At 69.4% G+C, this 55,162-nt stretch carries 54 protein-coding genes and 2 tRNA genes (1 of these 56 only partly in view); 19 read left to right on the forward strand and 37 right to left on the reverse strand.

Going from position 1 to position 55,162, the window contains the following annotated elements; translation table 11 throughout:
* Together K0H49_RS12260 and K0H49_RS12265 are read left to right on the forward strand one after the other, a co-directional pair.
* Positions 1–203, forward strand: a 203-nt coding sequence (locus K0H49_RS12260) for a hypothetical protein (RefSeq protein ID WP_219212444.1), incomplete at its 5' end; no start/stop codon positions are given.
* Between the two features lie 613 nt (positions 204–816).
* On the forward strand, positions 817–1,206 hold the full coding sequence (locus K0H49_RS12265; protein ID WP_219212446.1) for an FHA domain-containing protein: 390 nt from the start codon (positions 817–819) through the stop codon (positions 1,204–1,206).
* Positions 1,207–1,213: 7 nt separating this feature from the next.
* On the opposite strand, the gene ftsY is transcribed toward K0H49_RS12265, so the two are convergent.
* On the reverse strand, positions 1,214–2,455 hold the full coding sequence (gene ftsY / locus K0H49_RS12270; RefSeq protein WP_219212448.1) for a signal recognition particle-docking protein FtsY: 1,242 nt from the start codon (positions 2,453–2,455) through the stop codon (positions 1,214–1,216).
* Positions 2,456–2,484: 29 nt separating this feature from the next.
* Between ftsY and K0H49_RS12275 the strand changes: the two genes are divergently transcribed.
* Both K0H49_RS12275 and K0H49_RS12280 read left to right on the forward strand, forming a co-directional pair.
* Positions 2,485–3,936, forward strand: a complete 1,452-nt coding sequence (locus K0H49_RS12275) for a M16 family metallopeptidase (RefSeq protein WP_219212450.1) — start codon at positions 2,485–2,487, stop codon at positions 3,934–3,936.
* 18 nt (positions 3,937–3,954) lie between these two features.
* Complete coding sequence (locus K0H49_RS12280; protein WP_219213272.1) at positions 3,955–5,301, forward strand: M16 family metallopeptidase; 1,347 nt, start codon at positions 3,955–3,957, stop codon at positions 5,299–5,301.
* Between the two features lie 31 nt (positions 5,302–5,332).
* Here the strand turns inward: K0H49_RS12280 and K0H49_RS12285 are convergent, their stop codons facing one another.
* Positions 5,333–6,232, reverse strand: a complete 900-nt coding sequence (locus K0H49_RS12285; RefSeq protein ID WP_219213273.1) for a LysR family transcriptional regulator ArgP — start codon at positions 6,230–6,232, stop codon at positions 5,333–5,335.
* Between the two features lie 76 nt (positions 6,233–6,308).
* On the opposite strand from K0H49_RS12285, the gene K0H49_RS12290 reads away from it, so the two are divergent.
* The 7 genes from K0H49_RS12290 to K0H49_RS12320 all read left to right on the forward strand — a co-directional run bounded on the left by K0H49_RS12290 (position 6,309) and on the right by K0H49_RS12320 (position 11,053).
* Positions 6,309–6,950 carry a LysE/ArgO family amino acid transporter gene (locus tag K0H49_RS12290; protein WP_219212452.1) on the forward strand — a complete coding sequence of 214 codons (642 nt, stop codon included), beginning with the start codon at positions 6,309–6,311 and terminating at the stop codon, positions 6,948–6,950.
* Between the two features lie 34 nt (positions 6,951–6,984).
* Entirely contained in the window at positions 6,985–7,629 is a 645-nt protein-coding gene (locus tag K0H49_RS12295) for an RsmD family RNA methyltransferase (protein ID WP_219212455.1), read from the forward strand.
* A 43-nt stretch (positions 7,630–7,672) separates the two neighbouring features.
* Positions 7,673–8,173: a pantetheine-phosphate adenylyltransferase gene (coaD, locus tag K0H49_RS12300; RefSeq protein WP_219212457.1), complete on the forward strand. Its 501-nt coding sequence runs from the start codon at positions 7,673–7,675 to the stop codon at positions 8,171–8,173.
* Positions 8,174–8,222: 49 nt separating this feature from the next.
* Positions 8,223–8,879, forward strand: a complete 657-nt coding sequence (gene pxpB / locus K0H49_RS12305) for a 5-oxoprolinase subunit PxpB (protein WP_219212459.1) — start codon at positions 8,223–8,225, stop codon at positions 8,877–8,879.
* Complete coding sequence (locus tag K0H49_RS12310) at positions 8,876–9,922, forward strand: 5-oxoprolinase subunit C family protein (protein WP_219212461.1); 1,047 nt, start codon at positions 8,876–8,878, stop codon at positions 9,920–9,922. Before pxpB ends, K0H49_RS12310 begins: the two co-directional genes overlap by 4 nt.
* 50 nt (positions 9,923–9,972) lie before the next feature.
* The gene (gene pxpA / locus K0H49_RS12315; protein WP_219212463.1) at positions 9,973–10,713 is read left to right on the forward strand and encodes a 5-oxoprolinase subunit PxpA; all 741 of its coding nucleotides are present in this window, start codon (positions 9,973–9,975) and stop codon (positions 10,711–10,713) included.
* Between the two features lie 109 nt (positions 10,714–10,822).
* A complete protein-coding gene (locus tag K0H49_RS12320) occupies positions 10,823–11,053 on the forward strand; it encodes a hypothetical protein (RefSeq protein WP_219212465.1) in 231 nt (76 codons plus the stop codon).
* A 23-nt stretch (positions 11,054–11,076) separates the two neighbouring features.
* On the opposite strand, the gene K0H49_RS12325 is transcribed toward K0H49_RS12320, so the two are convergent.
* Positions 11,077–11,787, reverse strand: a complete 711-nt coding sequence (locus tag K0H49_RS12325) for an alpha/beta fold hydrolase (protein ID WP_219212466.1) — start codon at positions 11,785–11,787, stop codon at positions 11,077–11,079.
* A gap of 60 nt (positions 11,788–11,847) precedes the next feature.
* Here K0H49_RS12325 and K0H49_RS12330 point away from each other — a divergent pair, with 60 nt between their 5' ends.
* Positions 11,848–12,549, forward strand: a complete 702-nt coding sequence (locus K0H49_RS12330) for a histidine phosphatase family protein (RefSeq protein ID WP_219212468.1) — start codon at positions 11,848–11,850, stop codon at positions 12,547–12,549.
* A gap of 24 nt (positions 12,550–12,573) precedes the next feature.
* Here K0H49_RS12330 and K0H49_RS12335 read toward each other — a convergent pair whose 3' ends face one another.
* The 12 genes from K0H49_RS12335 to K0H49_RS12390 form a co-directional block, all read right to left on the reverse strand.
* Positions 12,574–13,308, reverse strand: coding sequence for a GntR family transcriptional regulator (locus K0H49_RS12335; RefSeq protein WP_219212470.1), 735 nt, complete (start codon positions 13,306–13,308; stop codon positions 12,574–12,576).
* Positions 13,280–14,116: an ABC transporter ATP-binding protein gene (locus K0H49_RS12340; RefSeq protein WP_219212472.1), complete on the reverse strand. Its 837-nt coding sequence runs from the start codon at positions 14,114–14,116 to the stop codon at positions 13,280–13,282. The genes K0H49_RS12335 and K0H49_RS12340 overlap by 29 nt, the downstream gene beginning before the upstream one ends.
* 5 nt (positions 14,117–14,121) lie before the next feature.
* A complete protein-coding gene (locus K0H49_RS12345; protein WP_219212475.1) occupies positions 14,122–14,889 on the reverse strand; it encodes an ABC transporter permease in 768 nt (255 codons plus the stop codon).
* Positions 14,886–16,001, reverse strand: coding sequence for an ABC transporter substrate-binding protein (locus K0H49_RS12350; RefSeq protein ID WP_219212476.1), 1,116 nt, complete (start codon positions 15,999–16,001; stop codon positions 14,886–14,888). The genes K0H49_RS12345 and K0H49_RS12350 overlap by 4 nt, the downstream gene beginning before the upstream one ends.
* Positions 16,002–16,136: 135 nt before the next feature.
* Positions 16,137–16,832, reverse strand: a complete 696-nt coding sequence (locus tag K0H49_RS12355; RefSeq protein ID WP_219212478.1) for a phosphoribosyltransferase — start codon at positions 16,830–16,832, stop codon at positions 16,137–16,139.
* 74 nt (positions 16,833–16,906) lie between these two features.
* Positions 16,907–18,241 carry a tetratricopeptide repeat protein gene (locus tag K0H49_RS12360; RefSeq protein ID WP_219212480.1) on the reverse strand — a complete coding sequence of 445 codons (1,335 nt, stop codon included), beginning with the start codon at positions 18,239–18,241 and terminating at the stop codon, positions 16,907–16,909.
* 16 nt (positions 18,242–18,257) lie between these two features.
* Entirely contained in the window at positions 18,258–19,667 is a 1,410-nt protein-coding gene (locus tag K0H49_RS12365) for an amidase (protein ID WP_374122340.1), read from the reverse strand.
* 78 nt (positions 19,668–19,745) lie between these two features.
* Positions 19,746–21,233 (reverse strand): ABC transporter substrate-binding protein, encoded by a 1,488-nt coding sequence (locus K0H49_RS12370; RefSeq protein WP_219212485.1) that lies wholly within the window; start codon positions 21,231–21,233, stop codon positions 19,746–19,748.
* A 48-nt stretch (positions 21,234–21,281) separates the two neighbouring features.
* Positions 21,282–22,115, reverse strand: a complete 834-nt coding sequence (locus tag K0H49_RS12375) for an ATP-binding cassette domain-containing protein (RefSeq protein ID WP_219212486.1) — start codon at positions 22,113–22,115, stop codon at positions 21,282–21,284.
* On the reverse strand, positions 22,112–23,101 hold the full coding sequence (locus K0H49_RS12380) for an ABC transporter ATP-binding protein (protein WP_219212488.1): 990 nt from the start codon (positions 23,099–23,101) through the stop codon (positions 22,112–22,114). The genes K0H49_RS12375 and K0H49_RS12380 overlap by 4 nt, the downstream gene beginning before the upstream one ends.
* A gap of 2 nt (positions 23,102–23,103) precedes the next feature.
* Positions 23,104–23,979, reverse strand: coding sequence for an ABC transporter permease (locus K0H49_RS12385; protein WP_219212490.1), 876 nt, complete (start codon positions 23,977–23,979; stop codon positions 23,104–23,106).
* Positions 23,980–24,073: 94 nt separating this feature from the next.
* On the reverse strand, positions 24,074–25,024 hold the full coding sequence (locus tag K0H49_RS12390; protein ID WP_183025481.1) for an ABC transporter permease: 951 nt from the start codon (positions 25,022–25,024) through the stop codon (positions 24,074–24,076).
* Positions 25,025–25,086: 62 nt separating this feature from the next.
* Between K0H49_RS12390 and K0H49_RS12395 the strand changes: the two genes are divergently transcribed.
* On the forward strand, positions 25,087–25,377 hold the full coding sequence (locus tag K0H49_RS12395; RefSeq protein ID WP_219212492.1) for a YfhL family 4Fe-4S dicluster ferredoxin: 291 nt from the start codon (positions 25,087–25,089) through the stop codon (positions 25,375–25,377).
* An 18-nt stretch (positions 25,378–25,395) separates the two neighbouring features.
* Here K0H49_RS12395 and K0H49_RS12400 read toward each other — a convergent pair whose 3' ends face one another.
* The 8 genes from K0H49_RS12400 to K0H49_RS12435 form a co-directional block, all read right to left on the reverse strand.
* Positions 25,396–25,830, reverse strand: a complete 435-nt coding sequence (locus K0H49_RS12400; RefSeq protein ID WP_219212494.1) for a hypothetical protein — start codon at positions 25,828–25,830, stop codon at positions 25,396–25,398.
* A gap of 51 nt (positions 25,831–25,881) precedes the next feature.
* The gene (pth, locus tag K0H49_RS12405) at positions 25,882–26,529 is read right to left on the reverse strand and encodes an aminoacyl-tRNA hydrolase (RefSeq protein WP_219212496.1); all 648 of its coding nucleotides are present in this window, start codon (positions 26,527–26,529) and stop codon (positions 25,882–25,884) included.
* 75 nt (positions 26,530–26,604) lie between these two features.
* Complete coding sequence (locus K0H49_RS12410) at positions 26,605–27,294, reverse strand: 50S ribosomal protein L25/general stress protein Ctc (protein WP_219212498.1); 690 nt, start codon at positions 27,292–27,294, stop codon at positions 26,605–26,607.
* 117 nt (positions 27,295–27,411) lie between these two features.
* Entirely contained in the window at positions 27,412–28,386 is a 975-nt protein-coding gene (locus K0H49_RS12415; RefSeq protein WP_219212500.1) for a ribose-phosphate pyrophosphokinase, read from the reverse strand.
* A gap of 170 nt (positions 28,387–28,556) precedes the next feature.
* Positions 28,557–28,633: transfer RNA gene (locus K0H49_RS12420), tRNA-Gln, on the reverse strand.
* Between the two features lie 42 nt (positions 28,634–28,675).
* A complete protein-coding gene (ispE, locus tag K0H49_RS12425) occupies positions 28,676–29,524 on the reverse strand; it encodes a 4-(cytidine 5'-diphospho)-2-C-methyl-D-erythritol kinase (protein WP_219212502.1) in 849 nt (282 codons plus the stop codon).
* On the reverse strand, positions 29,521–30,033 hold the full coding sequence (locus tag K0H49_RS12430; protein ID WP_219212503.1) for a lipoprotein insertase outer membrane protein LolB: 513 nt from the start codon (positions 30,031–30,033) through the stop codon (positions 29,521–29,523). Before K0H49_RS12430 ends, ispE begins: the two co-directional genes overlap by 4 nt.
* Complete coding sequence (locus K0H49_RS12435; protein WP_219212505.1) at positions 30,030–31,859, reverse strand: tetratricopeptide repeat protein; 1,830 nt, start codon at positions 31,857–31,859, stop codon at positions 30,030–30,032. Before K0H49_RS12435 ends, K0H49_RS12430 begins: the two co-directional genes overlap by 4 nt.
* Before the next feature lie 89 nt (positions 31,860–31,948).
* On the opposite strand from K0H49_RS12435, the gene mutM reads away from it, so the two are divergent.
* The 3 genes from mutM (at position 31,949) to mutY (ending at position 35,902) form a co-directional block, all read left to right on the forward strand.
* Complete coding sequence (gene mutM, locus K0H49_RS12440) at positions 31,949–32,764, forward strand: bifunctional DNA-formamidopyrimidine glycosylase/DNA-(apurinic or apyrimidinic site) lyase (RefSeq protein ID WP_219212507.1); 816 nt, start codon at positions 31,949–31,951, stop codon at positions 32,762–32,764.
* A 77-nt stretch (positions 32,765–32,841) separates the two neighbouring features.
* On the forward strand, positions 32,842–34,815 hold the full coding sequence (locus tag K0H49_RS12445) for a dynamin family protein (RefSeq protein ID WP_219212509.1): 1,974 nt from the start codon (positions 32,842–32,844) through the stop codon (positions 34,813–34,815).
* A 22-nt stretch (positions 34,816–34,837) separates the two neighbouring features.
* Positions 34,838–35,902 (forward strand): A/G-specific adenine glycosylase, encoded by a 1,065-nt coding sequence (mutY, locus tag K0H49_RS12450; protein WP_219212511.1) that lies wholly within the window; start codon positions 34,838–34,840, stop codon positions 35,900–35,902.
* On the opposite strand, the gene rapZ is transcribed toward mutY, so the two are convergent.
* The 3 genes from rapZ to K0H49_RS12465 are packed head-to-tail and all read right to left on the reverse strand — an operon-like array spanning position 35,899 to position 39,447.
* Entirely contained in the window at positions 35,899–36,795 is an 897-nt protein-coding gene (gene rapZ, locus K0H49_RS12455) for an RNase adapter RapZ (protein ID WP_219212513.1), read from the reverse strand. The two genes, mutY and rapZ, sit on opposite strands and share 4 nt — an antisense overlap.
* Before the next feature lie 26 nt (positions 36,796–36,821).
* A complete protein-coding gene (recN, locus tag K0H49_RS12460) occupies positions 36,822–38,501 on the reverse strand; it encodes a DNA repair protein RecN (RefSeq protein WP_219212514.1) in 1,680 nt (559 codons plus the stop codon).
* Between the two features lie 49 nt (positions 38,502–38,550).
* Positions 38,551–39,447, reverse strand: coding sequence for an NAD kinase (locus K0H49_RS12465; protein WP_219212516.1), 897 nt, complete (start codon positions 39,445–39,447; stop codon positions 38,551–38,553).
* 28 nt (positions 39,448–39,475) lie between these two features.
* On the opposite strand from K0H49_RS12465, the gene hrcA reads away from it, so the two are divergent.
* Both hrcA and K0H49_RS12475 read left to right on the forward strand, forming a co-directional pair.
* Positions 39,476–40,483, forward strand: coding sequence for a heat-inducible transcriptional repressor HrcA (gene hrcA, locus K0H49_RS12470; RefSeq protein WP_219213276.1), 1,008 nt, complete (start codon positions 39,476–39,478; stop codon positions 40,481–40,483).
* A 28-nt stretch (positions 40,484–40,511) separates the two neighbouring features.
* A tRNA-Ile gene (locus K0H49_RS12475) sits at positions 40,512–40,588 on the forward strand.
* A 108-nt stretch (positions 40,589–40,696) separates the two neighbouring features.
* On the opposite strand, the gene K0H49_RS12480 is transcribed toward K0H49_RS12475, so the two are convergent.
* The 10 genes from K0H49_RS12480 to K0H49_RS12525 form a co-directional block, all read right to left on the reverse strand.
* Positions 40,697–41,188, reverse strand: a complete 492-nt coding sequence (locus K0H49_RS12480) for a MarR family winged helix-turn-helix transcriptional regulator (protein ID WP_219212518.1) — start codon at positions 41,186–41,188, stop codon at positions 40,697–40,699.
* 45 nt (positions 41,189–41,233) lie between these two features.
* Positions 41,234–42,979, reverse strand: a complete 1,746-nt coding sequence (locus K0H49_RS12485; RefSeq protein WP_219212520.1) for an acyl-CoA dehydrogenase family protein — start codon at positions 42,977–42,979, stop codon at positions 41,234–41,236.
* 22 nt (positions 42,980–43,001) lie between these two features.
* Positions 43,002–44,729: a tannase/feruloyl esterase family alpha/beta hydrolase gene (locus K0H49_RS12490; protein WP_219212523.1), complete on the reverse strand. Its 1,728-nt coding sequence runs from the start codon at positions 44,727–44,729 to the stop codon at positions 43,002–43,004.
* 47 nt (positions 44,730–44,776) lie between these two features.
* Complete coding sequence (locus K0H49_RS12495; protein ID WP_219212525.1) at positions 44,777–45,511, reverse strand: ABC transporter ATP-binding protein; 735 nt, start codon at positions 45,509–45,511, stop codon at positions 44,777–44,779.
* A gap of 1 nt (position 45,512) precedes the next feature.
* Positions 45,513–47,333 carry a branched-chain amino acid ABC transporter ATP-binding protein/permease gene (locus K0H49_RS12500; protein WP_219212527.1) on the reverse strand — a complete coding sequence of 607 codons (1,821 nt, stop codon included), beginning with the start codon at positions 47,331–47,333 and terminating at the stop codon, positions 45,513–45,515.
* Position 47,334: 1 nt separating this feature from the next.
* Positions 47,335–48,375 carry a branched-chain amino acid ABC transporter permease gene (locus K0H49_RS12505; protein WP_219212529.1) on the reverse strand — a complete coding sequence of 347 codons (1,041 nt, stop codon included), beginning with the start codon at positions 48,373–48,375 and terminating at the stop codon, positions 47,335–47,337.
* A 168-nt stretch (positions 48,376–48,543) separates the two neighbouring features.
* On the reverse strand, positions 48,544–49,680 hold the full coding sequence (locus K0H49_RS12510) for an ABC transporter substrate-binding protein (protein ID WP_219212531.1): 1,137 nt from the start codon (positions 49,678–49,680) through the stop codon (positions 48,544–48,546).
* Positions 49,681–49,728: 48 nt separating this feature from the next.
* The gene (locus K0H49_RS12515) at positions 49,729–50,493 is read right to left on the reverse strand and encodes an SDR family NAD(P)-dependent oxidoreductase (RefSeq protein WP_219212533.1); all 765 of its coding nucleotides are present in this window, start codon (positions 50,491–50,493) and stop codon (positions 49,729–49,731) included.
* Positions 50,494–50,515: 22 nt separating this feature from the next.
* Entirely contained in the window at positions 50,516–52,369 is a 1,854-nt protein-coding gene (locus K0H49_RS12520; protein WP_219213278.1) for a feruloyl-CoA synthase, read from the reverse strand.
* A 5-nt stretch (positions 52,370–52,374) separates the two neighbouring features.
* Complete coding sequence (locus tag K0H49_RS12525) at positions 52,375–53,148, reverse strand: crotonase/enoyl-CoA hydratase family protein (RefSeq protein ID WP_219212535.1); 774 nt, start codon at positions 53,146–53,148, stop codon at positions 52,375–52,377.
* Positions 53,149–53,252: 104 nt separating this feature from the next.
* On the opposite strand from K0H49_RS12525, the gene K0H49_RS12530 reads away from it, so the two are divergent.
* Positions 53,253–54,134 carry an amidohydrolase family protein gene (locus tag K0H49_RS12530; protein ID WP_219212537.1) on the forward strand — a complete coding sequence of 294 codons (882 nt, stop codon included), beginning with the start codon at positions 53,253–53,255 and terminating at the stop codon, positions 54,132–54,134.
* A 30-nt stretch (positions 54,135–54,164) separates the two neighbouring features.
* Here K0H49_RS12530 and K0H49_RS12535 read toward each other — a convergent pair whose 3' ends face one another.
* Positions 54,165–55,162: the 3' portion of a sterol desaturase family protein gene (locus K0H49_RS12535; protein WP_219212538.1), read on the reverse strand. Its footprint extends 61 nt past the window's final position; only the last 998 of its 1,059 coding nucleotides appear in the window; its start codon lies off the right edge, out of view — the gene reads right to left on this strand; it ends in the stop codon at positions 54,165–54,167.

A 55,162-nucleotide genomic window follows, 5' to 3' on the forward strand; every position in this document is an offset into this window, starting at 1 on the left:
GCAATGCCGCAGCATGCATTCCCCTGAACACCCATTCCGTTCATGCAGTGATGCGGCCATCGGTATTGGCCCGCAAACTAGACATTGAGCAGGCTGTCGCCCTCCCGGCGCGCCGCGCCCGAGCCAACGAGTTCATCCAGCAATTCCTCGCTCAGCGATTCCAGGTCATGGCCGCTGAAGACGCATGTATGAATGGCCTTTGAGCAGGGCGTCGCGTCGCGCCGGCCCGTCCACGCGCTGTGGACATGCACTGCTGCTCGAGCATTGCGACTCAACCACTGAGACTCGCGCCGCAATCAGACGTCAACCAGCGTGTCGCCCCCCCCGGCGTGCAGCATCCGAGCCGATAGGTTTTTCCAGCAGCTCTTCACTCTGCGATTCCAGGTCATGGCCGCTGAAGAACCGCGTGTGGATGGCCTTGAAGCAGGGCGTCGCGTCGCGCCAATCCGTCCATTGCGTCGGCCAGCTTGAACTTGCACCGCGCCACCCCCTGCGCGCCCGAGTGGCATGGCGTCCCTCGCCGATCGGCCGCTTGGCGATGTCCGCTGTTGCGGCCGCTCATCAAACTTGCGCCAGCGTTTAGAGGCGGCAAGCGAGGCCCTGTCGATGCTGTCGTACGAGACCGCACTTGCCGGGCTGTTGCTCGGCGTCCCATGACATGCATCACGAAGCAACCGATCCGATACGCCTCGCGGTGACGCCTGCTCTTCAATCCGGCGAAGTTGCCAACTTGTTACTTGGGCTTCTCCGCCCGCCGATGCAAAGTGCGCGGAGGCTCGGACGGACGCGCCTCCCGCGCCAACAAGGAGGGGACCCATGCACAGACTGATCGTGATGACGAAAAGCGGAACGCCAAGGCTGATCGCGCTGCAGGCGGGGCGCACGCGCATCGGCCGCGACGCGAACAATGCGGTGGTGCTCGACAGCGTGAAGGTCAGCCGCAGCCATGCCGAGATCGACGCCACGCGCGGTGCCGCCGTGCTCGTCGACCTGGGCAGCAGCAATGGCACGCGAGTGAATGGCCGCAAGGTTCGGTGGCAGGCATTGAAACACCGCGACCTGATCGCGCTGGGCGATGTCGAGTTGCGCTTCCTGGCCGACGGCAGCGGCCGGACAGACATGGCGACGTTGAGCCTGGCGGTCGACAGCCGCACCGGCAGCCTCGAGCGCGCTGCCTTTGCCCGGGTTCTGACGCCGGGTCGCTGAAACCGCCTCAGCCCAGCAGGGCCTGGGCGAACTCGCGGGCGTCGAAGGTTTCGAGGTCTTCCAGCTTTTCGCCGACACCGATGAAATAGACCGGGATCGGTCGCTCGCGGGCGATCGCGCACAGCACGCCGCCCTTGGCGGTGCCGTCGAGCTTGGTGACGATCAGCCCGGTCAGGCCCAGCGTCTCGTCGAAGGCCCGGACTTGCGCCAGCGCGTTCTGGCCGGTGTTGCCGTCGATCACCAGCAGCACTTCGTGGGGCGCCGTGGCGTCCGCCTTGGTGACCACGCGCTTGATCTTCTTGAGTTCGTCCATCAGGTGCAGCTGCGTCGGCAGGCGACCCGCCGTGTCGACCAGCACCACGTCCTTGCCGCGGGCCTTGCCGGCATTCACCGCGTCGAAGCTCACGGCCGACGGATCGCCGCCCTCGTTGCTGACGATCTCGACCGTGTTGCGGTCGGCCCAGACCAGCAACTGCTCGCGCGCAGCCGCCCGGAAGGTGTCGGCCGCAGCCAGCAGCACCGACGCACCCTCGTTGGCCAGGTGCTTGGTCAGCTTGCCGATGGAGGTCGTCTTGCCTGCGCCGTTGACGCCGGCCACCATGATCACGGTGGGCGTGTAGCGACCGATGACCAACGGTTTCTCCAGCGGGCGCAGCAGATCGGCAATGGCTTCGGCGAGCAGGCGACGCACCTGTTGCGCATCGGTGGCCATCTGGCGCTTGACGCGGCCGCGCAGGTCTTCGAGCAGGAACTCCGTGGCCTTGACCCCGGTGTCCGCCATCAGCAGCGCGGCTTCGAGCTCCTCGTAGAGTGCCTCGTCGATCTGTGCGTTGACGAACACCGCCTGGATGCCGGTGCCGGTCTTGCGCAGACCGGCTTTGAGCTTGTCGAGCCAGCCCGTGCGCGACGACGCCGGCACGGGGGTTGCCGGGGGCGGCGCAGGGATGGCAACGGGCGCTACAACGGGTGCAGGGGCCGGCACAGGCGCTGCGGTGGCGGGTGCCGCTGGCGGCGGCGCGACGATGGCAGGCGCCACTGCTGGCACGGCCACAGGCGCAGGCCCACCGACCGGGGGCGGCGGTGGCACCGGTGCATCGCTCTTGAACCATGTCGACGGCGAGAACACCGATTTCGCCGGCGGCGGTGGCACAGGTGCGATAGTGGCGGGCGCAGGCGCGGACTGCACGTCGACCGCTGGCGCGGGGGGCGGAACGGCCTCGGCCGGTTTTTTCTTGAAGAAACTGAACATCAGATGGTTTTTACAATCCGACCCATTCTATGAAACACCTCTCGCCACGCCGCACAGCGTCTGGTGCGGTGCTGGCCCTGGCGCTTTCCGCGTTCTGGGTCACGCCCGTTCTGGCCCAGTCTTCCGCCCTGCCATCGTCCGATGCCTCGGCCTCCGCCGCGCTCTCGAACAAGGCGCAGACCTTCACGCTCTCCAACGGCCTGACCTTGATCGTCCAGCCCGATCGGCGCGCGCCCACGGCGGTCCACATGCTGTGGGTCCGGGTCGGGTCGATGGACGAGGTCGATGGCATCTCTGGTGTGGCACATGCGCTCGAACACATGATGTTCAAGGGCAGCAAGCTGCTCAAGCCGGGCGAGTTTTCGCGCCAGGTGGCCGCATTGGGCGGGCAGGAGAACGCGTTCACCACGCGCGACAACACCGGCTACTACCAGCAGATCCCGACGGACAAGCTCGAGCAGGTCATGAAGCTCGAAGCCGATCGCTTTGCCAACAACCAGTGGCCCGACATCGAGTTCCAGCGCGAGATCGAGGTCGTCAAGGAAGAGCGCCGCATGCGCACCGAGGACCAGCCGCGCGCGCTGCTGGGCGAGCAGCAGAACGCGGCGGTCTTCATCGCCTCGCCGTACCGGCGTCCGGTGGTCGGCTGGATGAGCGACCTCGATGCGATGACGCCCGATGACGTGCGCGCCTTCCACAGCCAGTGGTATGTGCCGTCCAATGCGGCGGTGGTGGTGGCGGGGGATGTCGATGTCCAACGCGTGCGCGCGCTGGCCGAGCAGTATTACGGTCGCATTCCCGTGCGTGCGCTGCCCACGCGCAAGCCCCGCACCGAGCCCGAGCAGCGCGGCATCCGGCGCGTGGACTTCAAGGCACCGGCCGAGCAGGCCTATGTGTCGCTCGCCTTCCGCACGCCGCGGCTCGAGAGCCTGGACGGCGACAGCGATGTCTGGCCCCTGGTGGTGCTGTCGGCGCTGCTCGACGGCTACCCTGGCGCGCGCCTGGACCGTGCGCTGACGCAGGGCCCCGACCGCGTGGCGGACAGCGCCAGTTCCTATGCGGGCCTCTACGGACGCGGCCCGCAGCTGTTCGAGCTCGACGGCGTGCCCGCGGCCGGCAAGACGCCCGAGGCGGTCGAGGCCGCGCTGCGCGCCGAGGTGGCACGTGTGGCGCGCGACGGCGTGGCCGCGGCCGAACTGGCCCGCGTCAAGACCCAGTGGGTCGCGAGCCAGACCTACAAGCTCGACTCGGTGATGGCGCAGGCGCGCGAACTGGGCAACAACTGGGTGCAGGGCCTGCCGCTGGACGCCAGTGCACGCATCGTCGCGCGACTGCAGGCCGTCACCGCCGAGCAGGTGCAGGCCGTGGCCGGCAAGTACTTCGGCGACGACCAGCTCACGGTCGCCACGCTGCGGCCCCTGCCGCTCGAGAAAACCCAGCGGCCGCGCAACCCCGCAGTGCCCGAAGGCGCTCTGCGCTGAATGAAAGACGCCTACGCCATGCCGAATCTGAAGAAAATCGCCGGTGCCGCCCTGCTTGCGAGCGCCGGCCTGCTGGCCGCGCTGAACGCCCAGGCCGCCATTCCCATCCAGCACTGGACGCTGCCCAACGGCGCCAAGGTGTACCTGGCCGCGACCGATGCGCTGCCCATCGTCGACGTGCAGGTCGACTTCGACGCCGGCAGCCGGCGCGACCCGGCCGCGCAGGCCGGCCTGGCGGCCGCGAGCGCCGGCATGGTCCAGAAGGGCGTGCGCGCCAGCGATGCCGGCGCCGCGCTCGACGAGAACGCGCTGGGCGAGGCCTGGGCCGATCTGGGCGCCAATTTCAATGTCGGCGCCGGTGCCGAGCGCACCAGCTTCTCCTTGCGCACGCTGGCCAACCCGGCCCTGCTCGACAAGGCGGTGGCGCTGGCCGCGCGCGAGATCGGCGAGCCTTCGTTCCCTGCCGACGTGTGGCAGCGCGAGCGCGAGCAGATCGTCGCCGCGCTGAAAGAGGCCAATACCCAGCCCGGCACCGTCAGCGCGCGTGCGTTCGCGCATGCGCTGTACGGCACGCATCCGTACGGCCAGGAGACCACCGAGGCCACGCTCGCCACCATCGACGTGGCGATGATGCGCGCGCGCCAGGCGCAGCTGATCCTGCCCTGCCGTGCCAAGCTCAGCATCGTCGGCGCCGTCACGCGGGCCCAGGCCGACTCGATCGCCACGCGGCTGCTGTCGCGACTGCCCGCGCAGGACGGCGCCTGCGCCACGCTGCCGCCGGTGCCCGAAGTCGCCACGCTGAGCGCGCCGAGCGAAGAGCGCATCCCCTTCACCTCGGCCCAGGCCCATGTCGTCATCGGGCAGCCGGGCTACGCGCGGCGCGACCCGGACCATTTCGCGCTGAACGTCGGCAACTACATCCTGGGCGGCGGCGGCTTCGTGTCGCGCCTGATGAACGAGGTGCGCGAGAAGCGCGGCCTGGTCTACGGCATCTACAGCGGCTTTGCGCCGGGACTGCATGCGGGCGCCTTCCGCGTCGGCTTCCAGACCCGGCCGGACCAGGCGGACGAAGCCGTCAAGGTGTCGCGCGAAGTGCTGGCGAAGTTCGTGGCCGACGGTCCGACCGAGGCCGAGCTCAAGGCCGCCAAGGACAACCTGATCGGCGGTTTCCCGCTGCTGCTCGACAGCAACGCCAAGCTGCTCGGCAACGTGGCCAACATCGCCTGGAACGACCTGCCGCTCGATTATCTCGACACCTGGACCGCGCGCATGAACGCCGTGACCGTGGCCGACATCAAGGCCGCGTTCGCGCGCAAGCTGCAACCGCAGCGCATGGTCACGGTGATCGTCGGCGCCAAGCCCTGAGCGGCCGCTGAACCACCACGCCGCGCGCGCTTCAATCCAGCGCGTGCGACCCCTGGCGCGCGGCCTTGAACACGGCCTCCGCCAGTTGCCGGAGCAGCAGCGGCGCTCCCCGGGCCTGCTGCCAGTAGAGCGGCACGGCCAGCGGTGTTCCGGGCACCAGTTCGACCAGCGTGCCCTTGCGCAGCGCCGGCGCGATCAGGCTGGCCGGATGCATGCCCCAGCCCATGCCCGCGCAGGCGGCCTCGGCGAAGGCCTGGGGCGAGGGCAGCCAATGGCGCGGTGCTTCCACCCCGCGCGGGCAGATGCGTCGCATCCAGCGTGACTGCAGCCGGTCCTTGCGATCGAAGACCAGGCTGGGCGCACGTGCCAGCGTGCGCGCATCCACGCCGTCCGCGAAATGCGCTTGCATGAAGGCCGGACTGGCGGCCGCCACATAGCGCATCGCGCCCAGCGCGCTGCTGTTGCAGCCGGTCACCGGCTTGGCGAGGGCCGTCACCGCAGCCAGCACGTCGCCGCTGCGCAGGCGTTCGGCCGTGTGGTCCTGGTCGTCGACGCCGATGTCGAGCAGGGCCGGCGTCTCCCGCGCGAAGGCGGCCGCCGCCGGCACGAACCAGGTCGCCAGGCTGTCGGCATTCACGGCGATGCGCAGCGTCATGCGCTGCGTGCCGAGCGCCGGCTGCGCGGGCAACACCACCCCCAGCTCATGCTCGAGCATCTGCACGCGTTCGGCGTGGCGGCAGAAATGCCGGCCCGCCTCGGTCGGCGTGCAGGGCGTACCGCGCACCACCAGCGCGATGCCCAGGCGCTCCTCCAGTGCCTTCAGGCGCTGCGACACCGCTGACGGCGTGACGTTCAGCGTGCGCGCCGCGCGTTCGAAGCTGCCTTCGCGCACCACCGCGGCAAGGGCATGAAGGGCGGCGTAGTCGAGCATCGACATAAGACTTCCTAATCTCGGTAAAGAAGCATTAGTTTGCCTTCATACGACGCCATGCCCACACTCGCAAGCCATGCCTGTCATTGCTTCTTCCTCCCTGTCCGCCCTCCCTCATGGCTTCGCGATGAGCCTGGTGCTGATCGTGGCCATTGGCGCCCAGAACGCCTTCGTGCTGCGCCAGGGCCTGCGCCGGGAGCATGTGGCGGCCGTGGTGATGTTCTGTGCGCTGGGCGATGCGCTGCTGGTCATGCTCGGCGTGGCCGGCATGGCGCACCTGCTGCAGGGCCACCCCGGCCTCGCCGCGACGATGGCGTTCGCAGGTGCAGCCTTTCTTGGCGGCTACGGCGTGCGCAGCCTGTGGCGCGCGCGTCGGCCGCAGGCCACGGCCCTCGCGGCGCAGCGCGTGGGCGCTTCGCGGCGCGCGGTGCTCGGGCAGGCGGCCGCCTTCACGCTGCTCAACCCGCACGTCTACCTCGACACCGTGCTCTTCGTGGGCGGTACCGGCGCGCAATACGCAGGCGGCGCGCGCGCCGGCTTCGTGGCCGGCGCCGCGCTCGCGAGTGCGCTGTGGTTCACCGCCCTGGGCTTCAGCGCGCGCCTGCTGGCGCCGTGGTTCGCGAAACCGCGGGCCTGGCAGTGGGTCGATGCGTCGATCGGCGGCACCATGCTGCTGCTCGCATGGCTGCTGATGCGGCAAGGTCTGTCGGCAAGTTGAGCGCCCGGCCCGCGGCTGCCGTTAAGCTCGCGGCATGAAGAAGAAGGTTTCCCCATCCCCGACCCCCAAGGTCCCCAAACACGACAAGCGTCCGCACGAAGTCCGGATCATCGGCGGCCAATGGAAGCGCACGCGCCTGGCCGTGGCCGACAAGCCCGGCCTGCGGCCCACGCCCGACCGGGTGCGCGAGACGCTGTTCAACTGGCTCGCGAGCCTGGCCGGCGTGGGCGGTGGCGCGCTGCCGGGCTGGCACTGTCTCGATGCCTTCGCCGGCACCGGTGCGCTGGGCCTCGAAGCGGCCTCCCGCGGCGCGGCCTCGGTGTTGCTGTGCGAGCAGGACGCGGAGCTCGTCGTCCAGCTGCAGAAATCGAAGGCCAAGCTCTCGGCCGACACGGTGCGCATCGAACGCGGCCACGGCGTGACCGCGCTCGAACGCGTCCCCGCGGGCAGCCTGGCCCTGGTGCTGCTCGACCCGCCCTTCGAGAGCCCCGCGCTCTACGAGCCCGCGCTGCGTGCGGCCGCGCGCGCGCTGCAACCCGGCGGCGTGGTCTACCTCGAAGCGGCGCGCCAGTGGCTCGACGAGGAGCTCGCGGCCTTCGGCCTCGTGGGCTATCGCCATCTCAAGGCTGGGGCGGTGCACGCGCACCTGCTCCAGGCGGTCGAATCTTCGACTGCATAATCCGCCGATTCATGCAGCAATGGCTGCACAAGGAGTTCGCACGATGTCCAGCGTGATCGCGGTCTACCCCGGCACCTTCGACCCCATGACGCTCGGCCACGAAGACGTGGTTCGTCGGGCCACCCAATTGTTTTCGCACGTCATCGTGGCGGTGGCGGCGGGCCATCACAAGAAGACGCTGTTCACGCTGCAGGAGCGCATCGAAATGGCGCAGGAGGCGGTGGCGCCCTACAGCGACCAGGTCAAGGTCGAGAGCTTTGCGGGCCTGCTGCGCGACTTCGTCGTGGCGCGCGGCGGCAAGGCCATGGTGCGCGGCCTGCGCGCCGTGACCGACTTCGACTACGAGTTCCAGCTGGCCGGCATGAACCGCTCGCTGATGCCCGATGTCGAGACCGTCTTCCTGACGCCCAGCGACAAATACCAGTTCATCTCCAGCACCTTCGTGCGCGAGATCGCGATGCTGGGCGGCGAGGTCGACAAGTTCGTCTCGCCCTTCGTCCAGGAAAAGCTCATCGCCAAGGTGCGCAGCCTCGGCAGGGAATGATGCCCGGGCACGCCACGCCGGAGGCGATGGCCTTCCCCCTCGCGCAGCAATGACGCCGCCGCGCCTGCATTCGCTCGGCGATGCTGCGTTGGTGTGCGAGCTGCCGGCACCGGCCACGCTGGTGCAGCAGCAGCAGATCTGGGCCCTGGCGCGCGAGGCCCGCCAATGGCCGGCAGTGCAGGAAGTGCTGCCCGGCATGAACAACCTGACGCTGCTGTTCGACCCGCTGCAGGTCGACGCGGCCGAGCTCGAGATCCAGGTGCTGGCCGCCTGGCCGCAGCTCGACGCCGCTGCGATCGAAGGCCGCACCATCGAGATCCCCGTGGCGTATGGCGGCGAGCACGGCCCGGACCTGGGCGACGTCGCGGCCCACACCGGCCTCACGCCCGCCGAGGTGGTGCGCCGCCACAGCGCCGGCGAGTACGTGGTGTACCTGCTGGGCTTCCTGCCCGGCTTTGCCTTCATGGGCGGACTGGCGCCCGAACTCGCGACCCCACGCCGCACCGAACCGCGCGTGGCGGTGCCGGCCCGCTCGGTCGGCATCGGCGGCGCGCAGACCGGCATCTATCCCCTGGTGTCGCCCGGCGGCTGGCAGTTGATCGGTCGGACATCGCTCGCGCTGTTCGACCCGTCCGCCGAGGAGCCGACGCTGCTGCGCGCGGGTGATCGCGTGCGCTTCGTCGTCGAGAGCGTGCACGGCGCATGATCGTCGTCGTCAAGCCCGGCATGCTGGCCTCGGTGCAGGACCTGGGCCGCCACGGCCACCGCGAGCGCGGCATCTGCCCTGGCGGCGCGCTCGACGCGCTGGGGCTCACGCTGGCCAATCGTCTGGTCGGCAACGCCGACGGTGCGGCGGGCCTGGAGCTCACGCTGGGCGCCTGCGAATTCCGTTTCGAGACCGACACCCGCATCGCGCTGGCGGGCGACGATTTCGGCGCCCGCCTCGACGGCCTGCCGCTGTGGCCCGGCTGGAGCGTGCCGGTGGCGGCGGGCCAACGGCTGGTGCTCGGCGGCGCCAACCTCGCGCCCGGCAAGAAGGGCGTGCGCAGCTGGCTGGCCGTGGCCGGTGGCATCGACGTGGCGCCTGTGCTCGGCTCGCGCAGCACCGACCTCAAGGCCGGCTTCGGCGGCCACCAGGGACGCGCGCTGAAAAAAGGCGACCGGCTGCCCCTCGGGCCCAGCCTGCTCGATGCGGCCCAGCGCGCGCGGCGTGCCTTCGGCCTGCGCGGCCCCGCGTGGGCGCTCGATGGCCACGCCAACCTCGGCGGTGCCATCGCGCTGCGCGTGATGCCCGGCCCCGAATGCGAGCACTTCACGGCCGCCTCGATCACGACGCTGTGGCGCGAGCCCTGGCGCCTCACGCCGCAGAGCAACCGCATGGGCAGCCGGCTCGAAGGGCCGGCGCTCGCGCGTCGGCGCCCGGTCGAGATGCTGTCCTCGGGCGTCGTGCCCGGCACGGTCCAGGTGCCGCCCTCGGGCCAGCCGATCATCCTCATGGGCGATGCCCAGACCACCGGCGGCTATCCGCGCATCGGCGTGGTGATCCGGGCCGACCTCTGGAAGCTCGCGCAGGCGCCGCTCGGCGGCATGCTGCGGCTGGTGCGCACCGACGCGGCCGAAGCCACGCAGGCCTGGGCCGCGCAGCAGCGCTATCTGGCGCAGGTGGCGCAGGGCCTGGCCGCCAACGGCTGGCCGGTCGCTGCAGCGGCCGCCGCGCCGCGCGCCGATCCCGAGGGAAGTCCCGACTGAAGCGCGGGCTCCTCGGCCTCGGCGCAGAATCGTCGCGAAGGAGTCTCCCCATGCAGATCGATCTGAACGCCGACCTCGGTGAAGGTGCCGGCAGCGACGAAGAGCTTCTGACGCTCGTGAGCTCGGCCAACATCGCTTGCGGCTGGCACGCGGGCGACGCGATGACCATGCGCCAGTGCGTGCGCTGGGCCATCGACCGCAAGGTGGCGATCGGCGCGCACCCGAGCTTCCCCGACCGCGCCAACTTCGGTCGCACCGCCATGCACCTGCCGACCGATGAGATCGTGGCCGGCGTGCTCTACCAGATCGGCGCGCTGGCCGCGATCGTGAAGGCCGAGGGCGGCACGCTGTCGCACGTCAAGGCGCACGGCGCGCTCTACAACCAGGCGGTGAAGGAGCCCGCGCTCGCCGACGCGCTGTGCGACGCGGTGCGGCACTTCGATCCGGCCCTGCGTTTCTTCGGCCTGGCCGGCAGCGGCATGGTCCAGGCGGCCGAGCGCGCCGGCCTCAAACCCGTGGAAGAGGTCTTCGCCGACCGCGGCTACATGCCCGACGGCAGCCTGGTGCCGCGCGGCCAGCCCGGCGCGCTGATCGAGGACGAGGCACAGTCGCTGGCGCAGACCCTGTCGCTGGTGCGCGACCACCAGGTCATGGCGATCGACGGCAGCCTGGTCGCGGTCAATGCCCAGAGCGTGTGCCTGCACGGCGACGGCGCGCATGCGCTGGCCTTTGCACGGCGCATCCGCGCGGCGCTCGAGCGCGAAGGCATCGCGGTGATGGCTTGCAACTGATTCCTTCGTTCACGTGGTGCTGCGGCCCCGAAGCGTGAAGGATGACCTTGATGGCGCCGCGCCCAGCGGCTAAAAAATGCGCCACAAGAATCGACAGGGAGTTGTCAGAATGGAATTGCGAGATCTCGCATTGAGCGTGCGCGAGTTGCCCGAACAGCGCTATGGCTGGGTGATCCTCCAGGGCACGGGCGAAAAGAGCGTCTTCGCCCACTATGCGGTGCTGAGCAGCGCCGAACGGGGCTACGACAGCTATGGCGGCGCGCTGCTGGCCGGCTTCGTGGCCTTGCGTGCGTTGGGAGGACGTGACGGTCCGCGCGGTGTCGCCGCAGCCGTCGGCTGAGCACGCGAGACGAAGCGCGCCGATCAGGCGTCCGCGCTCCAGCGCCGCAGCCAGTGGAGCAGCGCCGCATTGACCTGCGCCGGTTGCTCCATCGTGAGCATGTGGCCGGCCTGCGTGATCCACTGCAGCTCGGCCTGCGGCACCAACGCCGCGATCTCGCTGCTGCATTCGGGCGGCGTGAGCTTGTCGCCGTCGCCGCACAGCACCAGCACCGGGCAGCGCACGGCCGGCAGATGGCGGCGCGCGTCGGGCCGCTGCATGGCGGCGCGGTTCTGGCGCACCAGCTGCGTCACGCCGGCATCGAGCACCATCTCCACGTAGCGGCGCACCAGCGCCCGGTCGGCCACCTGCGCGGGATGCAGCGCGAAGTTGGCGTTGAGCTCGATCAGCTCGCGCGCCTCGCCGCGCTCGAACATCTCGATCGCCGATTCGCGCAGCTGGAACATCTCGGGCGTCTCGGGCCGCGCGCTGGTGCCCAGCAGCGCCAGGCCGACGACGCGCTCGGGCGCCTGCTGCGCGGCGGCCATCGCGATCATGCCGCCCAGCGAGGCGCCACAGAGAATCAGCGGCCCCTCGTTCTCGGCCAGCACGGCCGCGGCCATGTGCTCGATGCGTTCGTGCCGGGTGTGCACATCGCTCACGCGGGCGTCGAAGGCAGGGGGGAGGGCAGGGCGCTGGGCCTGCCAGAGGCGCTCGTCGCAGGCGAGGCCGGGCAAGAGGACTAGACGGGGCATCGTGCCATTGTCCGCGAAGCCGCGGGCCGGCGTGCGATGCGGAGACAATAGGCCGCAGCCATGACCACATCCACATCCACACCGCCCTCCGCCGCCACCGACTTCATCCTGATCCGCCACGGCGAGACCGACTGGAACCGCGAGCTGCGCTTCCAGGGCCACATCGACATCCCGCTCAACGACACCGGCCACGAGCAGGCGCGCCGTCTCGGCCTGCGGCTGGCGGGCGAGCCGGTCGACCTGTTCTTCTGCAGCGACCTGCTGCGTGCCCAGCAGACCGCCGCGCCCGCCGCGCAGCAGCTGGCGCTGCCTGTCGTGACGCAGGCGGCGCTGCGCGAACAGCACTTCGGCGTGGTCGAGGGCCTGCGCGCCGAGGACATCCGCGAACTGCATCCGCGCGCCTGGGAGCAATGGCTGGAGTTCCGCGAGGACCACGCCATGCCCGAGGGCGAATCGCCGCTGCAGTTCCATGCGCGCATCCTGGGCGCGCTGGGCGCGCTCGCGACCGCGCACGCGGGCCGGCGGCTGCTGGTGGTCACGCACGGCGGCGTGCTCGACATGGTGTGGCGCACCGCGCGCGGCCTGGGCCTCAACGGCCCGCGCCAGAGCGACATCCCGAACGCGGGCATCAACCGCATCCGGATCGCTGATCCGTCGGACCCGGCACAGATCGAGATCCTCGACTGGGCCGACACCAGGCACCTGGCCGACCTGCCGGCCCAGCCCAACTACGACCAGCGCCGGCACCTCAAGTCGACCTGATGTCGACTTGAGCGCGGGCTCGCCTCAACCGCGCGCGTGGTGCCGCGCGTAGAGGTCGAGCACGATGTCCTTCACGCCTTCCACATGCGCGGCCACGGCCTGCGCCGCGGCCTCGGCGTCGCCGCCGCGGCAGGCTGCGAGGATCAGCCGATGGTCCTCGTTCGAGCTGCGGTTGAAGCCCGCGAGCGAGAGCTGCATGAAAGACATGCGCTGGATGTGGCCTTGCAGCATCGCGAGGATCTGCTTGGACAGCGGCTTGTCGGCCGCGCGGTAGAGCAGGTCGTGGAAGCGGCCGTTGAGTTCGCTGAAGGCCCAGGCATGGCCCGCGTCGTCCATCGCCGCAATCAGGCGCTCGGCCTCGTCGAGGTCGGCCGCGCTCAGCAGCGGCGCGGCGGTGCGCATCAGGTGCGGCTCGACCATCATGCGCAGCTCGAAGGCGTCGCGCAGCTGGTCGAGCGTGAGTGCCTTGACCACCGCGCCGCGGTTCATCAGCAGCTCGACGAAGCCGTTGGCCTCGAGCGTGCGCAGCGCCTCGCGCACCGGGATCTTGCTGACGTGGCACAGCGCCGCCAGTTCGTCCTGGCGCAGCGCCTGGCCCGGGCCGAACAGGCCGCGCACGATCGCCTCCTGCAGCAGGCGCACGATGGCGTCGGTCGACAGCCGGCCGCCGCCGGCCTCGCGGTGCGCATGCACCAGCGCCTGCAGCGGCGTGTCGGCCGTGCGGATCGCCTCAGGCGGACGCGGGCTGACGGCTGCCATGGCCTTCGTGGATCTTGTCGCGCACGAAGCCGCAGATCTCGTTGAACAGCGGCTCCTCCTGCATCTCGGCGCGGCGCGGCCGCGCGAAGGGCACGCGGATGTCGGCCACGATGCGCGAGGGCCGCGCGTTCATCACCAGCACGCGGTCCGACAGGAACACCGCCTCGCGGATGCTGTGGGTGATGAAGACCGCGGTCTTGTGCACCTGGTCCCAGAGCTGCGCGAGCGCGAGGTTCATGTCGTCGCGCGTGATCGCGTCGAGCGCCGAGAAGGGCTCGTCCATCATCAGCAGCTGCGGGTCGTTGATCAGCCCGCGGCAGATCGCCACCCGCTGGCGCATGCCGCCCGACAGCTCGGACGGCCGCTTGTCGCGGAAGGCCCAGAGGTCGGTCAGGCGCAGCAGCCGCTCGGCCTCGGCGAGGTAGTCGGCCACGGGGCGCTTCTGCGTGCGGATCGGGAACAGCACGTTGTCGAACACCGTCTTCCAGGGCAGCAGCGTGGCGTCCTGAAACACATAGCCGAAGTCGCGGCGCGGCGCGGTGACGGGGCTGCCGCCCACGCGGATGCGCCCGGCACTCGGGGTCTCGAGCCCGCCGATCATCGACATCAGCGTGCTCTTGCCACAGCCGCTCGGGCCGACCAGGCTCACGAAGTCGCCTTCGTCGATGTCGAAGTCGGCGCTTTCGACGGCATGCACCTGGCCGTTGCGCGTGTCGTAGGTCTTGCGCGCGCCCTGCACCGAAAGGTAGCTGGCGTCGCGGTCGGCGGCGACCGAGGTGGCCTGCAGCCATGAGGGGAAGGAGGTCATGGTCGTCATTCGCCGAACACCTTCTGGGTCCAGCGCTCGAGCAGCGCCACCGCGCCGTAGAACAGCAGGCCGAAGCCGCACAGCACCACGATGGCCGCGAGGATCAGCGCCGTGTCGGCCTGCGAGGAAGCGAAAAGGATGAGGTAGCCGAGGCCGGCCTGCGAGGTGATGAACTCGCCCACGATCACGCCGATGATGGCGAAGGTGGTCGCGATCTTCATGCCGCTGAACACATAGGGCAGCGCGTGCGGCAGCCGCACCGAGCAGAACACCTGCCAGCTCGAGGCCGTGAGCGCGCGGCACAGCCGCAGCAGCGACTTGTCGACGTTGTCCAGGCCGGCCAGCGCGGCGATCACCACCGGGAAGAAGCTGATGAAGACCGAGAAGGTCAGGCGCGACTGGAAGCCGATGCCCAGCCAGACGATGAACAGCGGCGCCAGCGCGATCTTGGGGATCAGCTGGAACAGCACCACGTTGGGGTAGAGCATGCTGCGCATCAGGCCCGAGGCGCTGAGCAGCGCGGCCAGCGCCACGCCCAGCGCCGAGGCGATGGCGAAGCCGGCCACGCTTTCCCACACCGTGGGCCAGGCGTGCTGCATCAGCAGCGGGAAGGTCTCGACCAGCCGCGCGCCGATCGCGCTCGGCGTGGGCAGCAGCACTTCGCGGATGGCGAAGAAGCGCACCGCGGCCTCCCACAGCGCGAGGGTGCCGAGGGCGAACAGCAGCGGCAGGCCGATGCGGCGGAAGGCGCTGTCTTGCGCGCTCGAATTCACGAGCCCAGCATGGCGTTGTAGGGCGCCACGTTCTTGCGGATCGCGTCCCATTCGGACGTGCTGAGCTTGATCTTGCCGACGAAGCGGTTGGTCGCCAGGTCTTCGGGGCGCAGCGGCTTGGCGTCGGCCGTGAGCGCGCCGGCCTTGGCGGCGAGCGCGATCATGCCGGCCAGCGTCGGGATGCTGCTGTAGCCCATGCCGTTCTGGATCGCCTCGGGCGCGACCATGGTGGCCTGCGCCAGGCCCTGAGCGATGGCGGCGTTTTCCTTGCCGCCCTTCGCCATGGCGATCTCGGGCTGCGCCTTGTAGAGGATGTCGAGCGAAGCCTGCGGGTTCTTCAGCGTGTAGACCGCCGACTCGAGGATCGCGTCGACCATGGCCTGGCACAGGCCCGGATCGCTGTCGATGGTCTCGCGGCGCGCGATGATCTGCGAGGCATAGAGCTGCACGCCGGCCTTGGCCCAGGGGATGAAGCGGGTCTTCACGCCCAGCGAGTCCAGCACCGGGATGCTCGAGGAGCCGATGGCGGTGATCGCGTCGACCTGCTTTTCCATCAGCGCGCGCTCGATCAGGCGGGCGTCGAGCTGCTGGCGCGTGACCTTGCTCAGGTCGATGCCGGTCTTGGCCGCATAGGCGCTCCAGTAGGGCGATTCGGCCGAGGTAGCGACCGTGCCCACGCGCTTGCCTTCGAAGTCCTTGGGGCCGCGGATCGGCGAATCGGCCAGCACCAGGTTGCCCATCAGCGCGTCGTAGCCGACCGTGGCCAGCGCCTGCAGCGGCAGGCCGCGCGCGATGTTGACCAGCGTGCCGCCGAAGAACACCACGCCGAAATCGAACTGCTTGTTGGCCACGGCCTGGGCCGCCGCCACCGAGCCGTTGCCGCGCGAGACGGTCAGGTCGATGCCGCGCTTCTTGAAATAGCCCAGCTCCTTGCCGACCAGCGGCCAGTAGTTGGAGCCGTTGACCACCCAGGGCAGGGTGATGCTCATGGCCCGGGTCTGGGCGAAGGCGGGCGCGGCCAGCAGGCTGGCGGCCGAAGCCGCGCCCGCGGCCTGGAGCAGGCGGCGGCGCGACAGGGAAGAGGATGCGAAGGTCGTGGGGATCGAGGACATGAGGACTCCAGAAGGGCTCGGCCACCGCGCGATTTGCTGCGGCGCACCAAAAATGTATACGAAACGAGATACGCCCCAGGGGGCGTGTTCAGGCAAGCAGGTTGCGTACCACCCGCGCTGCGTGGGCAGGGGGCTCTAGCTGCGCTCGACCCAGCCGTCGGGCACGGCTTGCAACAGCGGGCTGTCGAACACGCCCACCAGGCGGGCCGCGCGTTCGGGCCCCAGCGTCTGCTGCCAGCGCCGTCCCTGCAGCATGGCCACGCCGCAGGCCAGCACCTCGGCGTCGAGCGACTCGATCAGCCGCCAGGGCGCCTTCAGCGTGCTGCCGCTGCTGACCGCGTCGTCGACCAGCACCACGCGCTTGCCGCGCACCAGCGGCAGCAGGTTGGGGTCGAGGTAGACCCGCTTGCCGGCCGTGGGCGTGGTGATCGACTGCACCTCGCTCGACAGGGCCTCGTCGTACCAGAACTTGCGCGAGTAGCCCATGGGCACGTAGCGCGCATGGCCCAGGTGGCGCGCCACGATGGGCGCGAAGGTCAGGCCCAGCGTCGGGATGCCGATCACCACGTCGGGCTGCAGCGGCGCCAGCTTCTCGGCCAGCATCCGGCCCAGGGTTTCGATGACCTCGAGCGAGGCCTGGTTGCAGATCAGCGAGGCCACGGCCTGGGTCGGGTCGGCCGCCAGCTGGCGGATCGGCAACATCAGCACGCGGCCGTCGGGCAGGCGCGCCGGATAGCCGTGCTGCCAGGGGGCCTCGGGCCGGGCGAGCGTGCCGGCGTCGAGGAGCTGTTGCCAGTAGCCGGTGGTGGCTTCGGTGAAATGCGGGGTCATGGAGCGAAGAATGAAAGGCCGAGGGTGGCGCGCGCCGGAGCGCGGGCCCCGTTATAGCTGCTTTGCCGGACCGGTCAGGCCGGCAGTGGCAGCCGCAGCCCCGCATATACCTGCGCCAGCTGTCGGCGCAGGCGCAGCGATTCGGGTTGGTCGTTGACCTGCGGCTGCAGCAAGCCCTGTGCCATGGTCAGCGAGCGCTCGCTGCCCTCGCGCATCAGGGCCGCGAGCCAGGCCTGCTCGAACAGGTCGCGCTGGGCATGGCTGCCGCCGATCTCGATCAGCCGCGGCAGCGCCAGGCCCAGGCCCTCGATGGCCCCGGCCATGTCGCCGCGCGCATGCGCCAACAGGCCGCGCGCGGCCGGCACGCAGACGCGCTCCCAGGCGGCGCGCGTGGCGGGCGGTGCGGTGGGCGCGAAGGCCTCGATGCCGCGCAGCAGCGTGTCGGCCTCGGGCCGGCCCGCGCGCGCCAGGCCGTAGAGGTACTGCAGGTCGAGGAAGGGCAGCACATGGTCGTCGAGCCGCGTCTCCAGGTGCTCGGCCACGTCGTGCCAGCGCGCGCCGACGTCGATTCCGGCCAGTTCGAAGCGCGCCAGCAGCGAGACCGCACCGATCTGGTCCTGCGTGTAGTCCTTGACCACGCCCCAGACCTGCGTGTCGTACACCGCCAGCGCCTCGGCGTCGCGGCCCAGGTCGATCAGGAACAGCGCCACATGCCACCAGTTGTGCGTGACCATGAAGGAATTCAGGCCGGTCCAGCTGTCGCTGACGCCGCGCATGAAGTCCAGGCCTTCGGCGAGCCGGCCTTCGGTCAGCATCACGTGGCCCAGCGCATGGTGGGCCCAGGGCTCCTTGCGACACATGGCGATGGCGCGGCGCGCACTGGCCTCGGCCTCGCGCATCCGGTGGCACTGCTCGTGGCCGAAGGCCAGCATGCCGTGCAGGTAGGGCACGTCGGCGGCCGCCGGCAGCGCCGCCAGCGCGAGCCGCAGCATGCCCGGGCAGTCGCCGAGGTTGAAGCAGTGGTACTGGCCCAGCTTGAGCGACACCAGGTCGCGCGGGTGTTCGCGCGCCTGTTCCTCGTGCAGCGTGATCGCACGCGCGACGTCGCCGTCGACCCAGGCGGCCACGGCGGCGATGAAGCGCTGTTCGCGCGCGCTGGCGCGCGCGGCGCCGGCCTGTGCGCGGTCGAGGAAGGGGCGGGCGTTGGGCACCGCATCGCGCGACTCGGCGAACATGTGCAGCGCGGCGCAATACGCCTGCACCAGCGGGCTGGGGTCCTGCGCCGCGGCCAGCACGTTGGCGGCGCGGGCCTCGCAGGCGATGAAGCCGCCGACGAAATCGTTCAGCGGCCCGAGGCTGGCGGGGTCGTCCAGCGTGACGGGGTTGCCGAGCAGGTCGATGCCGTGCATGGCTTTTTCCGCCGCTTCAGTCCGCCGGCGGTTGCGGCCAGGGTTTCTGCGCGCCGCGGATCTGCTCGAAGGCGCGCGACACCTGCAGCACGCCCAGGTCGTCGAAGCGCTTGCCCGCGATCTGCAGGCCGATCGGCAGGCCTGCGGCCGAGTAGCCGCAGTTGACCGAGGCGGCCGGCTGCTCCGACATGTTGTAGGGCACGGTGAAGCCGATGTGCTCCAGCGGACGCAGCGGGTCGTTGGTGGGCGAGGGGTCTTCGGCGGGCGCCGGCATGTTGGGCGAGACCGGCGAGATCACGTAGTCGAAGCGCGCGCAGGCGTCGACCGTGGCCACGCGCGTCGCATGAAACTGGCTGAAGGCGCGGAACACGTGGTCGCCGCTGAAGTCCGAGGCGCTCTCGGCCCAGGCGCGGATGTAGGGCAGCACCTTGGCGCGCTGCGCGCCCGGCAGCGTGTTGAGGTCGACGAAGGAGCGCATGCGCCACAGGTGGTCCATGCCGTCGAGCATGGCCTGCGACATGAAGGGCTGCATCGGCTCGACCGTGGCGCCGGCGCGCTCGAACAGGCGCGCGGCCTCGTTCACCGCGGCCAGGATCTCCGGGTCGACCGGCAGGCCGCAGCCGGCTTCGAGCAGCAGGCCGATGCGCAGGCCGCGCAGGTGGCCCGGATCGACCTCGAAGGCCGACCAGTCGATGTCCTGCGCGGGCAGGCTCATGCTGTCGCGCGCGTCGGGTTGGGAGAGCACCTGCATCATCAGCGCGGCATCGGCCACGGTGCGGGTCATCGGTCCGGCGGCGCGGCCCATGTAGGGCGGGTCGATCGGGATCCGGCCCAGGCTGGGCTTGAGCGTGAAGATGCCGCACCAGCCCGCAGGCAGGCGCAGCGAGCCGCCGATGTCGGTGCCGATGTGCAGCGGGCCGTAGCCCGCGGCCGCGGCCGCACCCGCGCCGGCGCTCGAGCCGCCGGGGGTCTTGCGCAGGTCCCAGGGGTTGCGCGCCAGCGTGTGGAAGCTCGACAGCCCCGAGGACAGCATGCCGTAGTCGGGCATGGTGGTCTTGCTCACGATCACCGCGCCGGCTTCCTTGAGCCGGGCCGCGGGCGGCGCATCGGCCGCGGCCGGGCGCAGCGTGACGGCCGCGGTACCGGCCGGCAGCGGGTCGCCCTTGGTGGCGATGTTTTCCTTGATCGTGGTCGGCACGCCGTCGAGCGGACCGCGCGCTTCGCCGCTGCGCCAGCGTGCCTCGGAGGCGCGCGCCTGCTCGAGCGCGGCGTCGGGCCGCAGCAGCCAGGTCGCGCCCAGCTGCGGCTCCCAGCGTGTCACATGGTCGAGCACCGACTGCGTCACCTCGACCGGCGACAGGCTGCCGTCACGGTAGGCCGCGCCCAGTTCGGTAGCGGAAAGCTCATGCAAGCGCTTGGCGTCCATCGTCATCTCGATCGAATTCTTTCAGGAACACCGCGGAACCGGCTGTGCCGGGCCGCTGGTGTTGCCCTCGGGGGCGTCCTACCAGGAGAGGGCGGACAGGTCGTTGGCGAAGATCGGCAGTTCCTTCCACAGGCCCTTGACGTTCTTCTTGGCGATGGTCGGGAACTGCGGCTGGAACAGGAAGCCGTTGGCCGCGTCGGCCGCGAGCATCTTCTGCGCGTCGCCCAGCAGCTTGTTGCGCTCGGTCACGTTGCCCGTGGTCTTGATCTTGTCGAACAGCGCGACGAAGGGCTTGGACTGGTAGCCCCAGTAGTAGTCCGACTTGGCGTAGTTGCCCAGGTCGAAGGGCTCGACGTGCGAGACGATCGACAGGTCGTAGTTCTTGCTGCCGTAGGTGCCGCTGAGCCACTGCGCCCACTCGACGTTCTGCACCTTGACCACGATGCCGATCTTGGCCAGCTGGGCCACCACCATCTCGCCGCCCTGGCGCGCGTAGGGCGGCGGCGGCAGCGTCATGGTGAGTTCGAGCGGCGTCTTCACGCCGGCTTCGGCCAGCAGCTTCTTGGCCTTCTCGATGTCGAAGGGGTTGACGCCGGTGGTGTCGACATAGCCGGGCGCGCCGGGCACGTAATGGCTGCCGATGGGCGTGCCGAAGCCGTCGGCCGCGCCTTCGATGATCGCCTTGCGGTCGAGCGCGGCCAGGATGGCGCGGCGCACGCGGACATCGTCCAGCGGCTTCTTGGCGTTGTTGATCGCCAGGATGGTCTTGGCGCGCGAACCGGCCAGGATGGTCTGGAACTGCGGGTTGTTCTTGAACTGCGCCACGATGCGGGTGGCCGCGCGCGGGAACGCGTCGACGTCGCCGGCCAGCAGCGACGCGGCCTGTGCGGCCGGGTCGGAGATGAAGCGGAAGGTGATCTTGTTGAGCTTGGCCTGCGCCGGATTGCGGAAGCCGTCCCACTTGCTGAGCACCAGCGAGGCGCCCTTGTTGTAGGTGTCGAGCTTGTAGGGGCCGGTGCCGATCGGCTTGGCCGCGTTGGTGTCGGCGCTCTTGGGCTCCACGATAATGGACGTGGCCTGGCCCAGCACGAAGGGGAAGTCGGGATCGATTTCCTTGTTGAGCAGCACCACCGTGTGCTCGTCGATCACCTGCACGCCGATGTTGGCGAAGGTGCGCTTGTCCTTGTTGGTGCTCTTCTCGTTGCCCGCGCGTTCGAAGGCGAACTTCACGGTCTGCGCGTTGAAGGGCTCGCCATTCTGGAACTTCACGCCCTTGCGCAGGCGAAAGGTGTAGGTCTTCAGGTCGGGCGAGATGTCCCAGCTCTCGGCCAGCAGCGGCGTCACGCTGCCGTCGGGGTTGATCTTGGTCAGCGTCTCGAAGATGTTGTAGAGCACCACTTCCGAGATCGACACGGCCGCGCTGGTCGTCGGATCGAGGCCCGTGGGTTCGAGCGTCATGCCCAGCACCATCGCGTCCTTGCGGTTCTGCGCGAACGCAAAGGTCGGCAGGGCCGAGGCCACCGCGGTCGCGGCGGAAGCGGTGAGGACGGTACGGCGTTTCAACATGGGCAGGCTCCAGGCAAAGACAGGAAGAAGGAAAGTGCAGACCTTATATCAAGCGGGCTGTGCCCGCGCGCGCACCGGGGGCTCGGCGCGCGGCACGGCCGCCAGCAGCGCCTGCGTGTAGGGGTGCTCGGCATGGGCGAACAGCCGCAGCGGTTCGCCGCGCTCGACCACCACGCCGCGGTGCAGCACGCAGACCTCGTCGCACAGGTGGTTGACCACCGCGAGGTCGTGGCTGATCAGCAGGTAGCTGATGCCGAACTGCTGCTGCAGGTCCTGCATGAGGTTGAGCACCTGCGCCTGCACCGACACGTCGAGAGCGCTCACCGGCTCGTCGGCCACGATGAGCTTGGGCCGCGTGATCAGCGCCCGCGCAATCGCGATACGCTGGCGCTGGCCGCCGGAGAACTCGTGCGGGTACTTGCCCAGGTCGGTGCTGCGCAGGCCCACTGCCGCCAGCGATTCGGCCGCGCGTTCGCGCTGCTCGCTGCGGCTGGTCTCGGCCAGTGCCTCGAGGGGCTCGGCGACGATGCGCGCCACGGTCTGGCGCGGGTCGAGTGAACCGTAGGGGTCCTGGAACACCATCTGCAGGTCGCGCCGCGCGGTGCGCAATTCGGCGCGCGGCAGCCGGTGCAGGTCGCGGCCCAGCAGCTTCACGCTGCCGGAGGTGGGCTGGTCGAGTGCCATCACGAGGCGCGCGATGGTCGACTTGCCCGAGCCCGATTCGCCGACGATGCCCAGGCTGCGCCCGGCCTCGACGCGGAAGCTCACGCCGTTGAGCGCCTGCACCAGCGGCGGCGGCGCGAACAGCGATTCGCGCGGCAGCGCGTAGTGGCGCACCAGGTCGGTGACTTCGAGCAGGGGCGTGGCAGGGGTGGTCGTCATGCCACGGCCTCCTCGGTGGCCAGGGCCTCGTCGAGCCGCAGGCAGCGCGCCAGGTGGCCATGCGGCAACGGCGTGGCAGGCGGGCGCGTGGTGTGGCAGGCGTCGACCGTGAGCCGGCAACGGCCCGCGAAGGGGCAGCCCGGCGGCAGGTCGACCAGTTCGGGCACGCTGCCGCGTATGGTCGCGAGCCGCGTGCCGCGCGGGGCGCCCAGCGCGGGGCGGGCCGCGAACAGGCCCTGGGTGTAGGGGTGCGCACGGGCCGCGAACAGCGTGTCGGTCGGGCCGCTCTCGACGATGCTGCCGCCGTACATCACGGCCATCTTCGAGACGCTCTGCGCGATCACGCCCAGGTCGTGCGAGATCAGGATCAGCGCCATGCCGCGCTCGGCCACCAGGCTCTGGATCAGGTCGAGGATCTGCTTCTGGATCGTCACGTCCAGCGCGGTGGTCGGCTCGTCGGCGATCAGCAGGTCGGGCCCGCAGGCCAGCGCCATCGCGATGCCGATGCGCTGGCGCTGGCCGCCGGAGAACTGGTGCGGGTAGGCGTCGAGACGAGAGGCCGGGTCGGGAATGCCCACGCGCTCGAGCAGCGCCAGCACCTCGGCGCGCGCCGCGGCGCCGGTGAGCCCGCGGTGCAGCCGCAGCGGCTCGCCGATCTGGCGCACGATGGTGTGCACCGGGTTCAGCGCCGTCATCGGCTCCTGGAAGATCATGCCGATGCGGTTGCCGCGGATCTGGCACATCGCCTTCTCGCTGCGGCCCACGAGCTCGGTGCCGTCGAACTTGATGCTGCCCGTGACCCTGGCGCTCGCGGGCAGCAGGCCCATGAGCGACATCACGGTGATCGACTTGCCGCAGCCCGATTCGCCCACGATGCCCAGCGTCTCGCCGCGCTCGAGCGTGAAATCGATGCCGCGCACGGCCTCGGCCGGGCCGCGCTGCGTCTGCAGGCCGATGTGGAGGTCTTTGACTTCGAGGAGGGCCATGGTCAGCGTGCCCGTGCGAGACGCGGGTCGAGCAGATCGCGCAATCCGTCGCCCAGGAGATTGAGGCCGAGCACCGCGAACGCGATCGCCAGGCCGGGGAACACCGCCAGCAGCGGTGCCTGGAACATCAGGGTCTGGGCTTCGGCGAGCATGCGGCCCCACGAAGGCTGCGGCGGCTGCGTGCCCAGGCCCAGGTACGAGAGCGCGGCCTCGGCCAGGATCGCGATCGCGAAGCGGATCGTGATCTGCACGATCAGCACCGCCGAGATGTTGGGCAGCACGTGCTGCAGCGTGATCGAGAAGCCGCCCTTGCCGCAGGCGCGTGCGGCCGCGATGTATTCGCGCGACCAGATCGCGTTGGCCGAGGCGCGCGTGATGCGCGCGAAGGTCGGGATGTTGTAGATGCCGATGGCGACGATCGCGTTGACGATGCCCGGGCCGAACACGGCCGTCATCATGATGGCCGACAGGATCGCGGGGAAGGCCAGCGAGAAGTCGCTGAAACGCATGATGGCTTCCTCGACCCAGCCGCGCCGCGCGGCCGCGAGCAGGCCCAGCGCCGTGCCCACCACCAGGCCGATGCCGACCGCGATCAGGCCGACCAGGATCGAGGCGCGCGCGCCCACCAGCAGCAGCGAGGCCACGTCGCGGCCGAAGGGATCGGTGCCCAGCCAGTGCGACAGGCTCGGCCCCTGCAGCTTGCTGGCCATGTCCATCTCGTAGGGCGACCAGGGGGTCCAGACCAGCGACACTGCGGCGGCCAGCAGCAGCAGCAGCGTGAGCACCGCGCCGATGACGAAGCTGCGGTGGTGCAACGCGCGGCGCCAGAAGCCGGGCACCTTCATGGCGGTGGGCGCCAAGGTGGGGAGCGCGCTCATAGCGGCCGCCGCCGGGCCGCCCCAAGGCGGGCCGCGCCTCCCCCTTGGGGGGTGGAGTTACACGCCGCGAAGCGGTGTGAAAAGCTGGGGGGCGTCATATGTCTGAAGCCTTGATGCGCGGGTCGATCACCGCATACAGCACGTCGACCACGAAATTGACGATCACCACCAGCGCGGCCAGCAGCATCACGCAGTTGCGCACCACGACCAGGTCGCGGTTGCTGATGGCCTGGAAGATCAGGCGGCCCAGGCCGGGCAGGTAGAACACGTTCTCCACCACGATGGTGCCGGCCAGCAGCTCGGAGAACTGCATGCCCATCACCGTGATCACCGGGATCATGGCGTTGCGCAGCACATGGGTCCAGAGCACCATGCGCTGCGACACGCCCTTGGCGCGCGCGGTGCGCACGAAGTCCTCGCGCATCACCTCGAGCACGGCCGAGCGCGTGATGCGCGCCAGGATCGCGGCCTGCACCACGGCCAGCGAGAGCGCGGGCAGCAACAGCGACTTGATGCCGGCGAACACGCCTTCGCCCCAGCCGTCGAAGCCGCCGGCCGAGAACCACTTGAGCTGCACCGAGAACACCAGGATCAGCAGGATCGCGAACCAGAAGTTCGGGATCGCGATGCCGACCTGCGTGAGGCTCATCAGTCCCACGTCGCCCAGCTTGTTGTGGCGTGCGGCCGCGGTCACGCCGACCAGCAGCGCGAGCACGGTGGTGAGCGCCATCGCCATCACCGCCAGCGGCACGGTCAGCGCGAGCCGTTCGAGGATCAGGTCGAGCACCGGCGAGCTGTAGGCATAGCTGTTGCCGAGGTCGCCGGTCAGCAGGCCGGCGATCCAGTGCCAGTAGCGGGTCCAGGCCGGCTGGTCGAGCCCGAGCTGGGTCGCCAGGGCGGCCACGGCGTCGGGCGGCGCATCAGGGCCCAGGAGCAGCTGCGCGGCATTGCCGGGCAGGATCTCCAGAACCAGGAAGACGATGATGGAAGCACCGATCAGCGTACCGATCAGTGTCGCGAAGCGCTTGAATAGAAACAGACTCATGGGGCGGGGCGCAGCATAACCCGACTCCCGCAACAAGCATGCCCGCAGCGGATAATTCAGCCATGGCTTTGATGATCACCGACGAATGCATCAACTGCGATGTGTGCGAACCGGAGTGCCCCAACGACGCGATCTACATGGGCGAGTCGATCTACGAGATCGACCCGCACAAGTGCACCGAATGCGTGGGCCACTTCGACGAACCGCAATGCGTGCAGGTGTGCCCGGTCGCGTGCATTCCCACGAACCCCGCGCATGTCGAGGCGCGCGCCACGCTCTGGATGAAGTTCGAGCGGCTCACGGCCACCAAGGCCGCGGCCAGCGGCGCGGGCGACGCGCCGGTCGCGGCCTGAGCCCGCGCGCCGGGTCGATCAGCCTGCGGCCTGGGCCTTTGCGGCCTTTTTCTTCCTGGGGGCTTTGGCCGTGCCAGGACCGGCTGCGGTGAAGAAATCAGAGGCCTTTCGCCCCTTGCCCTTGCGGCCCGCGGTCTGGGCCGGCTCGACATGTGTTTTCGCTGCCGAGGGTGCCGGCAGGTGGACCATGGCCGGGCGCTCCTTGTCGCTGCGCAGGCGTTCGGCTTCCATGCGTGCGGCCGTGGCTTGCGTTTTGCGGGTCTGCTCGTCGGCGTCGCGCACCCGTTCGGTGCTCGGCGCGGCATCCGTGGGCAGGGCCTGGCCGCCGGGGCAGGGCTGGTCGGTGTAGGTGCTGCCGCAGCGCCAGGTGCCGGCCGCTGCAGGGGCCGCAGCAGCCATCGCGATGCAGGCAATGGCCGTGGCGATGGACCGGTGAAGTCTCTGGACTTTCATTTTTTTCGTCTCCCTTCCTTCTCTTTCCTCTGTCGCTCGGTGGCGCCGCGCTCAGGGTGCGGCGGGCTCGCTCGCTCCTTCGCCGGTGCTCTCGCCCGGTTCGCGCCGGGGCGGCTTGGGGCGTGGGGGCTTGCTCGTGTGGATCAGCAGCGTGGCCTTCTCCATCTCGCCGGCCAGCAGTGCAGGCACTGCATGCAGCGTGCGGACGATCGCGTCGTCGATGGCTTCGCGCTGTTCCTTGAGTGGCTTCTTGAGCACCCAGTTCACCACTTCGGATTTCACGCCCGGGTGGCCGATGCCGAGGCGCAGCCGCCAGTAGTCGCCCGTGCCCAGCTGCGCATGGATGTCGCGCAATCCGTTGTGGCCCGCATGGCTGCCGCCGAACTTGAGCTTGGCCTGGCCGGGCACCACGTCGAGTTCGTCGTGCACCACCAGGATCTCCTGCGGCGCGATCTTGAAGAAGCGCGCGAGCGCCGCCACCGACTTGCCCGAGAGGTTCATGAAGGTCTGCGGCTCGAGCAGCCAGACCGGCTGCCCATGCACCGTCGCACGCGCCGCGAAGCCGTGGTAGCCGCGCTCGGGCGCGAGGGTGACTTTGAGGTCGCGCGCCAGTGCGTCGATCCACCAGAAGCCCGCGTTGTGCCGCGTGGCTTCGTATTCCGGGCCCGGGTTGCCCAGGCCGACGAACAACTTGATCATGGCGTGATTATCGGTGTGCCCCAAACGGAAACGGCCCGCACGAGGCGGGCCGTTGGTCTGCAGCAGAAGAAGGGTTTACTTCTTGGCAGGGGTCTTGGCAGCAGGGGTCTTGGCCGCGGGCGCCTTGGCGCCAGCCTTGCCACCCTTGCCGGCCGGTGCAGCAGCGGCGGCTTCAGCGCCTTCCACCGGTGCATCGACTTCTTCGGCCGCCGGTGCGGTGGCCGAGGCCAGCACCAGGTTCGGCTTGCCGTGGCTGACCCACTTCACACCGCGCGGCAGCTTGATGTCCTTGAGCGTGACGGTGCCGTTCTTCTTGAGGCCCGACAGGTCGACCTCGATGAATTCGGGCAGTTCTGCGGGCAGGCCGTTGACTTCGAGTTCGGTGGCCACGTGGTTGACCAGGTTCAGCTCGATCTTGACGGCTTCGGACTCTTCTTCACCCTTGAAGTGCAGTGGCACCTTCATGGTCATGCGGGTCTTGGCATCGACGCGTTGGAAGTCGATGTGCTGAACCAGCGGACGGAAGGGGTGGTATTGCACGTCGCGCAACAGCACCTTGCTCACCGCGCCGTCCAGTTCCATCTCGAGGATGGAGGCGTGGAAGGCTTCCTTCTTCAGGGCGTGCCACAGCGCGTTGTGATCGATTTCGATCAGCTGGGGCGTGACGTCACCACCGTAGACGATGCCGGGGGTCTTGCCCGAGATGCGGAGACGGCGGCTCGCACCCGTGCCCTGCTTGGCGCGCTCAAAAGCGACGAATTTCATAGTTAACTCCTTGGAGCGATGGCGCAATTGCCACCCGCTTCTTGAGCGCCGACCGCGACCAGTGCGGCGCCGGTTTCAAAATGGCCTCCCGAGCGGGAAGCCTGCTTTTTGCTCAGATCAGAACAGGTTGTCCTGGTCCGAGAACAAACTCATCACCGACTCACCCTTGGAGATGCGCAGGATCGTTTCGGCGATCAGCGGGGCCACGGAGAGCTGACGGATCTTCTTGCAGCCCAGCGCGGTGTCGGAAAGAGGAATGGTGTTGGTCACGACGACTTCGTCGAGTGCCGAGCCCTGCGCGATGCGCTCGATGGCCGGACCCGAGAAGATCGGGTGCGTGCAGTAGGCGTAGACCTTCTTGGCGCCGCGCTCCTTGAGCACCTCGGCGGCTTTGACCAGCGTGCCGGCCGTGTCGATCATGTCGTCCATGATCACGCAGTTGCGGCCGTCGATCTCGCCGATCACATTCATCACTTCGCTCACGTTCGCCTTGGGGCGACGCTTGTCGATGATGGCCAGGTCGGTGTTCAGTTGTTTGGCCAGTGCACGTGCGCGGACCACGCCGCCCACGTCGGGCGAGACCACGATCAGGTCTTCGTAGTTCTTCTGGCGCAGGTCGCCCAGCAGCACCGGCGACGCGTAGATGTTGTCGACCGGGATGTCGAAGAAGCCCTGGATCTGGTCGGCGTGCAGGTCCATCGTGAGCACGCGGGACACACCCACGGTCTGCAGCAGGTCGGCCACCACCTTGGCCGAGATCGGCACGCGGCTCGAACGCGGACGACGGTCCTGGCGGGCGTAGCCGTAGTAGGGGATGACGGCGCTGATTCGCTCGGCCGAAGCGCGCTTGAGCGCATCGACCATCATCAGCAGTTCCATCAGGTTCTCGTTGGTCGGCGCGCAGGTCGACTGCACGACGAACACATCGCGGGCCCGGACGTTCTGATTGATTTCGACGGTGACTTCGCCGTCGGAGAAGCGGCCCACGCGGGCAGCGCCGAGACCGGTGCCGAGATGCTGAGCGATCTCCGCGGCAAGACCCGGATTGGCATTGCCGGTGAAAACCATGAAGTCAGGATGTTGAGCCTGCATGAGCGCGTCCAGCAATGCAAATGGCTCTTCAGGGAGCCGCCAGTGTTCTCGTGGTCTTTGCAGCCGACCGGCTGCAAATCTCGTTGGCCGCGGCGGCGCCGCGGATTTCTTTCATCACGGCCTGTGGGCCGTGATTCATGTCCCACGACCATCGGTCGTGAGGTGTGTTTTGGCAGGGGCGGAAGGATTCGAACCTTCGCATGCTGGAATCAAAATCCAGTGCCTTAACCAGCTTGGCGACGCCCCTACACGGGTTGACGACCGAGGCCGTCAACCGATATTTCTCTTTTCAGTCCGCCCAGCCCTGGAGGGGATGAGCGGCCAGATTGTCGCACTGACGAAGCTGCCAACCCGAAGGTTCTTGAGGCAAATTCGCGTCATGCGACATCACTGCAAACACCGCGCTCCCGGAGCCCGTCATGCGCGCCTTCAAACCTTGGCGACCGAGCCATTCGATGGCTTCGGTGACCGCGGGACAAAGCCGCTGCGCAACCGGCTGCAAGTCGTTGTGACCGAAGCTGTAGGCTTCTGATCCGCTGTGTGCAGCAAAGCCAGAGATTATAGCAACAGGATTTGAGCGATTCAAATCGGGTGCTGAAAAAATTGATGAAGTTTCCAGTCCGACGTCCGGCTTGAGCACTGCGAAGCGTGCCGCGGGCAGCGTGATGGGCGTGATTTTCTCCCCCACGCCCTCGACCCAGGCGTTGTGTCCGCGCAGGAAGAAGGGCACATCGGCGCCGAGCTGCAGGCCGATGCCTTCCAGGGTGGCGAGCGGCAGCCGCAGGTCCCAGAGGCGATTGAGCGCCAGCAGGCAGGTGGCGGCATCGGAGGACCCGCCGCCCATGCCGGCCTGCGCGGGGATGTACTTGGCCACGCCGATGTGCGCGCCCTGGCCCGGCCGGGCGTGCACCTGCAGCGCGCGCGCGGCCCGCAGCACCAGGTCGTCGGCCGGCAGCGGCGTGGTCAGGTCTTCGCGGCTGAGCAGGCCGTCGCCGCGCAGTTCGACGTGCAGCGTGTCGCACCAGTCGATGAGCATGAACACCGACTGCAGCAGGTGGTAGCCATCGGCGCGCCGGCCGGTGATGTGCAGGAAGGTGTTGAGCTTGGCCGGCGCCGGGAGGTCGTAGAGCGCTTTCATTCGCGGGCGAAGGCGATGCGCAGGTCGGCCCGCGGCAGCGGCGCGTCGCGCACGGCCTGCAGGCGCCCCGCGGCCCGTTGCGAGAGGTCGGGGCGCCAGCCGGGCACGGTGTCGTCGCGTCCGGCGAGCCAGCCGAACAGCGCGCCGACCGGGATCGAGGCGCCGGTGGCCGCTTCGATCAGCGCATCCACCGAGGGATAGCGCCGCGTCTCGTTGCCGTTCTTCAGCAGCGCTTCGCCGGGCGACCACTGGAGCTGGGCCAGCGTGCTGCCGATCGGCGTGGTGAGCGTCAGCGTGCCGCGCTCGGGGCCGCCGCGCAGGTCGAACAGTGCGGAGAAGGTCTGGACCGGCTCGCTGTCGATGCGCAGGGACATGCGGCCGCTCCAGTTCTCGGGGCGATCGGTGTCGGGCGCCGTCGCGTTGGATCGGCCCGGCGTCGCACAGCCGGCGAGCAGCACGGCGGCCAGCGCCGTGCCGGCGGCCTGCAGCAGGTGGCGGCGAGCCTTCACAGCTTGATGCGCAGGCGCTTGAGCGTCTCCTGCAGGGTCTCGTTCTCCGCGTCGGCCTGGGCCGCTTCGCGCCAGATGCGCATCGCGCGCTCGCGGTCGCCGGCGGTCCAGAGCACTTCGCCCAGGTGGGCGCCGATCTCGGGATCGGCACGGCGCGTGTAGGCGGCCTCCAGGATGCGCTGCGACTCGGCGGTGTTGCCGAGCCGGAACTCGACCCAGCCCAGGCTGTCGGCGATGAACGGGTCCTGGGGCGCGAGCTGCACCGCCTTGCGGATCAGTGTGCGCGCTTCTTCCAGGCGGATCTTGCGATCGGCGAAGGAGTAGCCCAGCGCGTTGTAGGCGTTCTGGTTGTCGGGACGCAGCTCGATCAGGCGGCGCAGCAGGCGCTCCATCTCGTCGAGCCGGTTCAGCTTCTCGGCCATCATGGCCTGGTCGTAGATCAGGTCGGCGTCCTGGGGCGCGGCCGCGCTGGCCTTGGCCAGCAGGTCGTAGGCCGGCTGGTACTGCTTGGCGTCGCGCAGCAACTGGACTTCGGCCTGCAGTTTCTGCTTGCCTTCGTCCTCGTTGCGCTCGGGCAGCCCGCGCACGAGTTCCCGTGCCTGCTGGACCTTGCCCTGGCGCGCGAGCAGCCCCGCGCGGCGCAGTTGCCAGCCCAGGGCCTCATCTGCGCTGTCCGAGCGAGTGAGCCAGCGGTCGGCCTCGGCGAAGTCCTTGCGGCGTTCGGCCAGTTGCGACAGCAGCAGATAGGCCTGCGTCAGGCCGCGCCGGGCTTCGTCTTCGGCCGGCAGCGCGCCGGCCAGCGTCACGTAGCGCTTGAGCGAGGTCTCGGCCGCCGCGTCCTGGCGGCCCTGCGCCTGCAGGCTGCCCAGCAGCACCCAGGGCGCGGGCATGTCGGGTTTCTCGGTGGTCAGCGCCGTGAGTTCGGCGCTCGCGTCGGTGTAGCGCCGTGCTTCCATGAGTTCGCGCGCGTAGGCGATGCGCAGCTCCGGCAGCGCGTTGGGGCTGGCGAGGTAGCGCTTGACCAGCGGTTCGGCCAGCGGCCGGTCGGGGTCCATCAGGTCGAGCGCCAGCAGCGGCGGGCCGTCGGAGGCGGGGTCGGCCGTCTGGCCCTGGATCGCGGCTTCGAGCGCGCCGGTGCTGTCGCCCGCGAGCAGCCGCAGGCGGCCGATGGTGGTCCAGGCCAGGCCGGCCGTCGCGGGATTCTTCACCTCGTCGACCAGCGCCTGCTCCACCACCGAGGCGGCCAGCTTCTTGTCGGTGGCGCGGCCGTAGTTGCGCGCGATGACGGCCATCAGCAGCGGGTGCTCGGGCAGCGGCGTGGCGGCGATCGCCGCGCGCAGCGGCTCGGCCGTCTCGGCGATGCGGTTGAGGGCGATCAGGATCTGCAGCTCGAAGCGGCGTGCTTCGCGTGAATTGGGCAGCGCTTCCTTCCAGGCCTGCGCCGCGGCCAGCGCGGCGTCGCCGGAGCGCGACTGCAGCGCGATCTCGACCGCGCGCTGGAACAGGGCCCCGTCGCGCGTGCGGCGGGCCGCGTCGAGCACCAGTGCGTAGCCGGCCCCGGGATCGCCGCCGCGGGCGGTGATTTCGCCCACCAGCACCTCGTAGAAGAGCTCGGCCGTCAGCGCCGAGGCCTTGGCCCCGCCATCGGCCGGGGGCTTGGCGTCGGCATCGGTCACGGGCGGGGTCCGCTCGATGATCGGCGCGGGGCTCGTCGGCGCCGCGGCCGGCGGCACGGCAGCGGGCGGCTGCTGTGCCTGGGCGGCCAAAGCGATCAAGACGAGGGAGAGGGCCGCCGCAAGGCGGAGTCGGCGGGGCGATGGGGTCATCGAACTCATAATAATCCAAGGCTTTTCCATCAGAGCGTCGGCGGGTCATCCGGTTCCCCTGGCGCTCATTCATGTGTCACGCTCGCGCCATGCCCGAACTCCCCGAAGTCGAAGTCACACGCCGCGGTTTCGTCGACCGCATCGCCGGCGCCCGCATCGAGGCGGTGCGCATGGGCAAGCCTCTGCGCTGGGCGCTGGGCATCGACCCGCAGACGTTGGTGGGGCGCGAAGTCCGCACCGTGCGACGGCGCGGCAAGTACCTGCTGGTCGAACTGGACGCCGGCCTGCTGCTGCTGCACCTGGGCATGTCGGGCAGCCTGCGCTTCGATGCGGTGCTGCCGGCGCCGGGGGCGCACGACCATTTCGATCTCGTCACCAGCCGGGGCATCCTGCGCCTGAACGACCCGCGCCGCTTCGGGGCGGTGGTCCATGTGGAGGACGAGGGCTCGCCGCTGGCGCTCAAGCTGCTGGGTGGCCTGGGCATGGAGCCGCTGGAAGACAGCTTCGACTTCGAGGCCTTTCATGCGGGCCTGCGGCGGCGCAAGTCCCCGATCAAGCTGGTGCTGCTGGCCGGCGACGTGGTGGTGGGCGTGGGCAACATCTATGCCTCGGAGGTGCTGTTCCTGGCGGGCATCCGGCCCACCGTGGCGGCCTCTCGCATCAGCCGGCCGCGCGCGCTGCGCCTGCACGCGGCGGTGCGCCAGGTGCTGGCGCGGGCGGTGGAGCAGGGCGGCACCACGCTGCGGGACTTTTCCAACATCGACGGCCAGAGCGGCCACTTCCAGATCGAGGCGACCGTCTACGGCCGGGCCGGCGAACCCTGCCGCGTCTGCGCCACGCCGGTCCGGCAGGTGCGCCAGGGCCAGCGCTCGACCTATTTCTGCCCGAACTGCCAAAAGTACTGAGCTACCCCGGAGGGCCACGGCCCTTCGCAGCAGTGTCGAATGCTATATTTTGTGAGCTCACTCTCACTCCTCTCTCCTTGACACGATCCTTCAACCAGCAATTCGACCAGCACGGCGTCTGGCGCCGCAGTTTTGCGAAGCGACTGCAATGGTTGTCGGGCTGGCTCGCGGAGAACGAGTTGCTCGACCAGGCCGTGGCGGAGCGCCTGCGCGAACTCGAGGCGCAGATGCGCACCAGCAAGGTCATGGTGGCCTTCGTGGCGGAGTTCTCGCGCGGCAAGTCGGAGCTGATCAATGCGATCTTCTTCGCCGGCTACGGCCGCCGCATCATGCCGGCGAGCGCGGGCCGCACCACGATGTGCCCGACCGAACTGGGCTACGACGCGGCCCAGCCGCCAAGCCTGCGGCTGCTGCCGATCGAGACGCGCTCCGAACCGCACTCGCTGATGCATTGGCGCGACGAGCCCTCGCACTGGGTCGACGTGCCCATCGATGTCGAGGACGCGGTGCAATTGTCCGAAGCGATGGCCAAGGTGGCCGAGGTGCGCTGGGTGCCGCTGGCCGAGGCGCGCGCGCTCGGCTTCTGGAGCGACGACACGCCCGACGACAACCCGCTGCCCGATCCCCAGGGCCGGGTCGAGATCCCGCGTTGGCGCCATGCGGTGCTCAACATGCCGCATCCGCTGCTCGAACAGGGCCTGGTGATCCTCGACACCCCGGGGCTCAACGCGATCGGCGCGGAGCCCGAGCTCACGGTGAGCCTGATCCCGCGCGCGCATGCGGTGGTGTTCATCCTCGGCGCCGACACCGGCGTGACGCGTTCCGACCTGGCCATCTGGCGCGAGCACCTGGTCACCGAGGGCGATGCGGGCGACACCCGGATCGTGGTGCTCAACAAGATCGACACGATGTGGGACACGCTGAGCACGCCCGCGCAGATCGATGCGCAGATCGAGCGCCAGCGCCAGGGCGCGGCCGAACTGCTGGGGGTGCCGCTGCCGCAGGTGCTGCCGGTGTCGGCACAGAAGGGCCTGCAGGCCAAGATCCGCCGCGACGCACCGCTGCTCCAGGCCAGCCGGCTGCCGGGCCTCGAGGCCGTGCTGGGCGAAGGCTTGCTGGGCAAGCGCGAGACCATGCTGCGCCTGGCCGTCGATGCCGGCATCGCCTCGTTGCGGGCGGAGGCCTCGCGCATTCTTCATGTGCGCCAGCGCGACCTCTCCGAGCAGGTGCTCGAACTGCAGGGCCTGCGCGGCAAGAACGCCTCGGTGATCCGCCACATGCGCGGGCGCATCGAGCAGGAACAATCCGAATTCGAATCCAGCAATGTGCGCATCCTGGCCGTGCGTTCGGTGCAGGGCAAGCTGCTGCGCGAGGTCTATGCGGTGCTCGGTAGCACGGCGCTCAAGGCCGACATGGGGCGCCTTGCCTCGGCGTTGAAGCGCCCCGGCATCAAGCTCAGCGTGCGCAAGGTGTACGGCGAGACCTTCGATGCCTTGCGCAACAACCTGCGCGAGGTGCAGGCCACCACGGGCGAGATCCAGTCGATGCTGCATGCCACCTTCCGGCAGCTCAATGCCGAACACGGTTTCACGCTGCAGGCGCCGGCCGAGCCCGACCTCACGAGCTTCGAGCAGCAGCTCACGCAGATCGAGCGCAGCCATCTGCACTACCTCGGCGTGAGCAACCTGTTGAAGCTGGCGCAGGCCGACTTCTGCGACAAGCTGGTGCGTGCGCTGGCGAGCCGCCTGCGGGTGGTCAACGAGGCCGCGATGGGCGAGGTGGAGCGCTGGAGCAAGGGCGCAGGCGCCCAGCTCGACGCCCAGCTCAAGGAGCGCCGCCGCAATTTCGGACGCCGGCTGGAGTCGGTCGAGCGCATCCAGGGCGCGGCCGGCAATCTCGAGGAACGGCTGGCCGAGATCGCGGCGCAGGAAGGCGGCCTGGCCGAACTGCAGGGGCGCCTCGACGAACTCACCGCGCTGCTGATCAGCAACGAGGCCTCGGCCCCGGCGGCGGGTGCCTCCGGCCGACACGGCATCGTCAGTGCGGCGTGAGCGCGTGCCGGAGGGCCGCCCGGTGAAGGCGGAGCCCGCAACGCTCGGCTTCGCGGCGCATGTCGTCGCCTGGCAGAAGACCCACGGCCGCAGCGAGCTGCCGTGGCAGAACACCCAGGACCCCTACCGCGTCTGGCTCTCGGAGGTCATGCTGCAGCAGACCCAGGTCAGCACGGTGCTGGGCTACTTCGCGCGCTTTCTCGAGCGTTTTCCGGACGTGGCCGCGCTGGCCGCGGGCAGCGAGGACGAGGTCTTCGGCCTCTGGAGCGGGCTGGGCTACTACAGCCGCGCACGCAACATGCACCGCTGTGCGCAGGAGGTGGTGGCGCGCTTCGGCGGCGCGTTTCCGCGCAGCGCGGCCGAACTCACGACGCTGCCGGGCATCGGCCGCTCCACCGCCTCGGCCATCGCAGCCTTCTGTTTCGGCGAACGCGTCGCGATCCTCGACGGCAACGTCAAGCGCGTGCTCACGCGGCTGCTGGGCTTCGACGGCGACATGTCGTCGGGCGCGCAGGAGCGTGCGCTGTGGGACATCGCGACCCAACTGCTGCCGCCGGCCGACCAGCCCGCCGACATCGCGCGCTACACGCAGGGCGTGATGGACCTGGGCGCCACGGTCTGCCTGCCGCGCCGCCCGAGCTGCATGATCTGCCCGGTGGGCGCTCTGTGCGTGGCGCGCCGCGAGGGCGAGCCCGAACGCTACCCGGTCAAGACGCGCAAGCTGCGGCGCACCGCCCAGTCGCTGTGGATGCTGCAGGCCGACGACGGCGCCGACCGGGTCTGGCTCGAGAAGCGCTCGGCGCGCGGCATCTGGGCCGGCCTCTACAGCCTGCCGGTGTTCGAGAGCCGCGAGGCCCTGCTGGCGGTGCTGTCGCCGGCCGAGCGCGCCGCGGTGGTCGATGCGCCGCCCTTTCTGCATGTGCTCACGCACAAGGACCTGCACCTGCACCCGGTGCGGGTCGTGAGCGAGGGCCGTTCGCTGGGTGAGGGCGGCGCCTGGTTCGCCGCCGCATCGTGGACCGCATTGGGCCTGCCGGCGCCGGTGCGCAAGCTGCTGGCGCAGCAGCCCGCGCTCGACGCGAGCTAGTTTCCGTCCAGTTCCCGGTGCCGCTTGAGCGCGGCCCAGCGCGCACTGAAGCCGCGCGCCAGCTGCTCGACCAGGAACACCGAGCGGTGCTGCCCGCCGGTGCAGCCGATGGCCACCGTGACGTAGCTGCGATGGTCCTGCGCCAGCGCATCGAGCCAGCGCTCGAGGAACTGCGTGATGTCGCCGTACATGCGGCTGACGTCGTCGTGCTCGCGCAGCCACTCGATGACCGCGGTGTCGCGCCCGGTCAGCGGGCGCAGCGCCGGCACGTAGTGCGGGTTGGGCAGCATGCGCACGTCGAACACGTAGTCGGCGTCCAGCGGCACGCCGCGCTTGAAGGCGAAGGACTCGAAGACCAGCGTCAGCGAGCTCTGCGGCGCCGAGATCAGCGCCTTGACGTAGCTCTGCAGCTGGGCCGGCCGGATGATGCTGGTGTCGATCACGTCGGCGCCGTCGCGCAGGTCGGCCAGCAGCTCGCGCTCGAGGTCGATGGCCTGCACCAGCACGCGCTGCTGCTCGGGGGCGTCGGCGCGTTCTTCCTGGCGCGACAGCGGATGGCGCCGGCGCGTTTCGGAATAGCGGCGCACCAGCGCGTCGGTGGTGGCGTCGAGGAACAGCGAGCGCAAGGCCACGCCTTCGTGCCGCAGTCGTTCGAGCTGTTGCGGCACCTGCGGCAGCGACACCCCGCTGCGCACGTCCATTGCGATCGCGACATGGGTGGCGTGCTGCTGGCGCTGCAGCGCAATGAAGGGCGCCATCAGTTCGGGCGGCAGGTTGTCGACGCAGTAGTAGCCCGCGTCTTCCAGCGCATGCAGCGCCACCGATTTGCCCGAGCCGGACATGCCGGTGATCAGCACCAGGTTGAATTCAGGGGCTGCGGTTTCGTCCGTCATGGAAGTGGGCCTTGCGGTGTTGTCGCTCATGCGGCCCCCACACTCTGGCGGTCGAGCATTTCGCGGGCATGCGCCAGCGAGGTGGCCGAGCTGCGTTCGCCGCCAAGCATGCGCGCGATCTCGCGGGTGCGCGTCTCGGTATCGAGGGCGGTCACGCCGCTCTCGGTGCGCGGCCCGCCGGCACCGTCGGCCGGTGCCGGGCGCTTGGCGACCAGCAGATGCTGGTCGGCACAGGCCGCGACCTGCGGCAGGTGGGTCACGGCCAGCACCTGCCGGTCGCGCCCCAGTTGTTGCATCAGGCGGCCGACCGTCTCGGCCACCGCGCCGCCGACGCCGGCATCGACCTCGTCGAAGATCAGCGTCTGTGCGGTGCCGAGTTCGCTGGTCGTGACCGCGATGGCCAGTGCCACGCGCGACAGTTCGCCGCCCGAGGCCACCTTGCCGATCGGCCGCGGCGTGCTGCCCGGATGGCCGGCGACCAGGAAGGCAACCTCCTCGAGCCCGGCGCGGCCCGGCTGCGCGAGCGGCTGCAGTGCCACGTCGAAACGTCCGCCCTGCATGCCCAGCCCCTGCATCGCCTGCGTCACCGCCTGCGCCAGCTTCGGCGCGGCCTGCTTGCGCGCCTTGCCCAGGGCCTTGGCTTCCTTCATGTAGACCTGCTGCGCGGCCTGCTCGGCGCGCTCGAGCCCCTCGAGATCGCTCTGCGCGTCCAGCGCCTTCAGCTCGGCCTGCCAGCTCGCCAGCAGGCCCGGCAGCTCGACCGGCGTGCGCTTGTAGCGGCGCGCCAGCGACATCCACAGGCCCATGCGCTCGTCGAGATCGGCCAGGTGCTGCGGGTCGGTGTCGGTGTGGCGCAGGTAGCCGTGCAGCGAGTGGGCCGCGTCCGCGGCCTGCGCCACGCTGGAGGCCAGCACCTCGGACAGGGCCTTGAATTCGGGTTCGATGTGTTCGCAGTCCTGCAGCAATGTCAGCGCGCGGTTCAGTGCCACCAGCGCGCCCTGGTCGTCGTCCTCGAGGGCCGCGCGCGCGCCGCCGGCCGCATCGATCAGCGCCTGGGCGTTCGAGGCCCGTCCGTGGTTGGCCGACAACTCTTCCCACTCGTCGACGCCGGGCGCGAGCTTCTGCACTTCGGCGATCTGCCATTGCAGGCGCTCGCGCTCGCGCTGCAGAGAATCCTGTGCGGAGCGGGCCGTGGCCAGCGTGCCCAGTGCCTGCCGCCAGCTTTGCCAGGCGACATCGAGCGCATCGGTGCGCACGCCGGCATAGGCGTCGAGCAGGCCGCGCACGGCCTCGGGCCGGGTCAGGCTCTGCCAGGCGTGCTGGCCGTGGATGTCGAGCAGGTGGTCGCCCAGCTCGCGCAATTGCGTGGCGGTGGCCGGGCTGCCGTTGATCCAGCCGCGGCTGCGGCCCTGCAGGTCGACGGTGCGGCGCAGCAGCAGGCCCTCGCCGGCCTCGAAGCCGCCTTCGTCGAGCCAGCCGGCGAGCGTGGGATCGGCATCGAATTCGGCGCTGACGTCGAGGCGCTCGGCGCCTTCGCGCACCGCGCCGGCGTCGGCGCGGTTGCCCAGCGCCAGTTGCAGGGCGTCGATCAGGATGGATTTGCCGGCGCCGGTCTCGCCGGTCAGCACGGTGAAGCCCGAGGACAGGTCAATCTCCAGGGCACGCACGATCACGAAATCGCGCAGCGCGATGCGTCGCAGAGCCATCAGCGGTCCAGGTGAAGCGGTGCGCGGGCGCGCGGGGTGGCGGGGGTCATCAGGAACCTCCTTCGTTCCAGTGCAGTTTCTTGCGCAGCGTGTCGAAATAGCTCCAGCCCCGTGGATGCAGGAAGCGCACGTGGTAGTCGGAACGCCGCACCACGACCCGGTCGCCGATCTCGACCGAGGCCAGCGACTGCATGTCGAAATTGGCGCTGGCGTCGCGCCCCGACACGAGTTCGATCGAGATCTCGTCGGCGTCGGGCAGCAGGATCGGCCGGTTCGACAGCGTGTGCGGCGCGATCGGCACCAGCACCCAGCCCGGGATCGACGGGTGCAGCAGCGGGCCGCCGGCCGACAGCGAGTAGGCGGTCGAGCCCGTGGGCGACGCGATGATCAGGCCGTCGGCGCGCTGGTTGGCCACGAAATGGTTGCCCACCGAGACGCGCAGCTCGACCATGCCGGAGGTGGCGCCGCGGTTGACCACCACGTCGTTCATCGCGAGCGCGTCGAACACGCAGGCGCCCTCTCGGATCACCTGGGCGTGCAGCAGGCTGCGGTGGTCTTCCTCGTACTCGCCGGCCAGCATCGGGACCAGCGTCTCGCGGTAGTTGTCGAGCGGGATGTCGGTGATGAAGCCCAGCCGGCCGCGGTTGATGCCGATCAGCGGCACGCCGTAGGGTGCCAGTTGGCGCGCGATGCCGAGCATGGTGCCGTCGCCGCCGACCACCAGGCCGAGGTCGCAGCGTTCGCCGATCTCCTCGACACTCAGGGCCGCATAGCGGCTGTGGGTGATCTCTTCGGCCGTGCAACGCTCGACCGAGACCTCGCAGCCCTGTGATTCGAGGAAGGCGCCGATGTCTTCCATGACGTCGTCCGATGCGCCTGTCGGCGTCCGGCGGCCGGGCGCTTGGTATTTGCCAATGAGGGCGACATGCCGGAAGCGGGAGGTCATCAACAAATTACAACACTAAAATCAGATGATGCTGGACGACCGCGCCAAGTTGCTTCTCAAGACGCTTGTCGAGCGCTATATCTCCGACGGGCAACCCGTCGGCTCGCGCACGCTCTCGCATGCCTCGGGGCTGGAGCTGTCGCCTGCGACCATCCGCAACGTGATGTCCGACCTGGAGATGCTCGGCCTCATCACAAGCCCCCACACTTCGGCCGGGCGCATTCCCACGGCGCGCGGCTACCGGCTGTTCGTCGACACCATGCTGACCGCGCAGCGCGAGCAACTGCCCACGCAGAGCCTGGCGCCCGACCAGCCGCAGAAGGTGATCGCCAATGCCGCGCACCTGCTGTCGAGCCTGTCGCAGTTCGTCGGCGTGGTGCTGGCGCCGCGCCGGACCTCGGTGTTCAAGCAGATCGAGTTCCTGCGCCTGTCCGACAAGCGGCTGCTGGTGATCATCGTCTCGCCCGACGGCGACGTGCAGAACCGCGTGATCTTCCCCGACACCGAGTACTCGCAGTCGCAGCTGGTCGAGGCGGCGAACTACATCAACGCGCACTATGCGGGCCTGACGATCGAGCAGGTCCGGGACCGGCTGCAGTCCGAGGTCGAGAAGCTGCGCGGCGAGATCGCCTCGCTGATGCAGGCCGCCATGCAGGCCAGCTCCGAGGTCATGACCGAGTCGCAGGACGACGTGGTGGTGTCCGGCGAGCGCAACCTGCTGGCCGTGACCGATTTCTCCAGCGACATGGGCCAGCTGCGGCGCGCCTTCGACCTGTTCGAGCAGAAGGCGCAGCTGATGCGGCTGCTCGACGTCTCGAGCAAGGCCGAGGGTGTGCGCATCTTCATCGGCGGCGAGAGCCAGGTCGTGCCCTTCGAGGAACTGTCGGTGGTGAGCGCCAATTACGAGGTCGACGGGCAGGTGGTCGGCACGCTGGGCGTGATCGGCCCGACCCGCATGCACTACGACCGGATGATCCAGATCGTCGACATCACCTCGCGGCTGGTGAGCAATGCGCTGAGCCACCGCAAACCCTGAGCCCCGCTCCACTAGAATTCGCCCGCGTGGGCCGTTAGCTCAGTTGGTTAGAGCAGCGGACTCATAATCCGTTGGTCGATGGTTCAAGCCCATCACGGCCTACCACCATGCCGCGCCGATGCTGGATCTGCTGCTATCACTTGGATAGCGCCGTCCCGCATGTCACGAAGGCACCCGATCGGCCTGACCCACCGCAGGTCGCAGGCTCCGCACCTAGAGATAGATCTTCTGCAGCAGCCTGATCAGCGTCCCGCGCTCGCGTGCGCTGAGCCTGGCGCTGGCATCGGCCTCGAGCTGCACCACCGCCTGTTCGGCCTCGCTCACCAGTTTTTCGCCAGCCGGCGTGAGATGGAGCCCCAAGGCGCGCCCGTCGTGCGGGTGTGGACGGCGCTCGATGAGGCCGCGGCTGTCCAGCGTGGCCACCAGGCTCACCAGATTCGGCGGCAGGATGTCCAGCGCATTGCACAGCTGGCGCGAGGTGGCACCCGGGTTGTGCGCCAGCAGCGAGAGGACCGAGAAATCGATCTGCTTGAGTCCGTAGGGCGCCATGCGCTCCGCGAAGAAGGTGCTCACGATCAGCCAGGCGCGGCGCGCGTTGTAGCCGACCAGGGTTTCGAGCACGCGCGCATCGAGTCGGTCGGACTTTCCTTGCGAGGCCACGTTCGGTTCGCCTTTCAAGGGGGCGGATTTGGAGGGAGATGCCATGGCCCGAGCGTAACCTTCCGCGATGGCGGGGACGCCGTTCGACGGCTAACGCGCCAGCCCGACGCCCTGCGCCGAATGGGTGAGCGCCACGGTCTCGCAGGCCTTCTTGACGATGCCCAGCCGCATTTCGAACTCCGGCAGCACCCAGCGCCGGAAGGCCGCCGCCGAGCGCGCCTTCGCCGCATCCTGCTGCGCCGCCACGTCGATGCGCGCCCAGGCCCACGCCATCAGCGTGAGCATCGTCACGCGCAGGTAGTCGTCGGCCACCTCGTACGGCAGCACCGGGTTGGCATGCGCGGCCATCGCCACGGTGGTCCCCAGGTAGCGCAACTGGGCGAGCCGGCGCTGCACGTCGGCATCGGCCTCGCGCGAGGCGTCGAGCGTGTCGCGCAATTCCAGCAGCACGGCCGACATGCCGGCGCCGCCGTCGGGCAGCACCTTGCGCACCAGCAGGTCGATGGCCTGGATCTCGTTGGTACCCTCGTAGATCATGGTCACGCGCGCGTCGCGCACGATCTGCTCGATGCCCCACTCGCGCACATAGCCGTGGCCGCCGAACACCTGCAGGCATTCGCTCGCGCCGTGGAATGCCTGCTGCGTGCATGCGGCCTTCAGCGCCGGCGTGACGAAGGCACACCAGCGCTGCGCGCGCTCGCGCGCCTTCGGATCGACGTCGTGCGCGGCCACGTCGAGCATCAGCGCGCTGCGGTAGGCGAGGGTGCGCGCGCCGTCGATCCAGGCGCGCTGCGTGTCGAGGATGCGGCGCACGGCAGGGTGCTCGGCGATCAGGTCGGCGCTCTCGCTGCCGCGGCTGGCGGGCGCGGGGCCGGGGGCGCGCATCTGGCGGCGCTCGGCCGCATAGGCGTCGGCCTTCTGCCAGGCCGCATCGAGCAGGCCGATGCCCTGCAGCGCCACATGCAGGCGTGCCGAATTCATCATCACGAACATCGCGGCCAGGCCGCGCCCTGGTTCGCCCACCAGCCAGCCGGTGGCGTCGTCGAAGCGCATCGTGCAGGTGGGACTGCCGTGCAGGCCCATCTTTTCCTCGATGCGTTCGCAGTGCACCACGTTGCGTGTGCCGTCGGGCAGCAGCTTGGGCACCAGGGCCAGCGACAGGCCCTTGGGACCGGCCGGGGCATCGGGCAGGCGGCACAGCACCAGGTGCACGATGTTCGGCGTCAGGTCGTGTTCGCCGCCGGAAATGAAGATCTTGCCGCCGTTCACGCGCAGGCTGCCATCCGCTTGCGGCACGGCAAGCGTGCGCACCTGGCCCAGGTCGCTGCCGGCGTGCGCTTCCGTGAGGCACATGGTCGCGAGCCATTCGCCGGTCGCGATCTTCGACAGGTAGCGTTGCTTGAGCGCGTCGCTGCCGTGGTGCTTGAGGCAGGCATAGGCGCCGTGCAGCAGGCCCGGCGCCATCGTGAGGCCGTGGTTGGCGGCTGCCAGCCATTCGTAGAGCACGGCCTCGAGCACCGCGGGCAGGCCCTGGCCGCCGTCTTCCGTGGCGGCGGAAAGCGCGGGCCAGCCGCCGTCGACGAAGGCCTGGTAGGCCGCGCGAAAACCGGGCGGCGAGAGGACTTCGCCGTCGGCAAAGCGGCAGCCGATCTCGTCTCCGCCGCGGTTCAGAGGGGCCACCACCGCGCCGACGAAACGGCCGGCCTCGTCGAGCACCTGCGACTGCAGCGCCTCGTCGACCTCGGCGAAGGGCGGGAGCGCACGCAGGCGTGCCGGTGCGTCGAGCACGGCGTTCAGCAGGAAGCGGATGTCGTCGGGGCGGGGCTGGTAGTCCATTGGAAGCTCGGGGTTCAGGGAATCAGGGGGGCCTGCAGGCGAAGCTGCTTGCGCGCTCGGTGTCGCCGCCGATGTAGGTGGCGACCTGCGGGTAAGGGCACAGCGGGCGCGTGCGCTGCGCCGACCAGTTCGAAGGCACTTCGGCATTCGGCACCGGTGTGCCCGCGCCGCGCGCGGAGGCGGTGACCGAGGCGGGCGCCTGCCCCAGCTCGACCCAGTCGACCAGCGCGCTCAGCATGTCGAACTGGTCGGTGGCCGGTCCGCCCGCGCAGTGGTTCATGCCGGGGACCGGGAAATAGCGCGCGAACGAGGAGGCATCCCCGCCGTTGGCTGCCTGCACGCGCTCGTACCAGGCGGCCGTGTCGTCGGACGAGAACACCGGATCGCTGGTGCCGTGGTAGACGATCACGCGGCCGCCCCTGTTGCGCAGCGCGCTCAGGTTGGCCGCATCGGGTGGCGTCATGAAGGACAGCGCGGATTCGTTGAAGACCCCGTCGGTTGCGGCGATGCGCGGCGCATCGCGGTCCATGTCGAAGCCCAGCGCAAAGGGCAGGCCCGGCGGCCGCTCGGCCAGCGGCGGCGTGCTGAAGATGAAGGCCACGGCGCCGGCATCGCGTGTCGGCGGGCTCGCAAACTTCCACTCGCGCCAGTTGGCGCCGCTCACGCCCGCGTCGAAGGGGAAGCTGCTGTAGATCGGCTGGCCTGCGCTGTTGCGCGCGCCCTTGAACACGTTGGCGAGCGCGGTCTTCTGCGCCGCGCTGAGGCACATGCCGTCGCGCTTTCCATGAGCGCAGGTGGGCACGTCGGCCTGGATGTCGAAGCGCGTCCGGCAGGCCTGCACGTTCGAGATGATGCCGTCGTCCAGGCCGTCGAGCGCGTCGCAGCGCTGCAGCACCTTGTCGGCCACCAGCTTCATCTCGGCGGGGGTGAAGGCGCTCTGCAGGTCGGGCTGGCCTTGCGGTGTTCGGGCGCTGGCTACGGCCGCGTACTGCTGCGCGCCGTAGAGCTGCGCCACCGCCGCCTTCGGCAGGTTGAAGCCGGGGTCGCCCGCGAGGATGCCGTCGTACTGGCCGGCCGAGCGCACGGCGGCCACCATCGCGTGACGCCCGCCGTTGGAGCAGCCGCCGAAGTAAGAGCGGTCGGGTTCGCGCCCGTAGGCCTTGGCGATGAGGTTCTTCGCCATCGGCGTGAGCTGCGCGACCGCGGTGTAGCCGTAGTCGCGCCGCGCCTGCGGGTCGAGCCCGAAGCGCGGGCCCATCGCGCCGGCATGGCCCGCGTCGGAGCTGATGACGGCGAAGCCCATCTGCAGCGCGCTGCTGCGCGGGCCGCCTCCGCCGATGCTGCCGAGCGCCGGCAGCACCACGCCGTCGAGCCCGCCGTTGGCCTGGTAGAAGAAGCGCCCGTTCCACGCCGCGGGCAGCCGCATCTCGAAGCCGATGGCGTAGCGCTGGCCGTCGACGGGGCTCGTGCGTTCGTTCATGCGGCCCTGCACCAGGCAGTGCGCGGGCGCGGCCATGGCCACGCCGCCGACCGTGACGGTGCCAGCCGGCACCTCGGTGACCGACGTGTAGACCGTGCCCGGCAGCGCGGCGCGGGCGGCCAGGTCGGTGCAGGCCTGCAGCGTGCCGGGGCGCGCGGCGGCCAGCGGCGCATGCGGTGCGAGAACACGGCCGGCGCAGGCCGAGAGCAAGGCGGCAGCGCCGAGTGCACTCGCGCACAGGCTGAGGGGAAGGGGGCGCTGTCGTGTCATGTCGTCTCCTTGCCGCGGCGGGCGCGGCGTGGTTTGTCCTCGTGGCTTCAGGTGGCCTTGCGCGCCGCACCCAGGTAGGTATCGATCACGCGCGAATCCACGGCCAGCTGCTTCGCTTGGCCTTCGAGGCTCACGCTGCCCATCTCGAGCACGTAGCCGTGATCGGCCACCTCGAGCGCGGCGCGTGCGTTCTGCTCCACCAGCAGGATGGTCACGCCGGTGGCGCGCAGCGCATCGACCGTGCGGAAGATCTCCTGCACCACCAGCGGCGCCAGGCCCAGGCTGGGCTCGTCGAGCATCAGCAGCGTGGGACGCGACATCAGCGCCCGGCCCACCGCCAGCATCTGCCGTTCGCCGCCCGAGAGCGTGCCGGCCAGTTGCACGCGGCGTTCCTTCAATCGCGGGAACAGCGTGTAGACCTCGTCGATACGGTCGCGCCATTGGCGGTTCTTCAGTCGCACCTGGCGGAACGCGCCGAGCACCAGGTTGTCTTCGACCGGCATGGTGCCGAACAGCTCGCGCTTCTCGGGCACCAGCGCGATGCCGAGCATCACGCGTTCCTCGAGCGACAGGGCGGAGATGTCCTGGCCCTTGAACTCGATCCGGCCCTTCGCGGGCAGCACGCCCATCAAGGCGTTGAGCAAGGTCGACTTGCCTGCGCCGTTGGGGCCGATCACGGTCACGACACGGCCTTCGCCGGCCTGCAGGTCGATGCCGTGCAGCACCTCGGCGCGGCCGTAGCCGGCGTGCAGATTCCTGATCTGGAGCAGGGGGGTGTTCATGTCAGTGCTCCGTTCCCAGATAGGCCGCGCGGACCTTGTCGCTGGCCTGCACTTCGGAGGGCGTGCCCTCCATCAGGTGCGTGCCGAATTCCATCACCACGAGGTGGTCGCAGATGTCCATCACCAGTCCCATGTCGTGCTCGACCAGCAGGATGCTCATGCCTTCGTCCTTGAGTGTGCGCAGCACCTGGCCCAGCGCTTCCTTTTCCTTGTGACGCAGGCCGGCCGCAGGCTCGTCGAGCAGCAGCAGGGCCGGATCGGCGCACAGGGCACGCGCGATCTCCAGCAGGCGCTGTTGGCCCATCGCGAGGTTGCCTGCGATCTCGTGCAGGTGGTCGCCCATGCCCACGCGCTGCAGCTGGCGTTCAGCCTCGCGGAACAGCGCGCGTTCCTCCGCGCGGTCGATGCGCAGCATCGCGGCGATGGCGCCCTTGCGCCCGCGCAGGTGGGCGCCCAGTGCCACGTTCTCCAGCACCGTCATGTCCGCGACCATCTTCACGTGCTGGAAAGTGCGCGACACGCCGCGCTGCGCGATCCTGCGTGAACCCAGCCCGTCGATGGCTTCGCCGCGAAAGCGCACGCCGCCGCCCGACAGGCCGAGCACACCTGTGATGAGGTTGAAGGTCGTCGACTTGCCCGCGCCGTTCGGCCCGATGAGGCCCACGATCTGCCCGGCGCGCGTCTGGAAGCTGATGTCGTTCACCGCCACCAGACCGCCGAAGGTCTTGCGGATGCCCTGCACGTCGAGCACCACCTCGCCGCTCGCGGGCTTGGCGCGCGCGGGAAGACTCTGCGCATCGCGCCAATCGACCGCGCGGCAAGGGCGCGGCAGTCGGCGGTCGATGAAGGCCCAGAGTCCGTCGGGCAGGTACTTCAGCACCAGCACGATCATGATGCCGAACACGATGAGCTCGTAGTTGCCACTGGTGCCGATGAGCCTGGGCAGCAGCACCTGCAGCTGGTCTTCCAGCAGCTTGACCACGCCCGCGCCCGCGATGGCGCCCCACACGTGCGCCGCGCCGCCGAGCACCGCCATGAACAGGTACTCGATGCCCATCTTGATGCCAAAGGGCGAGGGGTTCACGGTGCGCTGGAAGTGCGCGAACAGCCAACCCGATACCGACGCAAACAGCGCCGCCAGCACGAAGATGCCGATCTTGAAACGCAGCGTGTTCACGCCCATGGCCTCGGCCATCTGCGAGCCGCCCGCCAGCGCGCGGATGGCGCGGCCGCTGCGCGAGTCGAGCAGGCGGATCACCGCCAGGGCCGCGATCAGCACGCAGGCCCACACCACGCCATAGAACACGCGGCGCTGCCCGATCTCCATGCCGAAGAACGACAGGCCCTTGACGCCCAGCAGTCCGTCGTACTTGCCCAGCGCCTCGAGGTTGCCCATGAGGTAGTACAGCGACAGCGCCCACGCGATGGTGGCCAGCGGCAGGTAGTGCCCCGACATGCGCAGCGTGATGGCGCCGATGAGCGCCGCGCTGAGCCCCGTGAGCGCCAGTCCGATGAACAGCGTGAGCCACGGCGACAGGCCGTAGTTCACGCTCAGGTAGGCCGTCGTGTAGGCCCCGATGCCCACGAACGCCGCCTGCCCGAAGGAGGTGAGTCCGCCCACGCCCGTGAGCAGCACGAGGCCCAACACCGGCAGCGTGTAGATGCCGATGTAGTTGAGCTGGATGATCCAGAACTCCGGCAGCGGCAGCAGGGGCAGCGCAACCAGTACCAGCACCAGTGCGAGCGGTCCCCAGGTGCGCAGCGCGCTCCTGCGCGGGGCGGGCGCGACGCGCGCGGCGGTCGGCTTGGCGAGCGTGTTCATCTCAGTGCTCCTCTTCCGAATGCCCGCTCTTGAGCGAGCGCCACAGCAGCACCGGGAGGATGATGGTGAACACGATCACCTCCTTGAACGAGCTGGCCCAGAAGGAGCCGAAGGCCTCGATGGCGCCCACGGCCAGCGCGCCGATCAGCGCGCCCGGGTAGCTCGCGAGGCCCGCGATCACGGCCGCCACGAAGCCCTTCAGGCCGATGAGAAAACCCGAGTCGTAGAACACGGTGGTGGTCGGCCCGATGAGCAGGCCCGACAGCGCGCCGATCAGTGCCGCCATCGCGAAGGTGAGCTGGCCCGCGGCCTGCGTCGAGATGCCCATGAGCCGCGCGCCCAGCCGGTTCACGGCCGTCGCACGCAGCGCCTTGCCGTAGAGGCTGCGCTCGAAGAACAGCCATAGCATCACGATGAGTGCGGCCGACGCGGTGAAGATGATGAGCGCCTGTCCGCTGACGTTGAGGGGGCCGACGGCGAAGCGGTTGTCCCAGAACGGCGGGTTGCGAAAGCCTTCGGCGCCGAAGAACAGCAGGCCCAGCCCCGTCATCGCGAAGTGCACGCCGACCGAAACGATCAGCAGCACCAGCGAACTCGCGCCGGCCAGCGATTGATAGGCCACGCGATACACCAGCGGCCCGAACGCCGTCACGATGCATACCGTGAGCAGTGCCTGCACCACCAGCGGCAGGTTGCGCGGCCCGGCCCAGGCCGACACGGCACAGATCACGGCCGGGATCGCGAAGGTGCGCAGTGCCGCCATGAACGCGGGTGTCGCGCGGCCGCGATGGCGCCACACCGTGACGAGGTCCATCAGCGCGGCCACGCCGGCCAGGATGAGCAGCAGCCACACCGTGCCCGGCGTCTTGCCGGTCTGGAAGATCGCCAGCGTGAGCGCACCGTAGGCCACGAACTCGCCCTGCGGAATGAAGATGACGCGGGTCACCGTGAACACGAGCACGATGCCCATGCCCAGCAGCGCGTAGATCGCGCCGTTGGTGAGTCCGTCCAGCATCAGAATGCTGGCGATTGAGAAGTCCATGGCGGCGCCGGTGAGGTGGAGGAAATACGGGAACGGATACCGGACGCTGAAGGCGCCGAGATTGCGCAGAGGACGCAGAAGGGAAAACCAAACTTTCTACGGCCGTTCTTTTGGCGTCTTCTGCGAAACCTTTGCGTCCTCGGCGTCCGGAGGTCCGCCTTCAGGTTGTTACTGCTCGACCTTGAACTCGCCGTTCACGACCTTCAGCATCACGCCGGTCTCGTTGGTGTAGCCCCAATGGTCTTCGGGCGTCCAGTTCAGCACGCCGTGCGCGAGCACCGTGCGACCCATGTTTTCGAGCGCGTCGCGCAGTGCGGCGCGGAATTCGGGCGTGCCGGGCTTGCCCTTCTTCAGTGCCACGGGCACGGCCTTCTCGAGCACCGTGAGCGCGTCCGAGCCGTGGCCGGCGAACTGGTTGCGCGAGCCCGGGCCGTAAGCCTTCTCGTAGTTCTGCACGAAGGCGATGGCCATCTTCTTCGACGGGTGGCTGTCGGGCAGCTGCTCGGCGATGACGGCCGGGCCCGACACCACGAAGGTGCCGTCGGCGTCCTTGCCGGCGGTGCGCATCAGGTCGCGCGTGGCGGCGGCGTGCGTCTGGTAGACCTTGCCCCTGTAGCCGCGCTCCATGATCGCCTTCTGCGGCATGCCCGCGCCGCTACCCGAGGCCACGATGAGGATCGCGTCGGGGTTGGCCGCAGTGAGCTTGAGCGCCTGTGCGGTCACGCTGGTGTCGGCGCGCGCGAAGCGCTCGGTGCCCACGACCTTGATGCCGTTCTTGGCGGCTTCGGCCGTGAAGTCCTTGAGCCACAGTTCGCCATAGGCGTCGGTGTAGCCCAGGAAACCCACCGTCTTGATGTTCTGCTTCTTCATGTGCGCGACCATGGCGAAGGCCATCACGCCGTTGGATTGCGGCAGGCGGAAGAACCACTTGTCCTTGCCCGGCGGCAGGCCGGCGGGCGCCGTCGAGATCTGCGGCGTGCCCGACTCGGCCGTCACGTCGGCCATCGGAATGGCGACCGGCGTGGCGGTCGAGCCCACGATCACGTCGGCCTTGTCTTCGGTGATCAGGCGCTGCGTGGCCTTGACGCCGGCCGTGGGGTCGCTGGCGTCGTCCAGCACGATGACCTTGAGGTTCTCGCCCGCGATGGTCTTGGGCCAGATCGCGATCGCGTTTTTCACCGGAATGCCCAGGCCCGACGCCGGGCCGGTGAGTGGCTGCACCACGCCGATGGTGATGTCGGCATGGGCCATGCCCATGGCCATGAGCGCCAGCACGGCGGCGAGGGTGGTCTTCTTGAAGGTCATCGGTGTCTCCTGATGTGTTGGAAGTGAAGCGAACGGACGAACGAAAGCTCAGCGCGGCGCCATGCGCAGCGCACCGTCGAGGCGGATCACCTCGCCGTTGAGGTGGCCGTTGGTGACGATGTGGCAGGCCAGCTCGGCAAACTCCGAAGGCTTGCCCAGGCGCGGCGGGAAGGGGATGGATGCGGCCAGCGACTGCTGCACCGGATCGGGCAGCTCCAGCAGCAGCGGCGTGGCGAACAGGCCCGGCGCCACGGTGCACACGCGGATGGCGTGCTGCGCGAGGTCGCGCGCCATCGGCAAGGTCATGCCGACCAGGCCGCCCTTCGAGGCGCTGTAGGCCTGCTGGCCCACCTGGCCGTCGAAAGCGGCCACGGATGCGGTGAAGAGCATCACGCCCTTTTCACCGTTGTCGAGTGCTTGCAGCTTGGCGCAGCGGGCGGCGAAAAGGCGCGCCATGTTGTAGCCGCCGATCAGGTTGATGTGGACCACGCGCACGAAGTCTTCCAGCGGCGCGGGGTTGCCGTCCTTGCCGACGATGCGCTTGGCGCTGCCGATGCCGGCGACGTTCATGAGGATGCGCGCGGGGCCGTGCGCGGCCTCGGCCTGGTCGAGTGCGGCGTTCACGCTGTCGGTGTCGGTGATGTCGCAGACGCACGCGACGCCGCCGATCTCGGCGGCCACTTTCTCGGCCAGCGCGGCATTGCGGTCCAGCACCGCGACCTTGGCGCCCAGGCGCGCGAGTTCGCGCGCGGTGGCTTCGCCGAGGCCCGATGCGCCGCCGGTGACGAGGGCGGCTTGTCCTTCGATCTTCATGGTGTGTGGTCTCCTGGAAAGGCTAGCGTGGTGTCAGGGTGAAGGGCAGCGTGCCGGCATGCATCGCATCGGCCAGCGCGGCGCGATGTTTGAGCACGGCGCGCTGGTTGATGGAGCCCTTGTCGGTCACTTCGCCCTTGTCGATGGAGGGCGGTTCGGCCATCAGATGCAGCCGTGCGATGCGGTTGGCGCTGCCGGTGCCCATGGCCGCCAGGTCGCTGGCGACCTGCTGGAAGTGCGCCTGCACGGGCGCGCTTTCGAGCACCTGCTGCATCGTGGCGTCGGCGCCGAGTCCCGCGAGCGGCCGCACCTTCTGCGTCGGGAAGATCAGCGCGCCGACTTCCTTCAGGTTGATGCCGGTCAGCACGGCGTCCTGCACATAGGGCGCGCCGGCCGCGATGATCTTTGCGCGCAACGGGCCCACGCTCACGAAGGTGCCGGTGGCGAGCTTGAAATCTTCGGCGATGCGGCCGTCGAAGCGCAGGCCGCGGTGGATGTTCTCGTCGGCGATCCATTTCACCGCATCGCCGGTGGAGAAGAATCCTTCTTCGTCGAAGGCCTCGGCCGTGGCTTCGGGCGCGCGCCAGTAGCCGGGCGTGATGTTGGGGCCGCGGTAGCGCACCTCGGTCTTGCCGTCGACCTCGACCAGCTTGAGTTCGATGCCGGGAGCGGGCAGGCCTACGTCGCCCGACTTCACGTCGGGGCCGGTGACGTAGAGCGCGAAGGGGCCCGACTCGGTCATGCCCAGGCCGGTGCTCATGACGATGCGCTCGCCCACTTCGAACTCTTGCGTCCTGTGCAGGCTGTCCCATACAGGCTGCGAGAGTGCCGCGCCCGAGTAGAAGAACATCTTCACGCGCGACAGCAGGTTGCGGCGCAGCACGGCGTCGGTTTCCATGGCCTGTGCGATGGCCTCGAAGCCGGTGGGCACGTTGAAGTAGATGGTGGGCGCGATCTCGCGCAGGTTGCGCAGCGTCTCGGCCATGCCGGCGGGCGTGGGCTTGCCGTCGTCCACGTAGAGCGTGCCGCCGTTGTCCAGCACGATGCCCACGTTGTGGTTGCCGCCGAACGTGTGGTTCCAGGGCAGCCAGTCGACCAGCACCGGCGGCTCGTCGCCCAGGGCCGGAATCGCCTGGCGCATTTGCTGCTGGTTGGCGCACCACATGCGGTGCGTGTTGATCACGGCCTTGGGCATCTTGGTCGAGCCCGAGGTGAACAGGAACTTGGTGATGGTGTCGGGGCCGGTGGCACGCATCGCGTCGTCGATGGCAGGCGTGGCGGCAGTGGCGGCGAGGGCTTCGAAGGCGGTGGTGGGACGGTCTTCGAGCGTGCCTTGCGCCAGCACGACTTCGGTGCCGGCCGGCACGACTGCCGAGATGGCCTTGGCGAAGCGGGCGGCGTCGCTGGCGAACACGAGCCCGGGCGTCAGCGTGTCGAAGACGTGACGCAGCTTTTCAAAGTCCTGGCTCACCAGCGCGTAGGGCGGCGACACGGGGCAGTAGGGCACGCCCGCATAGAGGCAGCCAAGGGCGAGCAGCGCGTGTTCGATGCCGTTCTCGCTGAGGATGGCCACGGGGCGCTCGGCGTCCAGGCCACGGTCGAGCAGGGCTTGTCCGATGGCGCGCGCCTTCTGCAGGGCCTGGGCGTAGCTCACGCGGATCCAGTCGCCGGTGCTGCCGTCTGCCAGCCGCGCGCGGCGTGCGATGAAGGTGCGCTCGGGTGCGTTCTCTGCCCAGTGCGCAAGGCGGTCGGTCATGCGATCGCGGTAGGCGGCGAGCGGCGTCTCTGCCGCGAGGTATTGGGTGCCCGGTCCCCCGTCGCGCAGCGTGGCGCGGGTGACGCCGAAGGCCAGCGGGCGATACCGAAGAGCGGGCACGGCGGTCATCCCTTGCTCACCTTGGCCGCACGGCCTTCGAGGAAGTCGCGCACACGCGCCTTGGCTTCGGGTGCGGCCTGCGCGATGCCGGCCATCAGCGCCTCGGTGAAGAAGCCGTGGTCGGCCGATTGCTCGGCGATGCGCGGCAGGGCGTGCATCAGCGCGTAGTTGGTCAGCGGCGCATTGGCGGCGATGCGCCTGGCGAGTTCGAAGGCCCTGTCGAAGGCGGCGCCCTCGTCGACCAGATACTGCGCGAAGTTGGCGCGCTCGCCGTCCTCGGCGTTGTAGACGCGGCCGGTCATCATCATGTCCATCATGCGCGCCACGCCGATCAACTTGGGGATGCGCACCGAACCGCCACCGCCCACGAAGATGCCGCGCGAGCCTTCGGGCAGCGCGTAGAAGGTGCTCCTGTCGGCCACGCGGATGTGGCAGGCGCTGGCCAGCTCCAGGCCGCCGCCGACCACCGCGCCGTGCAGCGCCGCCACCACCGGCACCGGGCCGTGCTGCACCAGCTCGAGCGCCGCATGCCACATGCGCGAGTGCTGCAGGCCCTGGCCGGCATCGCGCTCCTTCAGTTCGCTCAGGTCGAGGCCGGCGCAGAAGTGCGGGCCTTCGCCATCCAGCACCGCAGCGCGCACGGTGGAGGGCAGCGTCTCGAAGGTGTTGCGCAACGCGAGGATCAGGCCGTCTGACAATGCGTTGCGCTTGGCGCCACGCGCCAGGCGAACGATGGCGACTTCGTCGCGAATCTCGAGGTGAAGGTCTGGATTGGTCATGGTGGTGTTCTGGGGTTGCATTGAATTATGGTTATGAGAAATAATCAATTCAAGGCGCTTGAGGCCTGCATTCCCTAGGGCTTACCCGTACCGGAGACAACGACATGGACCACCAGAACCTGATCGCGATCGACATCCACACCCACGCCGAAGTGAGTTGCTGGAACCCTTTCGACAACTACGGCGAGGAGTACGACCGCGCCGCCGACAAGTACTTCGGGTCGAGCGGCCGGCCCACCATTGCGGAGAGCGTGGCGTACTACCGTGAGCGGAAGATCGGGCTGGTGATGTTCATGGTCGACGCCGAGTCGAACCTGGGCCGCCGCCGCATTCCGAACGAGGAGATCGCGGAGCACGCGCAGAAGAACAGCGACATGATGATTGCCTTCGCCAGCATCGATCCGCACAAGGGCAGGATGGGTGCGCGCGAGGCGCGCCGGCTGATCGAGGCGCACGGCGTGAAGGGCTTCAAGTTCCACCCGACGGTGCAGGGCTTCCATCCCTACGACCGGATGGCCTGGCCGATCTACGAGGTGATTGCCGAGTACAAGCTGCCGGCCATCTTCCACACCGGCCACAGCGGCATCGGCTCGGGCATGCGCTGCGGCGGCGGCCTGCGGCTGGAGTACAGCAATCCGATGCACCTCGACGACGTGGCCATCGACTTTCCCGACATGCAGATCGTGATGGCGCACCCCAGCTTCCCGTGGCAGGACGAGGCGCTGAGCGTGGCCACGCACAAGCCCAACGTGTGGATCGACCTGTCGGGCTGGAGCCCCAAGTACTTTCCGAAGCAGCTGGTGCAGTACGCCAACACGCTGCTGAAGGACCGCATCCTGTTCGGCAGCGACTACCCGCTGATCACGCCCGACCGCTGGATGCGCGACTTTGAAGTGGCGGGCTTCAAGCCGGAGGTGATGCCAGGCATCCTGAAGGGGAACGCGGTGCGTCTGCTGGGGCTGGACAAGGCGACGTCCACCGCCTGACGGGATGTGCAGCGCGCGCCCGCCGCGTCATCAGCCGACCGGCGATTCGTTGCGGGCCGCAGGCGCCGCCGTCGCCTCGTCATCATGGATCGGCGCGTAGCCCGGCCCGAAGGACACATCGCCCAGCCGCCAGCCGGCCGGCCGGCGGAACGCCCCCCAGAAGCGCTTGAGCGTGTGCCACTGCATCGCCACCAGGCCGCGCTCGTTGTCGGCATCCACCACCGGATCGCTCACGCCCGTGGGCCGCAGCGGCGCGCCGTAGAGCGCGGTGCCGAACAGGCGGTCCCAGACCGACAGCACCTGGCCGAAGTTGCAGTTGTGCAGGGTCGGACGCTCGGGGTCGCGCAGCATGTGGTGCAGCCGATGGAAGCGCGGCCCGACCAGCAGGCGCTCGCCCACCCAGCCGACGCGCCCCAGCCGCAGGCGCACGTTGGCGTGCGAGAAGTTCTGCACCAGCTCGCTGAGCAGTCCCAGCAAGGCGAACTCGGAGGGCTCCACGCCCAGCGCCAGGCCCACCGTGGCCAGCAGCACCGACTGCAGCATGCCGTCGAGGTAGCTGCCGCGGTCGTTGCTCCAGCAGCTCATCTGGCGCTGGCTGTGGTGCATGCTGTGCAGCGCCCACCACCAGGGAATGGCGTGCTGGGCCCGGTGCATCCAGTAATAGAAGCAGTCGTAGACCATGTAGTAGACGAGGAACATCGCGATCGGATGGTCCGCGAACCAGGGGAACCAGTGCTTGAGCCCGCTCGGTTCGGCCGTGGCGGGGCCCCCGCCCAGCAGGTGCGCGAAAGGCATCAGCACCAGGAAGCTGAACAGCGGGAACAGGCCCAGCAGCATCAGCAGCGTGTAGTGGCGGTCGACCGTGGTCAGGCGCCGGTCCTGCCAGCGCTCGGCCGGCAGCAGGCTCTCCAGCGGGCGGAAGATGCCGGCAATGATCAGCAGCTGCAGCGCGGCGATCAGCAGGGCCGCGGCGATCTCGCGCGGGTCGCCGGCCTTCTCACCGAGGTGCAGCCACGTCAGCGCGGGGA

It is taken from the genome of Variovorax boronicumulans (assembly GCF_019352895.1).
Taxonomy (GTDB): domain Bacteria; phylum Pseudomonadota; class Gammaproteobacteria; order Burkholderiales; family Burkholderiaceae_C; genus Variovorax; species Variovorax boronicumulans_A.

Excerpts from the sequence above, each read along its gene's own strand:
- K0H49_RS12265 (WP_219212446.1), top strand. The coding sequence starts at position 817 with ATGCACAGACTGATCGTGATGACGAAAAGCGGAACGCCAAGGCTGATC.
- ftsY (WP_219212448.1), bottom strand. The coding sequence starts at position 2,455 with ATGTTCAGTTTCTTCAAGAAAAAACCGGCCGAGGCCGTTCCGCCCCCC.
- K0H49_RS12275 (WP_219212450.1), top strand. The coding sequence starts at position 2,485 with ATGAAACACCTCTCGCCACGCCGCACAGCGTCTGGTGCGGTGCTGGCC.
- K0H49_RS12280 (WP_219213272.1), top strand. The coding sequence starts at position 3,955 with ATGCCGAATCTGAAGAAAATCGCCGGTGCCGCCCTGCTTGCGAGCGCC.
- K0H49_RS12285 (WP_219213273.1), bottom strand. The coding sequence starts at position 6,232 with ATGCTCGACTACGCCGCCCTTCATGCCCTTGCCGCGGTGGTGCGCGAA.
- K0H49_RS12290 (WP_219212452.1), top strand. The coding sequence starts at position 6,309 with ATGCCTGTCATTGCTTCTTCCTCCCTGTCCGCCCTCCCTCATGGCTTC.
- K0H49_RS12295 (WP_219212455.1), top strand. The coding sequence starts at position 6,985 with ATGAAGAAGAAGGTTTCCCCATCCCCGACCCCCAAGGTCCCCAAACAC.
- coaD (WP_219212457.1), top strand. The coding sequence starts at position 7,673 with ATGTCCAGCGTGATCGCGGTCTACCCCGGCACCTTCGACCCCATGACG.
- pxpB (WP_219212459.1), top strand. The coding sequence starts at position 8,223 with ATGACGCCGCCGCGCCTGCATTCGCTCGGCGATGCTGCGTTGGTGTGC.
- K0H49_RS12310 (WP_219212461.1), top strand. The coding sequence starts at position 8,876 with ATGATCGTCGTCGTCAAGCCCGGCATGCTGGCCTCGGTGCAGGACCTG.
- pxpA (WP_219212463.1), top strand. The coding sequence starts at position 9,973 with ATGCAGATCGATCTGAACGCCGACCTCGGTGAAGGTGCCGGCAGCGAC.
- K0H49_RS12320 (WP_219212465.1), top strand. The coding sequence starts at position 10,823 with ATGGAATTGCGAGATCTCGCATTGAGCGTGCGCGAGTTGCCCGAACAG.
- K0H49_RS12325 (WP_219212466.1), bottom strand. The coding sequence starts at position 11,787 with ATGCCCCGTCTAGTCCTCTTGCCCGGCCTCGCCTGCGACGAGCGCCTC.
- K0H49_RS12330 (WP_219212468.1), top strand. The coding sequence starts at position 11,848 with ATGACCACATCCACATCCACACCGCCCTCCGCCGCCACCGACTTCATC.
- K0H49_RS12335 (WP_219212470.1), bottom strand. The coding sequence starts at position 13,308 with ATGGCAGCCGTCAGCCCGCGTCCGCCTGAGGCGATCCGCACGGCCGAC.
- K0H49_RS12340 (WP_219212472.1), bottom strand. The coding sequence starts at position 14,116 with ATGACCTCCTTCCCCTCATGGCTGCAGGCCACCTCGGTCGCCGCCGAC.
- K0H49_RS12350 (WP_219212476.1), bottom strand. The coding sequence starts at position 16,001 with ATGTCCTCGATCCCCACGACCTTCGCATCCTCTTCCCTGTCGCGCCGC.
- K0H49_RS12355 (WP_219212478.1), bottom strand. The coding sequence starts at position 16,832 with ATGACCCCGCATTTCACCGAAGCCACCACCGGCTACTGGCAACAGCTC.
- K0H49_RS12360 (WP_219212480.1), bottom strand. The coding sequence starts at position 18,241 with ATGCACGGCATCGACCTGCTCGGCAACCCCGTCACGCTGGACGACCCC.
- K0H49_RS12365 (WP_374122340.1), bottom strand. The coding sequence starts at position 19,667 with ATGGACGCCAAGCGCTTGCATGAGCTTTCCGCTACCGAACTGGGCGCG.
- K0H49_RS12370 (WP_219212485.1), bottom strand. The coding sequence starts at position 21,233 with ATGTTGAAACGCCGTACCGTCCTCACCGCTTCCGCCGCGACCGCGGTG.
- K0H49_RS12375 (WP_219212486.1), bottom strand. The coding sequence starts at position 22,115 with ATGACGACCACCCCTGCCACGCCCCTGCTCGAAGTCACCGACCTGGTG.
- K0H49_RS12380 (WP_219212488.1), bottom strand. The coding sequence starts at position 23,101 with ATGGCCCTCCTCGAAGTCAAAGACCTCCACATCGGCCTGCAGACGCAG.
- K0H49_RS12385 (WP_219212490.1), bottom strand. The coding sequence starts at position 23,979 with ATGAGCGCGCTCCCCACCTTGGCGCCCACCGCCATGAAGGTGCCCGGC.
- K0H49_RS12390 (WP_183025481.1), bottom strand. The coding sequence starts at position 25,024 with ATGAGTCTGTTTCTATTCAAGCGCTTCGCGACACTGATCGGTACGCTG.
- K0H49_RS12395 (WP_219212492.1), top strand. The coding sequence starts at position 25,087 with ATGGCTTTGATGATCACCGACGAATGCATCAACTGCGATGTGTGCGAA.
- K0H49_RS12400 (WP_219212494.1), bottom strand. The coding sequence starts at position 25,830 with ATGAAAGTCCAGAGACTTCACCGGTCCATCGCCACGGCCATTGCCTGC.
- pth (WP_219212496.1), bottom strand. The coding sequence starts at position 26,529 with ATGATCAAGTTGTTCGTCGGCCTGGGCAACCCGGGCCCGGAATACGAA.
- K0H49_RS12410 (WP_219212498.1), bottom strand. The coding sequence starts at position 27,294 with ATGAAATTCGTCGCTTTTGAGCGCGCCAAGCAGGGCACGGGTGCGAGC.
- K0H49_RS12415 (WP_219212500.1), bottom strand. The coding sequence starts at position 28,386 with ATGCAGGCTCAACATCCTGACTTCATGGTTTTCACCGGCAATGCCAAT.
- ispE (WP_219212502.1), bottom strand. The coding sequence starts at position 29,524 with ATGAAAGCGCTCTACGACCTCCCGGCGCCGGCCAAGCTCAACACCTTC.
- K0H49_RS12435 (WP_219212505.1), bottom strand. The coding sequence starts at position 31,859 with ATGACCCCATCGCCCCGCCGACTCCGCCTTGCGGCGGCCCTCTCCCTC.
- mutM (WP_219212507.1), top strand. The coding sequence starts at position 31,949 with ATGCCCGAACTCCCCGAAGTCGAAGTCACACGCCGCGGTTTCGTCGAC.
- rapZ (WP_219212513.1), bottom strand. The coding sequence starts at position 36,795 with ATGACGGACGAAACCGCAGCCCCTGAATTCAACCTGGTGCTGATCACC.
- recN (WP_219212514.1), bottom strand. The coding sequence starts at position 38,501 with ATGGCTCTGCGACGCATCGCGCTGCGCGATTTCGTGATCGTGCGTGCC.
- K0H49_RS12465 (WP_219212516.1), bottom strand. The coding sequence starts at position 39,447 with ATGACCTCCCGCTTCCGGCATGTCGCCCTCATTGGCAAATACCAAGCG.
- hrcA (WP_219213276.1), top strand. The coding sequence starts at position 39,476 with ATGCTGGACGACCGCGCCAAGTTGCTTCTCAAGACGCTTGTCGAGCGC.
- K0H49_RS12480 (WP_219212518.1), bottom strand. The coding sequence starts at position 41,188 with ATGGCATCTCCCTCCAAATCCGCCCCCTTGAAAGGCGAACCGAACGTG.
- K0H49_RS12485 (WP_219212520.1), bottom strand. The coding sequence starts at position 42,979 with ATGGACTACCAGCCCCGCCCCGACGACATCCGCTTCCTGCTGAACGCC.
- K0H49_RS12490 (WP_219212523.1), bottom strand. The coding sequence starts at position 44,729 with ATGACACGACAGCGCCCCCTTCCCCTCAGCCTGTGCGCGAGTGCACTC.
- K0H49_RS12495 (WP_219212525.1), bottom strand. The coding sequence starts at position 45,511 with ATGAACACCCCCCTGCTCCAGATCAGGAATCTGCACGCCGGCTACGGC.
- K0H49_RS12500 (WP_219212527.1), bottom strand. The coding sequence starts at position 47,333 with ATGAACACGCTCGCCAAGCCGACCGCCGCGCGCGTCGCGCCCGCCCCG.
- K0H49_RS12505 (WP_219212529.1), bottom strand. The coding sequence starts at position 48,375 with ATGGACTTCTCAATCGCCAGCATTCTGATGCTGGACGGACTCACCAAC.
- K0H49_RS12510 (WP_219212531.1), bottom strand. The coding sequence starts at position 49,680 with ATGACCTTCAAGAAGACCACCCTCGCCGCCGTGCTGGCGCTCATGGCC.
- K0H49_RS12515 (WP_219212533.1), bottom strand. The coding sequence starts at position 50,493 with ATGAAGATCGAAGGACAAGCCGCCCTCGTCACCGGCGGCGCATCGGGC.
- K0H49_RS12525 (WP_219212535.1), bottom strand. The coding sequence starts at position 53,148 with ATGACCAATCCAGACCTTCACCTCGAGATTCGCGACGAAGTCGCCATC.
- K0H49_RS12530 (WP_219212537.1), top strand. The coding sequence starts at position 53,253 with ATGGACCACCAGAACCTGATCGCGATCGACATCCACACCCACGCCGAA.